This is a genomic window from Acinetobacter sp. neg1, from assembly GCF_000788125.1.
GTDB lineage: Bacteria > Pseudomonadota > Gammaproteobacteria > Pseudomonadales > Moraxellaceae > Acinetobacter > Acinetobacter vivianii.
On sequence record NZ_JSZD01000004.1, the window covers coordinates 173,015 to 230,685 of the forward strand.

The 57,671-nt window shown below is 41.2% G+C and carries 52 protein-coding genes (2 of these 52 running past the window's edge); 32 read left to right on the forward strand and 20 right to left on the reverse strand.

The annotated features are described in order from the left end of the window. Together PJ15_RS00780 and PJ15_RS00785 are read left to right on the forward strand one after the other, a co-directional pair. Positions 1 to 262, forward strand: partial view of a PhzF family phenazine biosynthesis protein gene (locus PJ15_RS00780; protein WP_047426817.1) — the final stretch only. Its footprint begins 557 nt before the window's first position; the window shows 262 of its 819 coding nt (coding positions 558-819); its start codon lies beyond the left edge, outside the window; it ends in the stop codon at positions 260 to 262. Positions 263 to 406: 144 nt separating this feature from the next. Next, positions 407 to 3,175 (forward strand): M16 family metallopeptidase, encoded by a 2,769-nt coding sequence (locus PJ15_RS00785; RefSeq protein WP_047426818.1) that lies wholly within the window; start codon positions 407 to 409, stop codon positions 3,173 to 3,175. 50 nt (positions 3,176 to 3,225) lie between these two features. Here PJ15_RS00785 and PJ15_RS00790 read toward each other — a convergent pair whose 3' ends face one another. Continuing rightward, positions 3,226 to 3,609 (reverse strand): DUF3144 domain-containing protein, encoded by a 384-nt coding sequence (locus PJ15_RS00790; protein ID WP_004770279.1) that lies wholly within the window; start codon positions 3,607 to 3,609, stop codon positions 3,226 to 3,228. 105 nt (positions 3,610 to 3,714) lie between these two features. Here PJ15_RS00790 and PJ15_RS00795 point away from each other — a divergent pair, with 105 nt between their 5' ends. Next, on the forward strand, positions 3,715 to 4,347 hold the full coding sequence (locus PJ15_RS00795) for a hypothetical protein (protein ID WP_004770278.1): 633 nt from the start codon (positions 3,715 to 3,717) through the stop codon (positions 4,345 to 4,347). A 327-nt stretch (positions 4,348 to 4,674) separates the two neighbouring features. Here the strand turns inward: PJ15_RS00795 and PJ15_RS00805 are convergent, their stop codons facing one another. After that, positions 4,675 to 6,132, reverse strand: coding sequence for a CYTH and CHAD domain-containing protein (locus PJ15_RS00805; protein WP_047426823.1), 1,458 nt, complete (start codon positions 6,130 to 6,132; stop codon positions 4,675 to 4,677). Between the two features lie 177 nt (positions 6,133 to 6,309). On the opposite strand from PJ15_RS00805, the gene PJ15_RS00810 reads away from it, so the two are divergent. The 7 genes from PJ15_RS00810 (at position 6,310) to rapA (ending at position 14,143) form a co-directional block, all read left to right on the forward strand. Beyond that, the gene (locus PJ15_RS00810) at positions 6,310 to 6,681 is read left to right on the forward strand and encodes a DUF962 domain-containing protein (RefSeq protein WP_047426826.1); all 372 of its coding nucleotides are present in this window, start codon (positions 6,310 to 6,312) and stop codon (positions 6,679 to 6,681) included. Positions 6,682 to 6,847: 166 nt separating this feature from the next. Continuing rightward, positions 6,848 to 7,303, forward strand: a complete 456-nt coding sequence (locus tag PJ15_RS00815; protein WP_047426828.1) for an Sbal_3080 family lipoprotein — start codon at positions 6,848 to 6,850, stop codon at positions 7,301 to 7,303. A 310-nt stretch (positions 7,304 to 7,613) separates the two neighbouring features. Next, positions 7,614 to 8,225 (forward strand): thiamine phosphate synthase, encoded by a 612-nt coding sequence (gene thiE / locus PJ15_RS00820; protein ID WP_047426831.1) that lies wholly within the window; start codon positions 7,614 to 7,616, stop codon positions 8,223 to 8,225. An 83-nt stretch (positions 8,226 to 8,308) separates the two neighbouring features. Beyond that, positions 8,309 to 9,607 (forward strand): glutamate-1-semialdehyde 2,1-aminomutase, encoded by a 1,299-nt coding sequence (hemL, locus tag PJ15_RS00825; RefSeq protein ID WP_047426834.1) that lies wholly within the window; start codon positions 8,309 to 8,311, stop codon positions 9,605 to 9,607. Positions 9,608 to 9,957: 350 nt separating this feature from the next. Then, positions 9,958 to 10,374 carry a GlcG/HbpS family heme-binding protein gene (locus PJ15_RS00830; protein ID WP_047426837.1) on the forward strand — a complete coding sequence of 139 codons (417 nt, stop codon included), beginning with the start codon at positions 9,958 to 9,960 and terminating at the stop codon, positions 10,372 to 10,374. A gap of 142 nt (positions 10,375 to 10,516) precedes the next feature. After that, positions 10,517 to 11,161 carry an RluA family pseudouridine synthase gene (locus tag PJ15_RS00835; RefSeq protein ID WP_171066968.1) on the forward strand — a complete coding sequence of 215 codons (645 nt, stop codon included), beginning with the start codon at positions 10,517 to 10,519 and terminating at the stop codon, positions 11,159 to 11,161. A 144-nt stretch (positions 11,162 to 11,305) separates the two neighbouring features. Further along, the gene (rapA, locus tag PJ15_RS00840) at positions 11,306 to 14,143 is read left to right on the forward strand and encodes an RNA polymerase-associated protein RapA (RefSeq protein ID WP_047426840.1); all 2,838 of its coding nucleotides are present in this window, start codon (positions 11,306 to 11,308) and stop codon (positions 14,141 to 14,143) included. A gap of 58 nt (positions 14,144 to 14,201) precedes the next feature. Here the strand turns inward: rapA and dps are convergent, their stop codons facing one another. The 3 genes from dps to fabR all read right to left on the reverse strand — a co-directional run bounded on the left by dps (position 14,202) and on the right by fabR (position 16,711). Further along, positions 14,202 to 14,699, reverse strand: a complete 498-nt coding sequence (gene dps, locus PJ15_RS00845) for a DNA starvation/stationary phase protection protein Dps (protein WP_005258969.1) — start codon at positions 14,697 to 14,699, stop codon at positions 14,202 to 14,204. 217 nt (positions 14,700 to 14,916) lie between these two features. Further along, positions 14,917 to 15,933, reverse strand: coding sequence for an AI-2E family transporter (locus PJ15_RS00850; RefSeq protein WP_047426843.1), 1,017 nt, complete (start codon positions 15,931 to 15,933; stop codon positions 14,917 to 14,919). 82 nt (positions 15,934 to 16,015) lie between these two features. Beyond that, the gene (gene fabR, locus PJ15_RS00855; protein WP_004770262.1) at positions 16,016 to 16,711 is read right to left on the reverse strand and encodes an HTH-type transcriptional repressor FabR; all 696 of its coding nucleotides are present in this window, start codon (positions 16,709 to 16,711) and stop codon (positions 16,016 to 16,018) included. 140 nt (positions 16,712 to 16,851) lie between these two features. Here fabR and PJ15_RS00860 point away from each other — a divergent pair, with 140 nt between their 5' ends. The 3 genes from PJ15_RS00860 to PJ15_RS00870 all read left to right on the forward strand — a co-directional run bounded on the left by PJ15_RS00860 (position 16,852) and on the right by PJ15_RS00870 (position 19,752). Next, positions 16,852 to 17,919: a ferredoxin reductase gene (locus PJ15_RS00860; RefSeq protein WP_047426846.1), complete on the forward strand. Its 1,068-nt coding sequence runs from the start codon at positions 16,852 to 16,854 to the stop codon at positions 17,917 to 17,919. Positions 17,920 to 17,933: 14 nt separating this feature from the next. Beyond that, positions 17,934 to 19,028 carry a fatty acid desaturase family protein gene (locus PJ15_RS00865; protein ID WP_004770259.1) on the forward strand — a complete coding sequence of 365 codons (1,095 nt, stop codon included), beginning with the start codon at positions 17,934 to 17,936 and terminating at the stop codon, positions 19,026 to 19,028. A 262-nt stretch (positions 19,029 to 19,290) separates the two neighbouring features. Beyond that, complete coding sequence (locus tag PJ15_RS00870) at positions 19,291 to 19,752, forward strand: GFA family protein (RefSeq protein WP_047426850.1); 462 nt, start codon at positions 19,291 to 19,293, stop codon at positions 19,750 to 19,752. Between the two features lie 86 nt (positions 19,753 to 19,838). Here PJ15_RS00870 and PJ15_RS00875 read toward each other — a convergent pair whose 3' ends face one another. Both PJ15_RS00875 and PJ15_RS00880 read right to left on the reverse strand, forming a co-directional pair. Beyond that, entirely contained in the window at positions 19,839 to 22,049 is a 2,211-nt protein-coding gene (locus PJ15_RS00875; protein ID WP_047426851.1) for a TonB-dependent receptor family protein, read from the reverse strand. Positions 22,050 to 22,232: 183 nt separating this feature from the next. Further along, positions 22,233 to 22,937, reverse strand: coding sequence for an SIMPL domain-containing protein (locus tag PJ15_RS00880; protein ID WP_047426854.1), 705 nt, complete (start codon positions 22,935 to 22,937; stop codon positions 22,233 to 22,235). Between the two features lie 465 nt (positions 22,938 to 23,402). Between PJ15_RS00880 and PJ15_RS00885 the strand changes: the two genes are divergently transcribed. Beyond that, entirely contained in the window at positions 23,403 to 24,773 is a 1,371-nt protein-coding gene (locus tag PJ15_RS00885) for a diaminobutyrate--2-oxoglutarate transaminase (RefSeq protein ID WP_005258952.1), read from the forward strand. A 3-nt stretch (positions 24,774 to 24,776) separates the two neighbouring features. Then, entirely contained in the window at positions 24,777 to 26,309 is a 1,533-nt protein-coding gene (locus tag PJ15_RS00890) for a pyridoxal phosphate-dependent decarboxylase family protein (RefSeq protein ID WP_047426857.1), read from the forward strand. An 88-nt stretch (positions 26,310 to 26,397) separates the two neighbouring features. Here PJ15_RS00890 and PJ15_RS00895 read toward each other — a convergent pair whose 3' ends face one another. Next, a complete protein-coding gene (locus PJ15_RS00895; RefSeq protein WP_047426859.1) occupies positions 26,398 to 27,453 on the reverse strand; it encodes an aromatic ring-hydroxylating oxygenase subunit alpha in 1,056 nt (351 codons plus the stop codon). A 439-nt stretch (positions 27,454 to 27,892) separates the two neighbouring features. Between PJ15_RS00895 and PJ15_RS00900 the strand changes: the two genes are divergently transcribed. Continuing rightward, positions 27,893 to 29,323 carry an aldehyde dehydrogenase family protein gene (locus PJ15_RS00900; RefSeq protein WP_047426862.1) on the forward strand — a complete coding sequence of 477 codons (1,431 nt, stop codon included), beginning with the start codon at positions 27,893 to 27,895 and terminating at the stop codon, positions 29,321 to 29,323. Positions 29,324 to 29,393: 70 nt separating this feature from the next. Here the strand turns inward: PJ15_RS00900 and PJ15_RS00905 are convergent, their stop codons facing one another. After that, positions 29,394 to 29,879: an Lrp/AsnC family transcriptional regulator gene (locus PJ15_RS00905; RefSeq protein WP_004770243.1), complete on the reverse strand. Its 486-nt coding sequence runs from the start codon at positions 29,877 to 29,879 to the stop codon at positions 29,394 to 29,396. A 133-nt stretch (positions 29,880 to 30,012) separates the two neighbouring features. On the opposite strand from PJ15_RS00905, the gene PJ15_RS00910 reads away from it, so the two are divergent. The 3 genes from PJ15_RS00910 (at position 30,013) to PJ15_RS00920 (ending at position 34,549) form a co-directional block, all read left to right on the forward strand. Continuing rightward, positions 30,013 to 31,734, forward strand: coding sequence for an alpha-keto acid decarboxylase family protein (locus PJ15_RS00910; protein WP_047426870.1), 1,722 nt, complete (start codon positions 30,013 to 30,015; stop codon positions 31,732 to 31,734). A 137-nt stretch (positions 31,735 to 31,871) separates the two neighbouring features. After that, positions 31,872 to 33,254 carry an amino acid permease gene (locus tag PJ15_RS00915; RefSeq protein ID WP_047426873.1) on the forward strand — a complete coding sequence of 461 codons (1,383 nt, stop codon included), beginning with the start codon at positions 31,872 to 31,874 and terminating at the stop codon, positions 33,252 to 33,254. Between the two features lie 233 nt (positions 33,255 to 33,487). Next, positions 33,488 to 34,549, forward strand: coding sequence for a DUF6670 family protein (locus PJ15_RS00920; RefSeq protein ID WP_227504675.1), 1,062 nt, complete (start codon positions 33,488 to 33,490; stop codon positions 34,547 to 34,549). A 132-nt stretch (positions 34,550 to 34,681) separates the two neighbouring features. Here PJ15_RS00920 and PJ15_RS00925 read toward each other — a convergent pair whose 3' ends face one another. Continuing rightward, complete coding sequence (locus PJ15_RS00925) at positions 34,682 to 35,131, reverse strand: SRPBCC family protein (protein ID WP_047426879.1); 450 nt, start codon at positions 35,129 to 35,131, stop codon at positions 34,682 to 34,684. Positions 35,132 to 35,474: 343 nt separating this feature from the next. Here PJ15_RS00925 and PJ15_RS00930 point away from each other — a divergent pair, with 343 nt between their 5' ends. The 6 genes from PJ15_RS00930 (at position 35,475) to blp2 (ending at position 43,830) form a co-directional block, all read left to right on the forward strand. Beyond that, positions 35,475 to 36,506, forward strand: a complete 1,032-nt coding sequence (locus PJ15_RS00930) for a substrate-binding domain-containing protein (RefSeq protein ID WP_004770235.1) — start codon at positions 35,475 to 35,477, stop codon at positions 36,504 to 36,506. A 99-nt stretch (positions 36,507 to 36,605) separates the two neighbouring features. After that, a complete protein-coding gene (gene pstC, locus PJ15_RS00935; RefSeq protein ID WP_047426882.1) occupies positions 36,606 to 37,985 on the forward strand; it encodes a phosphate ABC transporter permease subunit PstC in 1,380 nt (459 codons plus the stop codon). Further along, positions 37,982 to 39,370 carry a phosphate ABC transporter permease PstA gene (gene pstA / locus PJ15_RS00940; protein WP_047426885.1) on the forward strand — a complete coding sequence of 463 codons (1,389 nt, stop codon included), beginning with the start codon at positions 37,982 to 37,984 and terminating at the stop codon, positions 39,368 to 39,370. The genes pstC and pstA overlap by 4 nt, the downstream gene beginning before the upstream one ends. A gap of 14 nt (positions 39,371 to 39,384) precedes the next feature. After that, a complete protein-coding gene (gene pstB / locus PJ15_RS00945; RefSeq protein ID WP_004770231.1) occupies positions 39,385 to 40,299 on the forward strand; it encodes a phosphate ABC transporter ATP-binding protein PstB in 915 nt (304 codons plus the stop codon). Positions 40,300 to 40,444: 145 nt separating this feature from the next. Then, on the forward strand, positions 40,445 to 41,407 hold the full coding sequence (sohB, locus tag PJ15_RS00950; protein WP_047426886.1) for a protease SohB: 963 nt from the start codon (positions 40,445 to 40,447) through the stop codon (positions 41,405 to 41,407). Between the two features lie 239 nt (positions 41,408 to 41,646). Further along, positions 41,647 to 43,830 carry an Ig-like repeat protein Blp2 gene (blp2, locus tag PJ15_RS00955; protein ID WP_047426889.1) on the forward strand — a complete coding sequence of 728 codons (2,184 nt, stop codon included), beginning with the start codon at positions 41,647 to 41,649 and terminating at the stop codon, positions 43,828 to 43,830. Between the two features lie 25 nt (positions 43,831 to 43,855). On the opposite strand, the gene PJ15_RS00960 is transcribed toward blp2, so the two are convergent. Both PJ15_RS00960 and PJ15_RS00965 read right to left on the reverse strand, forming a co-directional pair. Continuing rightward, positions 43,856 to 44,494 carry a DUF2238 domain-containing protein gene (locus PJ15_RS00960; RefSeq protein WP_047426892.1) on the reverse strand — a complete coding sequence of 213 codons (639 nt, stop codon included), beginning with the start codon at positions 44,492 to 44,494 and terminating at the stop codon, positions 43,856 to 43,858. 38 nt (positions 44,495 to 44,532) lie between these two features. Next, positions 44,533 to 44,883, reverse strand: a complete 351-nt coding sequence (locus PJ15_RS00965; RefSeq protein WP_004770224.1) for a hypothetical protein — start codon at positions 44,881 to 44,883, stop codon at positions 44,533 to 44,535. 278 nt (positions 44,884 to 45,161) lie between these two features. Here PJ15_RS00965 and PJ15_RS00970 point away from each other — a divergent pair, with 278 nt between their 5' ends. Beyond that, entirely contained in the window at positions 45,162 to 45,566 is a 405-nt protein-coding gene (locus tag PJ15_RS00970) for a hypothetical protein (RefSeq protein WP_047426895.1), read from the forward strand. Here the strand turns inward: PJ15_RS00970 and rsmD are convergent. Further along, positions 45,563 to 46,111 (reverse strand): 16S rRNA (guanine(966)-N(2))-methyltransferase RsmD, encoded by a 549-nt coding sequence (gene rsmD / locus PJ15_RS00975; protein ID WP_004770221.1) that lies wholly within the window; start codon positions 46,109 to 46,111, stop codon positions 45,563 to 45,565. The two genes, PJ15_RS00970 and rsmD, sit on opposite strands and share 4 nt — an antisense overlap. Then, positions 46,111 to 48,165: a penicillin-binding protein 2 gene (gene mrdA, locus PJ15_RS00980; protein WP_047426897.1), complete on the reverse strand. Its 2,055-nt coding sequence runs from the start codon at positions 48,163 to 48,165 to the stop codon at positions 46,111 to 46,113. The genes rsmD and mrdA overlap by 1 nt, the downstream gene beginning before the upstream one ends. Before the next feature lie 239 nt (positions 48,166 to 48,404). On the opposite strand from mrdA, the gene PJ15_RS00985 reads away from it, so the two are divergent. The 4 genes from PJ15_RS00985 to PJ15_RS01000 all read left to right on the forward strand — a co-directional run bounded on the left by PJ15_RS00985 (position 48,405) and on the right by PJ15_RS01000 (position 51,284). Next, the gene (locus PJ15_RS00985; protein WP_004770219.1) at positions 48,405 to 48,923 is read left to right on the forward strand and encodes a hypothetical protein; all 519 of its coding nucleotides are present in this window, start codon (positions 48,405 to 48,407) and stop codon (positions 48,921 to 48,923) included. A 62-nt stretch (positions 48,924 to 48,985) separates the two neighbouring features. Beyond that, the gene (locus tag PJ15_RS00990; protein ID WP_004652140.1) at positions 48,986 to 50,299 is read left to right on the forward strand and encodes a membrane protein; all 1,314 of its coding nucleotides are present in this window, start codon (positions 48,986 to 48,988) and stop codon (positions 50,297 to 50,299) included. Positions 50,300 to 50,382: 83 nt separating this feature from the next. Beyond that, entirely contained in the window at positions 50,383 to 51,036 is a 654-nt protein-coding gene (gene adk / locus PJ15_RS00995) for an adenylate kinase (protein WP_047426901.1), read from the forward strand. Between the two features lie 62 nt (positions 51,037 to 51,098). Then, positions 51,099 to 51,284, forward strand: coding sequence for a hypothetical protein (locus tag PJ15_RS01000; protein WP_004770216.1), 186 nt, complete (start codon positions 51,099 to 51,101; stop codon positions 51,282 to 51,284). On the opposite strand, the gene nth is transcribed toward PJ15_RS01000, so the two are convergent. Beyond that, on the reverse strand, positions 51,281 to 51,967 hold the full coding sequence (gene nth, locus PJ15_RS01005; RefSeq protein WP_047426904.1) for an endonuclease III: 687 nt from the start codon (positions 51,965 to 51,967) through the stop codon (positions 51,281 to 51,283). The genes PJ15_RS01000 and nth overlap by 4 nt on opposite strands. Continuing rightward, positions 51,968 to 52,765 carry an RnfABCDGE type electron transport complex subunit B gene (locus tag PJ15_RS01010; RefSeq protein ID WP_047426908.1) on the reverse strand — a complete coding sequence of 266 codons (798 nt, stop codon included), beginning with the start codon at positions 52,763 to 52,765 and terminating at the stop codon, positions 51,968 to 51,970. It abuts the gene before it with no gap. Between the two features lie 385 nt (positions 52,766 to 53,150). On the opposite strand from PJ15_RS01010, the gene gdhA reads away from it, so the two are divergent. Beyond that, on the forward strand, positions 53,151 to 54,497 hold the full coding sequence (gene gdhA / locus PJ15_RS01015) for an NADP-specific glutamate dehydrogenase (protein ID WP_047426910.1): 1,347 nt from the start codon (positions 53,151 to 53,153) through the stop codon (positions 54,495 to 54,497). 81 nt (positions 54,498 to 54,578) lie between these two features. On the opposite strand, the gene PJ15_RS01020 is transcribed toward gdhA, so the two are convergent. After that, a complete protein-coding gene (locus PJ15_RS01020) occupies positions 54,579 to 55,685 on the reverse strand; it encodes an META and DUF4377 domain-containing protein (protein WP_047426912.1) in 1,107 nt (368 codons plus the stop codon). 91 nt (positions 55,686 to 55,776) lie between these two features. On the opposite strand from PJ15_RS01020, the gene PJ15_RS18935 reads away from it, so the two are divergent. Next, positions 55,777 to 55,866 carry a DUF3953 domain-containing protein gene (locus PJ15_RS18935; RefSeq protein WP_155766436.1) on the forward strand — a complete coding sequence of 30 codons (90 nt, stop codon included), beginning with the start codon at positions 55,777 to 55,779 and terminating at the stop codon, positions 55,864 to 55,866. Between the two features lie 8 nt (positions 55,867 to 55,874). On the opposite strand, the gene PJ15_RS01025 is transcribed toward PJ15_RS18935, so the two are convergent. The 3 genes from PJ15_RS01025 to lon form a co-directional block, all read right to left on the reverse strand. Further along, on the reverse strand, positions 55,875 to 56,648 hold the full coding sequence (locus tag PJ15_RS01025; RefSeq protein ID WP_004770210.1) for a DODA-type extradiol aromatic ring-opening family dioxygenase: 774 nt from the start codon (positions 56,646 to 56,648) through the stop codon (positions 55,875 to 55,877). 101 nt (positions 56,649 to 56,749) lie between these two features. Next, positions 56,750 to 57,229 (reverse strand): 23S rRNA (pseudouridine(1915)-N(3))-methyltransferase RlmH, encoded by a 480-nt coding sequence (gene rlmH, locus PJ15_RS01030; RefSeq protein WP_047426916.1) that lies wholly within the window; start codon positions 57,227 to 57,229, stop codon positions 56,750 to 56,752. Between the two features lie 321 nt (positions 57,230 to 57,550). Further along, positions 57,551 to 57,671 carry the 3' end of an endopeptidase La gene (lon, locus tag PJ15_RS01035; RefSeq protein WP_004770206.1) on the reverse strand. The gene runs 2,309 nt beyond the window's last position, so the window shows 121 of its 2,430 coding nt (coding positions 2,310-2,430); its start codon lies off the right edge, out of view; it ends in the stop codon at positions 57,551 to 57,553.

Genomic DNA, 57,671 nt, shown 5'->3' on the forward strand with positions numbered 1-57,671 from the left:
GATTACAGCGCGAGGTGAGGGGAAGTTTGATTGTGTTTCTCGTTACTTTGCACCTGCAATCGGGATTGATGAAGATCCTGTAACGGGTTCTATCCATACTGCGATTGTGCCGCTGTGGGCCGAGAAGTTGAACCAGACGCGACTCGTGGCTTTTCAGGCGTCAGCACGCGGTGGAATTTTAGACTGTGTGATTGAGTCTGACGAACGGATCGAAATTTCAGGTTATGCAAAATTGTATATGCAGGCTGAACTGGCAATCTGATTTTTAGCTTAAATTGTGCAAAAACAAAGATAAAAGCTGTTTAAATAAACAGCTTTTTTCAAAACGTAACTATTAAAAATGCGAATCATTCTCTACCATAGCTTGTCTGTATGATTTAAATCACCATAAATACTTGGATAAATTATGTTAATGCGCTTTAAGCAGCTTACTCTCTCGCTTTGTTTGATTGGGTTGAGTGCGACGTCTTGGTCTCAGACAGTGCTCGTAAAAAGTGAAAAAAATATTGAAGAATATAAATTAGATAATGGTTTCAGAGTTATTCTTGCGCCAAACGATAAAGAAAATAAAGTCTATGTAAATACAGTTTACCTGACGGGTTCACTGAATGATCCAAAAGGAAAAGGTGGGCTGGCACATCTATTAGAACACTTGGCTTTTAAAGGGACGCAAAACGTTAAAGGTGAAGAGTTTCAGCGCCGTTTAGATCAATATACCTTGATGACCAATGCCAGTACGGATTATTACTCAACCAAATACTTAAACATTGTTCGTCCTGAAAAAAATGCACTGAATGAAATTCTGTATCTCGAATCCGAGCGTATGGATAAATTGGTGTTACAAGAAAAATTTGTTCCCTCTGAAATTGAAATCGTAAAACGTGAACGTGAAATTCGTATGGATCAGCCGTTTGCAGTTTTAATAGATCAGGTGTGGAAAGCCGCATATGGCAACCAGTATTTAGGTCGTTTACCGATTGGTGACTTACCCGAATTAAAATCAATTCAGTTGAATGAACTGAATCAGTTTTATAAGACTTGGTATGCGCCGAATAATGCGGTCATGGTCATTTCTGGTAAATTTGATAAAACTGAAGTATTGAATAAGATTGATCAGTATTTCAGTCCAATTCCTGCACGCGCCGTACCTGCTCAGGTGAAAGTGCCAGTTCTTGATGCAAGTAAGATTGAACAACGTCAATTTACCGTGAAAAAGGGCAGTGATCTGGCCAAATTCCATATTTATATGAATGGAAAAAATACCGAATTACAACCGATTCTGGCACTCGCACCTTCTCTCTATACCATGCAGCCTAGCGGGCCTTTATATAAAAATATGGTCGAGACAGGCATCAGTACTGCAGTTCAATCTGCAACATGGTTAGATCAGGACTTTAACGTGGTGTTTATGGGCGCAGTTTACGCACCAAGCCATGATCCCAAAAAAGTTGATGATGCATTGAAAACGGGTGTGGAAAATAGCCAGCCATTTACCGAGGCTGAATTACAGCGCATTAAGAATATTACCCAGAATACGGCTGATACCATTGCCAATGATGCAGTGGCTTTAGGTTCACGTCTTAGTGACTACGCCGTCTCTTCTCAGGGACAATGGGATCAATATTTCAAGGACTTAAAGACAGTTCAAGCATTAAAGCTGAAAGATACCAATGAAACACTCAAAGCGTTTTTAACCACTTCACATCGTATTTCTGGTGATATTTTGCCAACGCCAGAAGATCAAAAGAAAGCAATGACTTTGAAGGCTGAAGAGAAGCCAAAAACTTTAGATCAAAGCAATGAACAGCCTGAACCTTTAAAAGATCCGAATGTCTATAAGCAGGAAGTGACCCAGTTTATGGCACAGTCTGCTCAGCAATTGCAGAAAAATGAGCAGAAGATCCAGCGTGGTGAGTTGAAGAATGGCATTCGCTATGCTTTATTCCCAACAGCAACCCGTGACGATAAAACCTATGCCACGATTAGTCTGGATTTTGGTGATGAAAAAGCGTTATTTGGTAAGGGCGTAACGTTGGATTTAACCAGTTACCTGATGTTGCGCGGTTCAGAAAAGCATACTTTGCAAGAAATTACCGATAAAGCAATTGCTGCCAGTGGTGGTGCATCTGTTAGCTCAAATGGCAATGGTTTTACCATCGTGGTTCAGGCGAAAAAAGACAAGTTTGAAGACTTCTTTAACTTTATTGTCGATGTGTTGAAGCAGCCAAAATTCTCGCAAACAGAATTTGATCTTGCCAAAAATCAAAGTTTATCTGTACTCGATCGTCCTTATACTGAGCCTGCGGTTGTGGCTTCTATGACGCTCTCTAAAATTCTGGAAATCTATCAACCCGGCGATTTGCGTTATCACTTTGAGCCTGATTTTGCGAAAAAACAGATCAGTGAGGTAACTCAACCGCAAGTGAAGCAATTCTATGATCAATTCTTTGTGACTGATCATGCACAGATTGCAGTGACGGGTGATTTTGATGCCAAGAAAATGCAAAAAACCTTACAAAAGGCATTTGGCTCTTGGAAAGCAAAACAGCCTTATACCAAAGTGACAGGCCAATATACGGTTTATAAAGCACAAAAAGTGCACGCTTTATCGGAACAACGTGAATTTGGTAGTTACCAAAGCGTGTTAGCGCTGCCAGTCGGTTCTTATCATGCAGATGCGCCAGCGTTAATTATCTTGAGCCATATTTTGGGTAACTCGCAGCTTTCATCGCGTTTGGCACAAGAGTTACGTGAGAAAAATGCCTTGGTCTATGGTTTTGGCAGTGGTTTGGACTTAGATCCAGATATCAATGATGGTACGTTAAGTATTACTGCAAACTACACGTCGGGGCGTTCAGCGCAAGTATCGCAATCGGTACATAAAGTCTTGAATGAGCTGTTAAGTAAAGGCGTGACCGAGCAGGAAGTTGAAGCTGCGAAAGCAGACATCATGAAAAAACGCGTCACAGCTTTGGAAGATGAACGTAATATTCATGGCATGTTGACAGGTCAGTTAGAGCGTAACAAAACGCTGCTGGATCGCGCTGAACGTGATCAGGAACTTGCCAAATTGACCAAAGAAGATGTGAATGCAGCAATCAAAAAATACATCAAGCTTGATCAGTTTGTAGAAGTGATGGCGGATCAGTATGGTCAGCCTCAAAACTTGAAATAAGCAAACAAAAAGAAAGCCACCGATCAGGTGGCTTTTTTTTGCATCAATCATTAATGATCATGTTTGTGTGCATGAAAATCTTCATTTTTGCGGAAACGTAAGTAGTTTTCGAACTGTTCGCAATATTCGTCAAAATTATCTTCCAGCATCATTTGGAACTGTTGCAGCAGATAAGACATCACTTGTTCTTTTGCCTCACGCATTTCTTCGCCATCTTTAAAGTTATTGGCTGCGACCCAGGTGTTAAAACGGGCAGTGGCAAATAACATGGCTGCGCTCACTTGGCCACGTAACTCTTCTGGTTTAGCTTGTTGACCTTTTGGTGGGCGGCAAAAATCATTAGCGAGTTTGATAAATTCATCGGCGCGCTCAAAAAATACGGCATTTAAAGCTTCTTCTTCCGTCACATCGGTAGCGTTAATTTTTTGAGACATGAGATTTTCCAGCGACAAGTAAAGACACATTATTATAGACAAAGCCTTGTCGAAACTAAACCTTTGCCTTAATCTAAAATAGCCTAAGCAATTAGAATAATCACTATGCAAGATGCGATCGCGATTCAAAGCCTGAAAACGGATATTGCCTTACTACGCCAACATATCTATCCACCGCAATCTTTAGAGCATGTTGAGGGCTTGCCGATTTATTATGGTCTAAAGGATGAGGTTGATGAGTATTACCGACAATGGCAGCCTTTGATTGAGAGGGCACAGCAATTGTGTCAGCCTTTTATGGAAGATGAAGTGGTGGATGCGATTCATTTGCCTAGCCATTTAAATCTGCCGCTATTTTTCTTTCATGTGGATCGGATTCGAATTAATAAAACCCGCGCCAAAGAATCGAAAACCTTTCGTGGTGTTGCGGCCTTATTGGAAAAATGCGGGCAGTTTGAAACGGATCAGATTTTTGCTATGCAAGAGTGGTTGGGAAGTGATGACACTGCTGCCTTAGTTGCGCATCGAGAATTTATCGATTTACGGACTTACGTATTTCAACATGGGCAGAGTGAATATACCCGTACCCGTTTTTATATGAATGGCATGATTCTCAGTGTTGAGCCACATTTTAAATTGGTGGATGCACGGGATAAGCCACGTAAGCAGCGTAATGATAGCTATAGTGATCCGATTGCAGATAATGGAACGTGGAAGATTTTTGGAAAGTATCGGTAAGTGATTTAAGGGGGAATAAATAGTTTAAAGCACTAATTTTTATTAAAAAATAACAGCACAGCCACAAGTGCTATATAAAGTTTGGATGTTTTCGCATAGGCGATTTCCTACTTTGTTTTCGGACAAAGTAGGCAAAGCCATTGTCATCAGCAAAACCTGTCTGTTTCTTGGATTTATTAAAATGTATCGCAGAAATATTACTTTGCTTATAACACGCAGGTTGCTGATGACGTTTCCGAGTATCCATTTCTGTAGGGCGTAGATTATTTGTGGCGGCATCCATGCCGCCAGCACGATAGGGATTTAAGATGGTTTTCCCTTGCGGAGCTATCGCTCCTCATCCCAAAAAATATCTTTAGTTGATAAAGCCTGTAGTTTCTTTGCCGCTTTCTTTGCAACATGCGGTTGCTGTGCCTTAACCCAACCTAAAGCAAATAAAAACTGAGGATGCTTAGCAGCTTGTTGTTCAAAGATCTGCTCAGCCACAAATAGATCATTATAAAAACCTAAGTACTCCTGAATCGGTTGTAGCTTATTCAAAAATTGCTGAACCTGTTTTTCTGGGTAAATCCCTGCAATAAAGTCGATGCAATAACGCAATTGTTTAACGCGTTTACGGGTACGGTGTTGTTGCTCGACTTCTAACTTAGAAAATTGGCCTGCATCTTTAAGTATCTTTTGATATAGTTTGGTTAAGCTTTTGGCAGCTTGTTTCGAGAGTTTGGATTTTGATTGATGCTCACTGTAGCTAAAGCTGAATAAGGATAAAAACATTTGGGTTGTTTTGCTGTCACTTAATAATTCAGCAATATTTGCATCGACATTTTCTGGGAAGGGAAAATCAAAATCACAGATTTCTTTGACTAAGGGAATGACTGAATCTTGAATCGCATCATTATCGCGTGATTGTCCTAAAGCTTTAAAGATCTCTGCCAACTGACTTTCCCAAGTCGGATCAATCTGTGCCGACCAATTGGAAAAATGCTTTAAAGCTGAACGCAAACGGCGTAAACCGACACGAGCCTGATGAATATGGTCGGCTTCTGCTACCCCATCAGCGATTGCAGCGGCATTGGGGAGGATATGATTGAGCGTATTTTCGATAATTTGTTTGATGGCCTGTTCAGCACTGACATCTTTATCCAAATTCAGTGATTTCGCTTTGGTAGCAGCAGAGACGACTTTGCCTTGGGCCAGTAAATTGCCACGTTCAGCTTTGCTGCGCACATCAAGCCAGAGCTGGTATTTATCTACCCAAGTTTTGGCAAAATCAATCAGCTCTTGTGCTGAACCTTGTTTTAACTCAAATTCGACTTCACAGATTCTGGCGTGGTCAGTTGGAGTTCGGATTTCACCATCATCTAGACAGACTTCAATTTGAGAACCCTCAAATTCGAACACATGAAAAGTACGTTGTACATTGGTCTGGAATTGTAATTGTAGCTCGGCTGGCGCTTCGCCTAAAACATCACGTAGTACAGTTTGAACAGTTTGATTATGTTTATAGAGGGACAGATCAAGCTCAGGTTCTTGAGTACATTTTCCTAAATAGATGTCTTCTTCGATACGTTGTAAATGATTTTTACTGGCAGCTTTAAAGGTTTGCACCCAATGCTCACCTTCTTGACGCAGGCGAATAGCCACATAATTTTTAGCAAGCAAACGGTCAGCAGTGTCATAGTATTTTGCTTGTAACTGAATTTTTTGTGCTTTTTGTTTGCTTAAGGTCTGTAAAACACTTTTTTTCTTAGACTCAGGAAGTTGAAATTTTAGCTCTATTTCCATGATGTTATGACTCCTGACCAACGAGAATGATAAATATATAAATGAGTATAAACTGTTGATCTGAAAAATTATTGTAAAGTTGTTTTAAGGATTGAAAGCAGGGTACACAATGACTTTATTTTGTACAAAAAATGCATTAACGTGTGTAGAGTCTTGCAGGATTAGGATGATCTAGAAATGAATGCACCAGCCAATATCACCAAGCCAGTGGAATTTTCATTACCGATTAAAAATTATGATGAATTTTATCGCTTTTATTTAACTGAACACCGTAGTATTGCCAGCCGTCGTTTGCATGCAGCAGGTAGCTCAATCGGTTTATATTTCTTTAGTAAAGCCATTCGTAAGCGTCAGGCCAAATATGCGGTATATGGTTTGGTTTCGGGTTACGCCTGTGCGTGGGTCGGGCATTTCTTTTTTGAACATAATAAGCCTGCCAGCTTTAAGCAACCGCTTTATAGCTTTATTTCTGATTGGCGGATGCTGTCGGATATTACCCGTGGTCGTTTGAGTTTGATCGATCGTCAGTTTGATAAAATTGAGTCGTAAAATTCATTTGATATTTGAAAAGCTGCTTGGGCGGCTTTTTTTATTTTTGATAGGGGAAATTAAATAAAAACATAATAATAAAATCGACCAATGCAACTGATTTAGAATGGATTTTATATAAATGATTTGTTAGTTTAAGCGACTTAAATAACGAATGGTTTACATGATGAAGAATTTTTTATTTTTAGGGGTTTTGTTAGCTTTAACTGGATGTACCTCGATTCAAGTGAATAATACCACTGGCTTTAATCCAGAATCTATCCGTCAAGTTTGTGTGATTAATAATCCCAAAGTCATAATTAAAGACTTTAATCAGATTGTAGAACGAAGTTTTGCGAGATATAACATTCAAGCAAAAACGTATAATGACACTGACAACCTGAGTCTTTGTCAAACGACACTACATTATACGGCATTAAGATCATGGGATTTTGCACCCTATATGGTCTCTGCACAATTTAATTTATTACAGAATGGAAGACAGGTTTCTGAGGCTTCATTTAAGTTGAAAGGAAATGGTGGTCTTGCTCTAAATAAATGGCGTAGTACTGAAACCAAAATTAATGAATTGGTCGATCAACTTTTAAATAAATCGCCAAAGAAAAAGGCATATAAAAGTTAGATGGTAATGGGCAGTTTAGTGACGAATCATGGCCATAGCTATTGATATTAATTAAGTTTTAAAGCCTCCGTTGGGGGCTTTATTATTGAGTTAATCCTTAAAAGATTTCAATTTAACCTCTAGCTTTCCAATGGTGTAAAACTTAGTGGTATGGTTTTCTATTAGCACCATGAGCTAACGTTATTTATTTGCCTTAACACATTCGGTGAATAGATCATTTCATAAGAACTTATACACTCCCTCTCTTTAAATTTTAGATAAGAAAATATACCCTGAAGCTAATGTAATTATAGTGAATAGTGAAACGTTCATGCGCGGTCTTTACCTCATCACCAACGATGACCCAATCCAGCTCTTACTCGAAAAACTAGATGTTGCTTTGGCAACAGGACAGGTTGCGATTCTGCAATATCGCCGTAAGAAGGTAGCAAAGGCAGAACAGCCACATGAAGTAGAGCAGATCAAAGCGCTGTGTGAACAAAATCAAGTTCCTTTCGTCATTAATGATGATTTGGCGCTGGCTGCACAATTTGGTTTGGGTGTACATCTTGGGCAATCCGATGGTGAGATAAGTGATGCTGCTGCACGTTTACCGAAAGGTGTGATTATTGGCCGTACCTGCTTAAACTCACTGGAATTGGCTGAAAAGGCGATTGCCGATGGAGCAACTTATGTCGCGTTTGGTGCAGTCTATGCAACCTCAACCAAACCTGAAGCGGGCAATGTCGGTATTGAAGTCATCAAACAGGCGAAACAAAAGTTTGCTGTGCCGATTTGTGCAATTGGTGGTCTGACTGTGGAAAATTCTCAAGTGGTGATTGAGGCGGGGGCGAGCCTTTGTGCGGTAATTAGTGATATATTAGGACGATCAACAGCCGAAATTCCTGCTCGTGTAACTGCATGGGCAACGTTATTTGACTAATTATAGGCATCCGCTTTTGCGGAGCTTTCATTGTTTCTCGGAACGACAGCGTTCCTTGTCCTTGATTCTAGGTTGAGCCTTATATGAGTTTATCTCCAAAGCAAGAACAGCTATTTAAACAAGCAAATAAACATATTCCAGGTGGTGTTAACTCTCCTGTACGTGCATTTAACGGTGTTGGCGGTACGCCTGTCTTTATCGAAAAGGCAAAAGGTGCATATTTGTGGGATGTTGATGGCAAGCGTTACGTGGACTATGTTGGTTCATGGGGCCCAATGATCCTAGGTCACGCACATCCAGATATTATTCAAGCAGTACAAACTGCGGCAGAAGATGGTTTAAGTTTTGGTGCACCAACTGTGCACGAAACTACTTTAGCCGATACGATTTGCGACATTATGCCTTCAATCGAATTGGTGCGTATGACCAGTTCAGGTACTGAAGCAACCATGACGGCGATTCGTCTGGCACGTGGTTATACGGGTCGTGACAAGATTGTAAAATTTGAAGGCTGTTACCACGGTCATTCGGATTCATTGTTGGTGAAAGCAGGTTCTGGTTTACTAACTTTAGGCGAAGGCGAACCAACCTCAAAAGGTGTACCTGCTGATTTTGCAAAACATACTTTAACGCTCCCATATAACAACATCGAAGCGTTAAAAGAATGCTTTAGCAAATTTGGTCATGAGATTGCGGGTGTGATCATTGAGCCTGTTGCAGGCAATATGAACTTGGTGACACCAATCGATGGTTTCTTGCAAGCGATCCGTGATGTTTGTGATGAATATAAATCTGTCTTCATTATTGATGAAGTGATGACTGGTTTCCGTGTTGCTTTAGGTGGCGCACAATCGGTCTATAACGTTAAACCTGACTTGACCACGTTGGGTAAAATCATTGGTGCTGGCTTACCTGTCGGTGCTTTTGGTGGTAAACGTGAAATCATGGAATGCATCGCACCTTTAGGTGGCGTTTATCAAGCAGGTACATTGTCAGGGAACCCATTGGCAATGCGTGCAGGTATCGCGATGTTCAAACATTTACGTGAACCGGGTTTCTATGACAAGCTTGCTGCACAGTTAGCCAAATTGCTTGCGGGCTTACAGGCTGCGGCAGACGAAGCGGGGATTCCATTTAAGACCCAGCAAGTGGGTGGCATGTTTGGTTTGTATTTCACAGATCAGGATGACATTACCAGCTTTGATTCAATGTTGGCCTGTGACGTTGAAGCATTTAAGAAATTCTTCCATGGCATGTTAAAGCGTGGTGTCTATCTTGCACCTTCTGCATTTGAAGCAGGCTTTATTTCGTCAATGCATTCAGATCAGGATATTGCAGATACCATTCAGGCAGCCAAAGAAACTTTTGCTGAAATGAAATAAGCATGTGATACAGAAGCCCGATTTATTCGGGCTTTTTTTATGGCTGCTGTTTAGGTTGGTCTAAATAGAAGCCGACTTTAACTCATTTAAAAAATAATGCTGAGTCTTAAAGCAAATCTTGTTGAGTTTTCATCTATTTTTACGATAAACCTCAGCGACGAATAGCAGTAAAGATAAAGAATCTTTACTGTATCGCAAAGTAAAATATGCTTGAATAATCCACTATCTTGGAGTTTGTCTTTGGCTGTCCCAAAGCGCGAACGTATTGGCTTAGGCAAGCTGTAAGATAGCGCTTGTATCATATGTTTAAACAAGCTTTATATAAGAAACTCATAGGAATGGAGTAAAACATGAAAACTAAACATTATTTAACTTCTGCTGATGTAGAAATTCTGGTTCATGCAGCATCACAATATGCAACAGCACATGGTTTTAATGTCAGTATCGCAGTGGTCGATGACGGTGGAACCTTATTAATGATGAAGCGTATGGATGGTGCATCAGTATTATCAACCGAGATTTGCCAAGAAAAAGCATATTCTGCCGCGGTCAGCCGAAGAACAACCAAGGCATCCGAAGATATGATCCGTGATGGTAAAATCGGCTTTTTAACCATCAATGCGGCAAAAGGCATGTTAGAAGGCGGTGAGCCGATTGTTTATCAAGGGCAGGTTGTTGGAGCTGTTGGTGTTTCGGGTGTACAATCTTTCCAAGATGCAGAAATTGCCCAGCATGCGATTCAACAATTTCTAGAGCAACAGGTCTAAATCAGCATTTAAATTCGAATCTGGATGAAAATTCGAGAGAAACACGAAAAAAAATAGTAAAAATACGTGTCATGCATTGTAATTCAGCGCCAAGCTTTTTATGATTGCCCGCTTGTTTTCATCCAGTCGTTGGAAGGCTACCTTGAGTGATTTTCTAAGTGAACATTTGATTCATCGTGATGAAGATTTTATGGTCATCCATAAACCAGCAGGCTTACTCACCGTACCTGGGAAAACGCCAGATTTACAAGATTGTTTAATCAATCGTCTATTAGAACTAGAACCTAAAACCTTACTGATTCATCGTCTAGATCGTGACACTTCAGGGATATTGGTCTTTGGCTTGTCCAAATTTGGACAGAGCACGATTTCACGTCAGTTTCAGGATCGTCAAACTTCAAAAATTTATCAAGCTCTGGTTGCAGGCCATTTAGAAGGTCAGGGCACTGTTGATATTCCTGTGATTTATGATCCAAGCCGCCCGCCATTACATATTGTTGATGCCACTCATCACAAACCAGCATTAACGGAATGGCAGGCGATCGAACATTTAGAAATTCAAGGACAAGCTGTAACCCGAGTTCAACTAATTCCGATTACAGGGCGTTCACATCAGCTTCGTGTGCATATGCAATATTTAGGTCATCCGATTCTGGGCGATACCTTATATGCCACACCAGAACAGCAGCAGCTTTATGCGCGTTTGTGCTTACATGCAACGCAATTAAGCTTCGCTCATCCTAAAACAGGGGCGCAACTGACATTTGATTGTCCTGTACCGTTTTAGTCTAAAAACTTTTTTATGAAACACGATGTGATGCACGCTATTTAATGATGCTTTGTGTCAAAATACATCGTTGAAAACTACATAAAATGCCTTAACTTTTATTTGGGTCAGGGCATAAAATATGTGGGCTAACTTGAGATAAAGGTGGAAAAATTGCAGCAGTTTGCTATTGGTCAACGTTGGTTATCAGATACTGAAACTGAACTCGGTTTAGGGGTTCTTATTGATGTAGATGAACGTTCTATCAGCATTTTATTCCCTAAAAGTGATGAAACTCGTGTCTATGCACGCAACAATGCGCCTTTATCTCGCATCATCTTCAATGTAAATGATGAAGTCCAAGACCAAGAAGGCCTTAAGTGGATTGTTGAGTCGATTGAAGACCGTCATGGTGTCCTTCGTTATGATGTGGTTCGTACACTGGAAAATGGCGAACAAGAACGCAAGTCACTGAACGAAACGCGTATTGGTGCGCAAATCCAGCTGTCAAAACCTTTAGAGCGTTTGTTAGCTAGCCAAGTCGATTATAAAGAATGGTATGACCTGCGTATTGAAGCCATGTTATTGCAGGCGCAAATGCATACCAGCCCTTTACGTGGATTTCTTGGTGCGCGTGTCGGTTTAATTCCGCATCAGCTTTATATTGCACATGAAGTCGGCAAGCGTTTTGCGCCGCGTGTTTTACTGGCTGATGAAGTTGGCTTGGGTAAAACCATTGAAGCGGGTTTGATTATCCACCAGCAACTCAAAACAGGCCGTTCAGAACGTATCCTGATCTTGGTGCCTGATTCACTGCAATATCAGTGGATGATTGAAATGCGTCGCCGTTTCAATTTGCAATTCTCTCTATTTGATTTAACTCGTACCGCATCGATCAAAGAACATGATCCTGATTTAAATCCGTTCTTGACTGAACAATGCATTATTGCCAGCGTTGACTTGATGGTTGACCATGATGACTTGCGTGAGCAGGCGATGGAAGCTGGTTTTGATCTATTGGTGGTCGATGAAGCACATCACTTGATGTGGAGTGAGGAAGAAGGCGGCAATGATCGCTATGACTTGGTCGAAGAACTAGCAGAACAGACAGCAGGTGTGTTGCTACTCACTGCAACCCCAGAGCAACTTGGTGTAGAAAGTCATTTTGCGCGTTTACGTTTGCTTGATCCGCAACGTTTTAGCAGCCTCGACCGTTTTCTTGATGAAGAAGAGCAATATCAGCAAACTGCGAAAATTGCAGAAGTATTGATGTCAGATGACGCTTTAACAGAAGATCATCTTGTTGCACTGGAAGGCTTGTTGGGTCATCGAATTGATGATCAGCCTGAACAGCGTATGCGTGCAATTCATGAATTATTGGACCGTCATGGTACAGGTCGTATCCTGTTCCGTAATACCCGTGAAGCGATTCAAGGCTTCCCGGGTCGTGATTGTCAGCCAGCGCCATTAACAGCGCCAGAAGACTGGTCAATGGACGGCAAAATGCGCGAGCAGATGTGGCCAGAAGAAGGTCAGCTTGATGGTGCATGGATGGAAAATGATCCGCGTGTGCCTTGGTTGATGGAAGTCTTGCGTAAAGACTTAAAACACAAAAAAGTATTATTGATTGCACGTAGTGGGCCTGTCGTCGAAGCGCTGGAAAATGTATTGCGTTTACATGCAGGTATTCGTACCGCGATGTTCCATGAAGGCATGAGCTTGCTGGAGCGCGACCAAGCGGCAGCATACTTTGCCGAAGACAGCTATGGTGCACAAATCTTGCTGTGTTCCGAGATTGGTTCAGAAGGGCGTAACTTCCAGTTTGCCAGTGATTTGATTTTATTTGATTTGCCAGCAAACCCTGACGTACTCGAACAGCGTATTGGTCGTCTGGATCGTATTGGTCAGGAAAATCGTATCCAGATCCATGTACCTTATCTCATGGGGACAGCGCAAGAGCGTATGTTCCGCTGGTACAACGAAGCACTCAATATTTTCAGCAATATTTCTCCAACCGCGCAAACGCTACAAGAGAACTTTATTGTTGAGCTGAAAGATTGCTTACTTGCAGATCAAGGCCAGACCTTTGAAGATTTACTTGAAGAAGTGAATGTACAGCGTCAAGCATTGGAAGCTGAATTACAGGCGGGCCGCGACCGTTTGCTTGAGTACAATTCATGCCGTCCAGTGGTTGCACAGGGCATTGTTCAAGCGCTTGAAGATTATGATGACAACACCACTTTGCCAATGTTTGTGAAGCGTTTCATGTCATCAACCAATATCGATTTTGATGAGCAAAGTAACGGTACGGTGATTATCAAGCCGACTGATCAGATGCAGGTTCAAGGTTTGACGCTAGACGAAGAGGGTATGACAGCAACCTTCTATCGTGATCAGGCACAAATCCGTGAAGATGCACAATACCTGACGCTGGAACATCCATTTATTGAAAGTGTGATGGAGATGATCCGCACGCAATCATTTGGTAGTACCAATGTTGCTTTACTCAAATCGAATGCTCTGAAACAAGGTTCAGTGTTATTAGAAGTCTGGTTTAAGGTCGATGTGGTGGCGCCAAAAGCATTGAATCTGCCATCAAGCTTACCGAAACAACTAATTCGTGTATTGCTCAGCGAAAATGGTCAGGACTTGTCTGCCAAGATTGATCCAAGCATTTTACGTCCATACTTGCATCATTTAGATGGTAATAGCTGCCGTCAGGTGGTGAAAGCACGCCGTGAAGTGATTGAATCACGTTATGCACAGGCGCTGGATATTGCCAAAGAATCATTACCAGAGTTGATGCAACAAGCCAAAGAGCATTACAGCGGTAAATGGCAATATGAAATTGACCGTTTAACTTATCTTAAGCAATTTAACCCAAGTATTCGTGAAGATGAAATTGAGCGTTTACAGAAATTCCAAAAAGAAGGTTTAGGCCTTTTAGATGGTCTTTCTGTAACTCCAGAAGCGATTCAGGTCTTGGTTGTGGTTAAACCATAATTGAGATAGAAATAAAAAAAGAGGACAAAACGTCCTCTTTTTTATGGCCTACTTTTGATTATTTTTGATCAATATTGGCTTCCAAGAACCATAAATATTGATCCAGATCTTCGAGTGCAGCATGCAGAATATCTTCTGAAATCGGATCCTGAATTTCATCAATGGTATCACGCAGATGGTTGGCAACCACCCCATAACGATCTGCCAGTTCTTTTAAGTGGTCTTGTACCGCGTGAATCGCCACTGGATAAGGCTTAAGATGCGAACTTTCGCCAACAGATTGCGTTGTTCCCAACGCTGTTCCACCAATCTGTACGGCACGTTCAGCTACATTGTCCAAGTGTGTGATTAGCGATGTACGGAACATATCTAACATTTCATGTACCGCAATAAAGTTGCTACCCCGCATGTTCCAATGCGCCTGTTTCGTCAGTAACGAAAGATCAATAAGATTGGCAAGAATTTGATTTAAAATTTTTACGGTAGATTCTTTGATCGCATCATCTAAATTATTACGTGTATATACTTTTAAAGCTTTAGCTGCTGAAGAACTCATAGTTACCTCATTCAATTATAATGTGATGAAATGTAGTGAATAAAAAACCGCCTAATTCATCTCTAGCTTACGCCGTGAATAGGGCAGTGAGTGTTTTCGTTTTCTAATCTTTTGTAAGTTTAGTTATCATCAATTTTATTTTTAGAAACGCAGGTTTTGATTCAGATTAAATGATGATTCAATCTGTTACGCTGCGTATTCACTTGTAAAAAATGGCTTAGATTAGGCCTACGTCTTTGCATTCCAGTTTGATATAGGCATAGAAAATTGGTGCAACAATCAAACCGCTCAGCCCAAAAATAGCTTCAAAAATTAGCATCGCCAATAACACTTCCCATGCACTGGCATTGATTTTGGTACCAATAATTTTGGCATTAATAAAATATTCAAGCTTGTGAATAATCACCAGATAGGCCAGTGCAATCGCTGCCACAGACAAGGAAATGGTTAAGCCTGCCATAATGATCAGGGTATTTGAAATCAGGTTACCAATGATCGGGAGTAGACCAAAAATAAAGGTCAGAATGGTCAGGGTCTTGGCAAAAGGTAAGTGGATATTGAATAGAGGCAGAACAATAAACACAAAGATCATAAATAACACGGTATTAATCAGTGAAATCTTGACCTGAGCAAAGACAACGTTTTTAAAAGAAACCGAAAGCTTCTGGATACGATGTAGAATTGCTGCCTTAAATGCAGGTTGCGGGGCATGTTGTTTGAAATTCTGAATCGAGACCAAGATTCCGACAATCAAACCGATCACCATTGTGGCCAGATTATGCAGAATATCTGTGCCCGTATTTTTGACAATGGAAATATTATTCTTGATAAAGGACAAGATCTGATTCTTGATATCGGCAACACTATGTGGCAGATAGCCCGGCAAATAATGGCTCATCTCCGCCTGAAATTTGATCAGGGTCTGGTCGATTTTAATATTGAAAGAATTTAGCCCTGTACCTTTGAGATCATAAATCACAAAGCTAATCAGGCTGGTAATAAAGAAGCCGATCAGCACGGTTGCCAATATTCCCAGAATAATACTGATAAAGATACGGGCGCGTTGACCATCAATATGTTTTTCAACAATTGAACTTAAACTGTTAATAATTTCAAAAACCAGAAATCCGGCAAAGAAACTTGGCAGTAAATGCAGGGGAATGACCATCATTAAAAATAAAGACATCAGGATAAAACTGGCGATGATGCTTTGACGGTCATTCAGTAGATTCATGATCTATATGCCTGATTTAAGTTGTTATGCTAAGAGACAAAATATAATTTTGCTGAGATCTATCGTATTGCGATGTAAAGAATTAATCAATTTCCGTTTCATGAATATGACGAGCACCTTCTAAAATCATACGGATCATCACCATGGTCTGTTCCGCAACTTCAGTACGTTGCTCCACAGGTAGATCAATGACTTTCGCACCCATGTTAAATACTAGTTGGGTAATGGCTTTGGCAGCCAGATCAGCATGACTGATTTTGCTGTTATTTAAGCGTTCTAAACGGATCAGGTCTTCTTGCAATTCTTGCTGGAAGAAATTGAGCTGGCGATCAACCGCAGCTTTATATGACGTTGAACCCGTATAGCCTTCGCGCAATAACAGACTCAGATTGCCTTCGTCGGTATTCAGTTGTTGAATAAACACTTCAACCGAACTACGAATAATGCTTTGCTGCTTGGAAGCCTGTAAACGTGCTTCGCGAATAATGCGACGAAGTACCAGACCAGATTGATCAATCAATGCAATGGCCAACTCATCAATATCTTTGAAATGACGATAAAAGCTGTTTGGTGCAATGCCAGCTTCACGTGCAATTTCACGTAAACTGAGAGAGGCGATACTTTTTTGCGGGCCGATCAGATTCAGCGTGGCTTGAAACAACTCTTCTTTTGTAATCGTTGCTTTCCTACCCACCGAACGTACAGGAGATTTCATGGGAATGACATCTTGTTCGTTTACGGTGTCATGGCCGAGCGGTAAAAAAGAAGAATGAACCATTATTTTCAATATATAAGTAAGCTACTCGGGATTATAACGATTGTCGTTGTACTTGTGAAATGTAAATTCTTATACGAGTGTATATACAAATATATATACACATGTATAATAATTAACAAACAACCAGAGTAAAACTGCTCATGCAAGCAATTGAAAAGAGAAATTCTCTATTTAATTCGTTGGCTCAAAGTGTAATGAACAGCCATGACGCCAATTTTTGGTTACAGAAAATCAATCCATTGTGGTCAATCAATCAGCCACTTGCCAAAATCGTAAAAAAACAAAATGTGGCAAAGGATACAGTCAGCCTGATTTTACAGTGCAACCGTCATGTGGTACGAGGTGTGGCAGGGCAGCACCATCCTGTAACAGTTGAGATTGAAGGTCGTCATTACGAGCGTACTTATAGTCTGATGCAGATTGATGCAGATCACTTGTGTTTAACTGTTAAAAAAGTGGATCAAGGCCTGGTAAGTTCGTGGTTGGTTGAGCACAGCCAAACTGGTCATGTCCTCCGTTTGGGACAACCTTATGGTGAAATGCAACAGACCGTTGAGACGCCTCATTTATTATTGTTGGCAGCTGGCAGTGGTATCACGCCGATGCTGAGTCTGATTGAAGCCTTGTGCCAGTCTAAACAATTGAATACGCATACAGTTCAATTGATGTATTGGGTCAAGACTCAGGCAGACGCAGCCTATGTTGAATATCTCAAAGAAGTATCAGAAAACTTCTCTAATTTTAGTTATCAGATTTTTTATACCCAAGAACAAGATCAGCGTTTAAATCAAAGCCATGTGGATCAATTCACTACGTTAAGCGATACCACGGTTTATGCATGCGGGCCATCGGGTTTTGCAGCATCGGCGGAAAGCCTGTTTAAAGATGCCGCAGCACTGCAAACAGAAGCCTTTAGTTTGAGCCAGTTTGTGGAAGATAGCACTGAGACGGGTTTTATTAATGTGACCTTGACGCAATCGAATAAGACGATTGCGATTCCGAAAGGCCAGTCGATTCTTTCCAGTCTGGAGCATCAAGGCATTAAACCGAATCACGGTTGCCGGATGGGAATCTGTAATAAATGTGCCTGCAACAAGGCGCAAGGTGTGACCAAAAACCTATTGAATGGCGCGGCTAATAATGAACCTGCTCAGTTGCTAAAAATTTGTGTCAATTCAGCCCAGTCTGATCTTGTGATTGATCTATAAGAGAGAAATTGATTATGAACATGCCTGTTAAAATTGAATTTTTCAAAAATCCTAAAAATCGTGATCTTACTGCTGCCGAGTTAGATGCGTTTGCTCGTGAACTCGATCAAATTAAACAAGAGGTACTGGACGATATTGGCGAGAAAGATGCGAAATACATCCGCCGTGTCTATTCCACGATTCGTTATAGCAGCATGCTAGGTCGTGCCTGCTTATTTCTGGGCTGGTTTCCGCCAGCATGGTTAGTGGGCACAGGCTTACTCGGCTTTGCCAAGATCATGGAAAATATGGAACTGGGTCATAATGTCATGCATGGACAATATGACTGGATGAATGATCCAAAATTCAATGGTCAAACTTATGAGTGGGATACCGTTGGTACTTCTGATAACTGGCGCCAAACCCATAACTACAAACACCATACTTATACCAATATTAAGGGTATGGATGATGATGTGGGTTACGGGGTATTCCGTTTATTTCCAGAACAACGCTGGTCTAAATTCACCTTGATTCAACCGATGTATATCGTGCCATTTAGCTTATTGTTCCAGTGGGGCGTAGCGATCCAGAATCTGGAGTTGGGCAAAGTATTGTATAAGCGTAAAACCATTGCGCAATTTAAACGTGAATGGCAGCCTGCACAGAAGAAAATCCTCAAGCAAATGTTTAAGGACTATGTGTTCTTTCCTTTGATTGCTGGGCCTTCTGCAATTCCTGTATTTACAGGAAATCTGGTGGCAAACGGAATTCGTAATGTCTGGACCTTCAGTATTATTTTCTGTGGTCACTTTACCAAAGACGTCGAAGTGTTCCCTAAAGCTGTGTTGCAGGATGAAAGTCGTGGACACTGGTATATGCGTCAGATTCGCGGTTCATCAAACCTGACGGGTTCAGAAGCCTTTCATATTTTAACGGGACATTTGAGCCATCAGATTGAGCACCATTTATTCCCTGATATTCCTGCACGCCGCTACCGTCAGGTTGCACCTAAAGTACAGGCAGTCTGTGAAAAGTATGGTTTGAATTATAACAATGCCAGCTTTGTGAAACAGTTTGGTGAAGTGGTCGGGCGTATTTTTAAATATGCACTGCCATTTAAAAAGTAAACTGTTGAGTTAAAACAAAGCCCTGATTAATGTCAGGGCTTTGTTTTATCAGCCATGAAGGTTATTTATTTGGAAGTTTTTTCTTTAAGCCTTATCTACAATTGTTCATACTGGAAATCATTTGAGTATTCATTTATTAAATATTAAAAATCTATTGTCGTAGAGAATTATTGGCTAAGATCAACTATCCAAGTGTATTTGGGGATTATATAATATTGAGTAAATGTCTGATCAAGTAGATAGCATAATAGGACAAGAATAGATGGCATCACTTGGTAAAAATAAAAGGTTTACAGGCAGTTGTTTATGTGGGGCAGTGAGCTTTCAGTTTTCTGTGACAAATATCAAAATGATGTATCGTTGTTATTGTAGTCTTTGTCGTAAGCAGAGTGGGGCTGCATCGAATGCATCCACTTTTGTTCAAGCACAATCATTTCAATGGCAGCAAGGGGAACCATTCATTCAAACCTATATCAAGGATACTGGGTTTACCAGTTGTTTTTGCAAACAGTGTGGTTCACCTGTACCGAATGCACTGGCTATCAATCCAAAGATTATGTGGATTCCTTTGGGGCTCATTCTCGAAGAGTTTACACCTGAACTTGAGTTAAATTTTTGTACGAATTCGGCAGTCAGTTGGGCAAAAGCATCTGAAATACGAGTGGCATTTGATGAGCTGCCCGATTTGGTTGAATTGGAAAATTATTTTGCAATGAATCGATAACAGTTGCTGTAATTAAAAAACTTTGCGATGACATGTGCAAATAATGCAAATAAAAAGCCGAACTCAAAAGTTCGGCTTTCTTTTATTTAGAAATCATAAGAGGTTTGTAAGAAAATGGTTCGTGGTTGACCAACATATTTACCGCCCGTTGAATCTGATGAACGGGTATAATATTGCTTATCAAACACGTTCTTTATACCGCCTGCAATTTTTAAACCTTTAAGCTGATTACTAAAATCATAACCCGCGCGTACCGCAAAGGTTGAATAACCCGGGATATCACCAGTACGACCATCCGCGGTTTCTTCAATTTGATAAATATCACCTGGACCAGGGGCATGTTGTTTCGATTGGGCAAACATATCGGCATTGACCGACCAGTTGTCTATTTGATAAGCCATACCTAAATTACCTACATGGCGTGAGTAATAGGGAAGATCTTTACCTTCAAATTTTCCTGCTTCGGAGGTTGCTTTGGTAAAGGTATAGTTACCATAGACTTTGAAACCTTCCAGTACATCTGCAAGTTGTCCGAAATCATAGCTGATTCCAGTCTCAACGCCTTTATGACTGGTTGCACCTAAATCTGTCCAGATCCCTGTACCGATATTATCAGGTCGTTCCAGCATCAATTCTTTGTCAAAATCTAAATAGAAGACAGTCAATTCAGCACTTAGTCCATTGCCTAGGTACTTGGTGCCGATTTCATAGTTTTTAGATTTTTCTGGATGTAAGCCATCCAATGTCGTAACCGCAGTATTGTTACCATCAATTGTTCTGGTGGTGACCAACTGGTTATATTGTTGCGGACCAAATGAAACGCCTGCATTGGCAAAGATATTCCAGTTTTCGTTGGCTTTATAAAGTACCGATAAACTTGGTAAAAATTCATCTGATCTGATTTTTGGATGAACAGTATTGATTGCAACACCTTTTTGATAGGCAGTGAAATCATTATGCGTATCAATTGATTCGAAACGAACACCTGGAGTAATGATCCAATTGCCCATACCAAAACGGTTGTCAATATATACTGCATGTGCTTTGGTGCCACCTTCACTGGTGGTATTGGCAATACGTTCGCCTGGAGTACCTGTAATGGTATTGTATGAATCTGTACGTCCTGAAAACTCAGAGCTTTCTTCTTGTAAATAACGATAGCCAACAGTGACTTCGTTATCCATGCTGCCCCAGCTATAGGCACGTGAATAGCGGGGCTCAATCCCAAAATATTTATAGTCACGAGGGGAGTTGCTAATACGACTTGTGCCATTATCTGAAATAGATTCTAAATCGCTAGTACGGAAAGAGTCGACGTAATAGCCCAAGACTTCAAAGTTATTGAGTTCATCTTTATGGCTATATTTGACAGAAATATCTGAACGGCGGCCCGCGAAATAATTACGGTTTTGATTCGATTGATAAGGATTGTCGGCAAATTGTGTTGTAGTTAAACCTTCTGGCATTTCGCCACGGCCTTCATAATGATGAAGATTGACAGCAATTGCATCCTGATCGGTCCATTGGTAGGCAGTTTTTAACATGACATCATCGATATCAATTTTATTATTGGCTTCACGATAGCCATCACCTTTGTTACCCGAATAGAGTAAGGCTAAACCTAAGCCATTATCTAAAGTACCACCAATAAATAAATTAGGCGTATATTTGAGTTGATCTGTTCCTGTTGCAAACTCTGTGGTTAAGCCAACTGAGCCCGAAAAATCTTGTGGAATGGCACGTGTTGTGAAGTTAATGATTCCACCCACGTTCTGCGGTCCAAAACGGACAGAACCCGCGCCGCGAACCACATCTACAGATTCAATATTGCCCATCGACACAGGGGCCAAAGATAATTGTGGTTGACCATAAGGTGCAAAAGAAAGCGGGACACCATCCATAAGCACAGTAGAGCGAGGCGATAAACGAGAGGTGAGGCCGCGCACACCAATATTTAAAGAAACATCACTGCCGCCTGTACCATTGCTGTCCTGAACTTGAACTCCTGGAAGTTGTTTTAATGCATCACGAATCGAAGTGGTTGCGATTTCATCCAAGCGTTTACGATCAATAATGCTGCGTGCGCCTGCATGTTGCTGTACTTTTTCTGCATTGGCATTTTCCAGCCAGTTGCCTTGAGCTTTAACAGAAATCGTTGCAAGTGTTTGAGTCTCAACAGGGGATTCTTCATTGGCAAATGTTGTATGAGAAATTCCACTACATAGAATTGCAATGGCGAGGCTCAGGGTTGAGGGCTGAAATTTCTTAGATGCAGCAGAATTGGTGACAGGTTTCATAAGATGAGCAAATGCTGTAAATTTCCCCGAATCTTAATCGCTTATTTAAAGAAATAAAATAAGAACGATTATCACTTATAACTATGAGATGAGTTAAGTTTATTGTTTTTTTGCTAAAGATATTTTTGGCTATTTCAAACAACAAAAAACCGTGCTTAAGCACGGTTTTTTTGAAAAGACAGATTATTTAAACTGGATCGAACCATTGGCGCTTACGGTAATTTTTGATTCACCAGCAGCCATATCCTGTGCAGGTGCAGCTTCAGCCATCGCAAACTTAGCCATACCACCGCCACGCATCATCGGTTGTGGGAAATAATTACTGGTATTGAGATTCAAGCTGACCAGATTATATTGACCTTTATTCCATGCTTGGGTAATGGCTTGAGCACGTTGCTGGAAGTTTTTAGATGCTTCAATCATCAGCTCATTTTCAACTTTTTTACGTTGTTCGTCCGACACGGTAAAGTTGATCGACTGAGTCTGGAAGCTTTGCTGTAACTCACTGATCAGCTGACTTGCTGCCTTGAAGTCTTTACTTTCAAGTTGGATCTCAGCACGGGCACGCCATTCTTTCAGTTTATTGCTGTCATTGTCATAAACAGGGTAGGTGCTTTGTGTACCTGTTTCGACCTTGACCTGATTATATTTACGTGCAATTGCTTGCGCCTGATTCATTAGTTGATTGATCTGGTTTGATAGTTCAGCAGGTTGTTTGTTGCTTTTTTCAATAAAGAGTACGGCACGCATTTCATCATTTGCGACCTGACGTGAGGCATCTGCCTGAATATTTACAATGTTATAGTTCAAATTCTCTGTCTCATGAGCAAAAAGAGTTGGGCTGAGTGCAGCTCCGATCATCAATGTAGCAAGTGCTAAAGTACGCATAAAATTTTCCTTAGAATTTGATGTTGAAAATTTATTTTTTACAGATTTGATATTAAAAAGAACTGATGGTGAACTTCTGCATATTTTGTGGTGACTTTGTAAGGGATTAGCAGTGTTTTGCAACAGAAAATAAAATGAAAAACTTTAAAAATTAATTAATTAGATCGATTGATTTGACCATTTATCTAAAAATGGAAGTGGGATTTAAAAAAGCTTACTTTCTTCCGCTTGTCACATAGTATGATCATAATTCATCATAGTTATCGGAATGATACATTTTTTCAATAAGATTAGATGAATGTCAGGCATAAAAAGTGTTTATTTTCTTGCAAAATTAGGTATCATCTCGCTCCTAGTTGAAAGATATAAACAAGTGTCTACACTAGATTCTAAAAAGCACCGAGTCAAACGACCGCAAGTCACCAGACTTATTTCTTTCACCCATATCAGAGATGGTAATTCGATATGAGCGTTACTTCCGTAAATCCTGCCGCTAATGCAACCAACGAATATTATCTGACTCGCCAAAGTCAGATGGAATCAAATGTTCGTAGTTATCCACGTAAATTACCGTTAGCGATAGCGAAAGCACAAGGCTGCTGGGTTACTGATGTTGAAGGTACAGAGTACCTTGATTGTTTAGCTGGGGCAGGAACATTGGCTTTAGGCCATAATCATCCTGCGGTGATTCAAAGTATTCAAGACACATTGGCAAGTGGTTTGCCATTGCATACTTTAGACTTAACGACTCCTTTAAAAGATGCGTTTACTGAAGCGCTGCTGGCTTATTTGCCAGGCGGTAAAGAAGAGTATTGCTTACAATTCTGTGGCCCAACAGGTGCAGATGGTACAGAAGCAGCAATTAAATTAGCAAAAACCTATACGGGTCGTAGCTCAGTGATTAGTTTCTCTGGTGGCTACCATGGTATGACGCACGGCGCGCTTGCAATGACAGGTAACCTGTCTGCGAAGAATGCTGTGAATGGCTTAATGCCAGGCGTTCAGTTTATGCCATACCCTCATGAATATCGTTGCCCACTTGGTTTAGGTGGTGAAGCGGGTGTTGATGCTTTGACATACTACTTTGAAAACTTCATTGAAGATGTTGAAAGCGGTGTAACCAAGCCTGCTGCTGTCATTCTTGAAGCGATTCAGGGTGAAGGCGGTGTTGTGACTGCACCTGTAAAATGGTTGAAAAAAATCCGTGAAGTGACTGAAAAGCACAACATCGTTTTAATTTTGGACGAAGTTCAAGCTGGTTTCGCACGTTCAGGCAAAATGTTTGCTTTTGAACATGCAGGAATCGAGCCTGATGTTGTGGTGATGTCTAAAGCGGTTGGTGGTAGCTTACCACTTGCAGTATTAGGTATTAAACGTAAGTTTGATGCATGGCAGCCAGGTACACACTCAGGTACATTCCGCGGTAACCAACTTGCAATGGGTACAGGTTTAGCATCACTTCAAGTGATCAAAGAACAAAACCTTGCTCAGAATGCGCAAGAGCGTGGTGATTTCTTACAAGCTGAGTTGAAAAAACTGGTGCAAGAATTCCCATGTATCGGTAATGTGCGCGGTCGTGGCTTGATGATTGGTATCGAGATCATTGATGAGCGTAAACCTGCTGATCATATGGGTTCTCATCCTGCAGATGCTCAGTTGGCAGCAGCGATTCAAGCCGCATGTTTCAACAATAAATTATTGCTTGAGAAAGGCGGTCGTAACGGTACAGTTATTCGTTTACTTTGCCCGTTAATCATCAACCAAGACGAATGTGTTGAAGTGATTGCTCGCTTCAAGAAAGCGATTGCTGAAGCATTAAAAGCAGTACGAGGCTAATTCATGGTTGATTTTGCAGAACATCGTAAAGCGTTACTCTGCAATGATGCTCAATCTATTGCTGACTATCAGTCAGCAATGGGCGAGGCGGTAAATGCCGTTTCAGCATGGTTGCAAAATGACAAAATGTACACGGGCGGCAGCATCAAGGATTTGCGCGAAGCAATCTCTTTTGCTCCTTCAAAAGAAGGCTTGGGTGTACAGCAGTCATTACAACGTATGGTTGAGCTTTTCCTCAACAAAAGCTTGAAAGTACATCATCCACATTCACTTGCACATTTACACTGCCCAACCATGGTGATGAGCCAGATTGCGGAAGTGTTGATCAATGCAACCAACCAATCAATGGACTCATGGGATCAAAGCCCAGCGGGTTCTTTGATGGAAGTACAGTTGATTGACTGGCTTCGTCAAAAAGTTGGTTATGGTGCAGGTCAGGCGGGTGTGTTCACTTCTGGTGGTACGCAATCAAACCTGATGGGCGTATTACTGGCACGTGACTGGTGCATCTCGAAAAACTGGAAAGACGAAAATGGCAAGCCATGGTCTGTTCAGCGTGATGGGATCCCGGCAGATGCAATGAAAAACGTCAAAGTCATCTGTTCTGAAAATGCACACTTCTCTGTGCAAAAGAACATGGCGATGATGGGCATGGGCTTCCAGTCTGTTGTGACTGTGCCTGTGAATGAAAATGCACAAATGGATGTCGATGCACTAGAAAAGACTATGGCGCATCTTCAAGCCGAAGGCAAAATCGTCGCGTGTGTTGTTGCAACTGCGGGTACGACAGATGCTGGTGCGATTGATCCACTCAAGAAAATCCGTGAAATTACCACGAAGTATGGTTCATGGATGCACATTGATGCAGCTTGGGGTGGTGCACTAATTCTTTCAAATGACCATCGTGCAATGCTAGATGGTATTGAATTATCAGACTCAATCACGCTTGATTTCCATAAGCATTATTTCCAAAGCATTAGCTGTGGCGCTTTCTTGTTGAAAGACGAAGCAAACTATCGCTTTATGCATTATGAAGCAGAATATCTTAACTCTGCTTATGATGAAGAACACGGTGTGCCTAACCTTGTATCTAAATCATTGCAAACGACTCGTCGTTTTGATGCATTGAAATTATGGATGACAGTTGAAGCATTAGGCGAAGAGCTTTATGGTTCAATGATCGATCATGGTGTGAAATTAACACGTGAAGTTGCTGATTATATTAAAGCAACAGCAGGTCTGGAATTGCTGATTGAACCACAATTCGCTTCAGTTCTGTTCCGTGTCGTACCAGAAGGTTACCCTGCTGAATTCATCGATAGCTTGAACCAGAACGTTGCAGATGAATTGTTTGCACGTGGTGAAGCGAATATTGGTGTGACTAAAGTTGGTAATCTTCAATCATTGAAAATGACCACTTTAAGTCCGGTTGCAACGCTTGAAAACGTTCAGAACTTGCTGGCACTTGTGCTTACAGAAGCTGATCGTATTAAAGATGCAATTGCTGCGGGAACTTATGTTCCAGCGATTGATTAATTTCAGTCTGGCAGATACATCGAAATAAAAAAGAAGTCCATTCAGGGCCTCTTTTTTATTTCGGATTAAAATTAAATTTCAGCATAGATTAGGCCGCAAACATTGGATTAAATCCCATTTTCCTTAGAAGTCGGCGATACATGCTTGAGCTACGATCTGCGGGAAAGTGAGCTTCCATCGATAAATCCAAAGGCAGATATTCAGGTTTCTGTGTTTCGACAATGAGTCGATCTTCTTCAAAAATTTGCAAATTAAAGGTATAGGCATCCTCAACAGGTAAGTCTTTGTCATAATTACGGCAGATTGGTGCAAATAGCCGAGTTTGTCTGGCGCTTACGGGAGATGCGGCATTCATGATCACCTGTTTGCTTTGATTCGGGAAATGGATGGTGAGCGTTGCAGTAAAAGGCAGGCTGATTTCAAAATGTCGGAGCCAGTTAAAATTGTCTTGCCCACGTTGCTCTGTTCCGATCGGATAGCGACCGATACTGCTGATATAATCCGCACTGAATCCATAACTGGTTTCTGTGGTGCTATAGTCTGGCACTTCAACATCGTCAGGGTCGCCAAAAGTATCAGGATGGACCCAAGCAAAATGAGCGACATCAATAAATCCTTCTAGCTGACGACCTGCAAAACAATTCAGATCTACAAACGGACATACCAGTTGCTGATAGTCTGAATCATCCCAGTACGGCATGTCAGGAATGACAGGTTTATCATCAGGCCCAGCTGCTAAACAGCACCAGATCAGTCCATACTTTTCAGTGGCAGCATATGTTTTTAAATGGAAACGATCAGAGATTTTATGCTGGGGATGCGCTGGAATACGGTTGCATTTACCTTCATGCCCAAAGCGTAATCCGTGATAGCGACACACAATGCCTTGCCCGTCATGGCGGCCTAAGCTGAGGGGAACCCCACGATGTGGGCAAACATCTTTTGCAACAATGAGTTCATCTCCCATTTTGTAGATGACCAATGGCATATCGAGCAACATGGCTGCCGTTGGTTGTTCCGAAATATCACGGGCGAGCGCAATCGGGTACCAGTGCTGAGCAAGCAATTGCCAATCATGCTCTGAAAAAGTCATATGCACGGGTAAATCTATAGGATTAAAGCTTGCGATCACTTTGCTGTTCATCTTCTTATCTTCTGGCTCATTTGTGTTGAATATAACTAAGCCAGCCGTTCTAAGAAATTTCAATTAATTGAATGATGTGTTGCTACTTTTAGAACACTGGATCTGAACTTAAATTATGCAGTTAGGGTTGGAGATAGGCTGTTATTGATATGACACATGAATATTCATTGAGCCTCGTTTTCATATCAATCATGTCTACAGCCGATACGATGGTTTTTTATGATAACTCAGTAGAGAAATGTAGCTGTTATGCACAAACTGTGCATTTTGAATCTGAATCAGAAATAATTATGCATAAACTGTGGTGCACAAATTCCATATTGTAGTGATAGATGCTCAATATTTTGATGGATAGATGTCATCCATTTTGTACTTACGGCCTATAGCGTAGGTTAGATAAGACAAAAAACATGATTACAATGAACAGAAGGAACAAGGCATGCAACAATTGAATATGCAAAACGAATTTAAACTCATTATTGACGGTCAATCTTGTTTAGGTGAACAAGGTGAACTTGATATTATTAATCCTGCAACAGGCACGGTTGCAGCAAGTTGTGCCAAAGCTTCTGTTGCTCAGGTGAATCAAGCGATCGCTGCGGCAAAGCAAGCATTTAAAAGCTGGCAGCGTTGTCCGCATGAAGAACGTAAAAATATACTCAACAAAATTGCCGATGGTATAGAAAAGCACGCTGAAACTTTGGCTGAATTGGTAGTATTGGAACAAGGTAAGCCATTGGCATTGGCACAAATGGAAGTGCAGGGTGCGATTGGCTGGACACGTTATACTGCAAGTCTGGACTTACCCGTGGATGTCTTGGAAGATAGCGAGCAGAAACGTATTGAGCGTCATTATCAGCCTTTAGGTGTGGTTGCTTCAATCACGCCGTGGAACTGGCCGCTGATGATTGCCGTCTGGCATATCATGCCTGCTTTACGTGCAGGTAATGTGGTCATCAATAAACCATCTGAATTTACACCTTTAGCCACTTTAAAGCTGTGTGAAATCATTCAGCAAGAAGTGCCAGCAGGTGTTATCTCGATTGTGGTGGGTGATGGGGAAATAGGTGAAGCACTATCAACCCATCCAGACGTACAAAAGGTTGTTTTTACCGGTTCCACCAAGACTGGCCAACATATTATGTCTGGTGCAGTAAAGACCTTAAAACATTTAACGCTAGAGCTTGGCGGTAATGATGCGGGTATCGTATTACCAGATTCAGATCTCGACCAGATTGCCCAACGTATTTTTAACGTCGCATTTTTAAATGCAGGGCAAACCTGTGCTGCCTTAAAACGTCTATATGTACATGAAAGCCAATATGATGCTTTAGCACAGAAACTTGCTGATATTGCCAATGCGCAGATCGTGGGTGATGGCATGGCATCTGAAACGACCTTTGGGCCAGTACAAAACCAGTTGCAATATCAGAAAGTTAAAGCTTTGATCGCTGATGCGATTGCGCAGGGCGCGAAGGCTTTATCGGGTGATCAAGCATTACCTGAACAGGGCTATTTTATTGCACCGACTATTCTCACAGGACTGGATGAAACATGCCGCGTGGTGCAAGAAGAGCAGTTTGGCCCAGTGTTGCCGATTCTAAAATATACCAGCATTGATGATGCGATCGCGCGCGCCAATGCGAGTGAATTTGGATTGGGTGGATCCATCTGGTCGAGTGATCTGAAAGCCGCCCAATTCTATGCAGCACAACTAGAATGCGGCACAGTCTGGATCAATACTCATGCTGAAATTGTACCGCATGCACCTTTTGGTGGTTGGAAAATGTCTGGTGTCGGTGCCGAATTTGGTATGGAAGGGTTAATGGAAAATACCATTGGGCAAACGCTGCATATCAATAAAGTTTAAGTTTTTTATAATTTTAAGGCGGATTCGATATCCGCCTTTTTCTTTTTATTGATGCTCGCTATCGCTCGACCTAAGTCGCAGGGTGATAGCTATGGCTTTTGGCTTTACTCATGAAATGATTCTGTTCCTTGATTTTTTTTAGCACAATGTAAGATTTAATATGTCCAATAAAACCATAAGACAGCAGCCGCTCTGTGACAAACTGGGAAAGCTGTTCCAGATTTTCCGCCACCACTTTTAAAATAAAATCGGCATCGCCACTAATTGAAAAGGCATCCTGAATATTGTCTTCTGCCTCAATCAAATCCTGAAATGCTTGTTGTGACTTGGCTTCATGGATGCGCAGATTAATATGGATCATCGCTGTCACCTCCAAACCTAAAGCCTGTTGGTGAATGCGCGCAGCATAGCCTAGAATCACGCCTTTTTGTTCCAGTAGCTGCCGCCGTCTGGAACACTGGGAAGCAGATAAACCGATTAAATCTCCCACTTCCTGATTGGTGAGCCGTCCATTCTTTTGTAATGCCTGAATGATTTGCCAGTCGAACTTATCCATTGCATAAAATCCTTTTATGATACACAAATATTGTATTTTTATTAAAATGCGTTTTCATTATGCACGAAATCTAAAAGGTAGATGAAATATTATTTTTCTATGGAATAAAAATGGCCTCAAAGGATATAGAGTGATGTTCATAGAAATTGGTGACTTTTTAAATCTTCGTCTTAAGCAAATGGGTATCCTGTACCTCTTTGGCGTACCTGGTGATTTTAACCTTTCCTATCTCGAACAAGTTGAAGCGGATTCACAACTCGAATTTATTGGCAATTGTAATGAATTAAACGCTGCCTATGCAGCAGACGGTTATGCACGGATCAACGGTTTTGCAGCCTTGACCACTACTTATGGTGTCGGTGATTTAAGTGCGATTAATGGTATTGCAGGAGCTTATGCCGAAAATGTACCTGTGGTGCATATCTCGGGTATTCCACCGTTGCATGTGGTTCAGAAGGGCACTTTGGTACATCACACACTGGTGGATGGTAATTACGACAATATCATGAACTGTATGAAAGAGTTCACTGTGGCACAGACGCGTTTAACGCCTGCCAATGCTGCATTTGAAATTGATCGTGTGTTACGTCAGTGTTTTCTTGATCATCGTCCAGTTCATATCCAGTTACCGTCAGATATTACTCATGTCAAAATTGAAGTGACAGATCGCCCGTTGGATTTGTCTTACCCTGCGGTCGAGCCAGAGCTGCTACAAAGTGCTGTGGCGAAGCTATGTGAAGTGATTGGTTCTGCTAAAAATCCAGCATTGTTAATTGATAATGAAGCGTCAGTATTTGGGGTGACCTCATTGCTGAATGATTTATCGCAGAAATGTTCGATTCCTTTTGCCAGCATGCTCACGGCGAAAAATATTATGGACGAAGATTCACCACGTTATGTGGGGACGTATGTTGGTGGCGCAAGCCAGCCGAATGTTCGTAGTACCATTGAGCAATCCGACTGCCTGATTGGTGTTGGGGTACGTTTTTCTGATGTGGGGACGGGCGTTTTTACCCATCAGATCGCTACCGAAAATTATATTGAAATCAAACCCTATGCCTTGACGATTTTCGGTCAGGATTATCCGGGCATTGAGATTGGACAACTATTGGTTGAACTGAATAAGAAAGTTGCGCCACGCAAACTCATCAAACCCATTCTAGAAAAACAACAACCCCAAGTCATCGATGTTCCTGAACAGCAAAAGCTCAGTCAAGACATTCTCTGGAATGCGGTCGCTGATTTTCTTAAAGAAGATGATGTCATTATCGGAGAGGTCGGTACTTCGAACTCAGCTTTGGCAGGCTTAAAGCTACCTGCAACAGCTAAATATATTGCCCAGCCACTTTGGGGTTCGATCGGTTATACCTTACCAGCTTTACTCGGCAGTTTATTGGCTGCACCAGAACGTCGTCAGATTCTGTTTATTGGTGATGGTTCGTTCCAGTTAACCGTACAGGAGCTTTCCACCATTATCCGTCATGGGCTTAAACCCATTATCTTCTTATTGAATAATGGCGGCTATACCATCGAACGTTTGATCATGGGGGAAAATGCAGCCTATAACGATATTCAAAACTGGCACTATACCGAAATCCCAGGTGTCTTTAATGGCAAACATCAATATAAGAGCTGTGTGGTTGAAACAGCCGGCCAACTTAAGCAGACCTTGGACACGATGCATCAGTTTGATGGTCTGACTTTTATCGAATTAAAGCTTCCCGCAATGGATGCGCCATTGAGCCTGAAGAAGTTTGCTTCGGTGATTGCACGCTTTGACTATGGGGATCGTGGCTATGAAATTCTCAAGCAGCGTTCTCAAAAGATCCCCTATCAAAAAGTGATTTCGTTCTAGTTCATTGAGAAGACAGGAAAGTCTTCAAATTTATAAATTGATAAGAAAGCGAATGAGATTCGAAGCTAAATGATTGGCTTCGGATCTAACGCTGCATAAAGGTGTACAGGATGTGACACACACATTGGAGTTAAGTGATGGATGTAGACAATAAACATGAGTTAAAACAAGGTCTATCCAATCGGCATATTCAGCTGATTGCGCTAGGTGGTGCGGTAGGCACAGGATTATTTTTAGGCATCTCGCAAACCATTAAATTGGCGGGGCCTTCGGTTCTACTGGGATATGCATTGGCAGGTGTCATTGCTTTTTTAATTATGCGCCATTTAGGTGAAATGGTGGTCGAGGAACCCGTGAGCGGTTCCTTTAGTTATTTTGCCAATAAATACTGGGGCCCAATGGCTGGCTTTATGTCTGGCTGGAATTATTGGGTGCTTTATGTGCTGGTCAGTATGGCCGAACTGAGTGCGATTGGTACCTTTGTGCAGTTTTGGTGGCCCGAGCTACCCACATGGATCACGGCTTTATTCTTTTTCCTCCTGATTAACGGGATCAATCTGGTCAATGTCCGCTTCTTTGGAGAATCCGAGTTCTTATTCTCCTGTATCAAGATTTTTGCCATCCTGAGCATGATTGGTTTTGGATTTTATTTATTGATTTCTGGCAGTGCAGGTCCGCAAGCGAGTGTTGCAAACTTATGGCAATTCGGTGGATTTTTTCCAAACGGAATGCATGGTTTCATCATGTCGATGGCAGTGATCATGTTTGCTTTTGGTGGTCTTGAGTTGATTGGTATTACTGCGGCTGAGACCAAAAATCCAGATAAAACCATTCCTAAAGCGGTGAACCAGATTGTTTATCGTATCCTGATTTTCTATATCGGTGCGATTGGCGTATTACTGTGTTTATTTCCGTGGAATCAGTTGGCGGAAGGTGGTAGTCCTTTTGTGCTTATTTTCCAGTCCTTGGATAGCCATGGTGTCGCAAATGTTTTGAACTTTGTGGTGCTGATTGCGGCGATTTCAGTTTATAACAGCTGTATTTATTGTAATAGCCGTATGCTACATGGTCTGGCAATGCAGGGAAATGCACCTAAAATCCTGCAAAAGGTCAATCGTCGTGGGATTCCAATGGCAGCAGCTATTGTTTCTGCTTCCGTGACAGCACTTTGTGTGGTGGTGAATTACTTGATGCCGGGCAAAGCGTTCCAGTTTTTAATGATGCTGGTAGTGGCCGCTTTGGTGGTGAACTGGTTAATGATTTCATGGACGCATCTTAAATTTAGAAAAGCCATGCAACAGCAGCAACATATAACCAAGTTTAAAAGCATTTTTAGTCCTTGGAGTAATTATCTCACCATCGGTTTTATCTTCGGTATTTTACTGATCATGAGCTTAACCCCTGATATGCGACCAGCAGTGGTGCTTGTTCCAATCTGGCTTGCTATTTTGGCGGTGGTGTATGTGTTCAAATATAAGAAAAAAGAAGTGATGTCGACAGAAGCTCAGCCGAATGTTTGAATCTGAACTGGTCTGACAGTTGAAAAAAGGAGTTCAAATTTGAGCTCCTTTTTTTGTTCGTAGTGGAACAGGCTGTGAGAGCGCCATTTAAAAATGTCATGTTTTGTCTAAAAATTAGATTTTTCTCAATAAAAGTTTGCCAACAAATCTAGGTATTTTATAAGCAGGTATAAAAAATGAATAAAGATGATTTCAAGTGTATTGGAAATCACCTTAAAAAAGAGAACAATAAGATGTTTAATCAATGGCCTGCATTAATGAGTTTTATAAAGCCTTTACATAAAGTGCTGGACACACCTGCTATCTCATCTAAACAGTCTTTATTTCAAGAATATGCTTTGGACTCTAAACATCGGGCTCAACAGCGCGGCTGGAGCCGTTACGGAATTATTATTCCGGATTTACCCGCACCGCATCATTTTTTCACTTTTCTTTCGATTATAAGTTCATCGGGGAATGACGCAGTTGAGTCTGATCCATTTTTAAAAACCGATTTGGGTGACAATGCCATGATCGTGGCCGGCACGGCTGCAAAAATGGCCCGACATTTCCAAAGTTATTCGACTCCACAAAATAGTCAGTCTTCTGCCAGTAATCCATTTTTTAAAGTGGGCAAAGACATCACGATAGAAGGAGCGTATCCAGATTATCATGTCGTGGTACGACAGTCTGAGTTTAAGCTTGATATTCGGTTAAAGAATGCAGATCAAGTTTCATGGTTTGTTCAAACGCCCATGTTTGATCATTTTAGTTTATTGTCTCATTATGAAGGCTATTGTCATTATCAGGGTGACATGCAAAAAATTTCAGGCTTATGCGCTTTTGAATATTCCTTTTGTACGGCATTCAATTCCTCCTCTCATCTTTCAAATCAAAAGATTCCACTGGATTTTAGTACCTATCATATTATTTCTTTAGATAAACACACGCAGCTTTTACTCAATGAAACCCATTTTAATGGACAAAAAGTGGTGAATAAGGCTTTTCTCAGAAATCTTGAGAGCGACCATTTAAGACTAACAGCCGAATTTGAAGTATTGAGTTATCAGTCTCGTTTAGCTGTGGCTGAAGATGGACGTATCATCAAATTGCCTTATCAGTTTCAATGGATTGTAAAAAATATGGAAGGGCAGATTGAGATTCGTTTAAAAGGTGAAGTCGATACCCCTATGCTTTATGGGATTGGTGATGGTTATGTGGGTGGATATTTTTATGAAGGCGTCTATAAAAAACGCGTAATTGAAGGGCGTGGCTATATGGAATATGTGGATCGTCGAATCGAAAAGCAGGCCTAATCACTAGTGGATAAAAAGCGAATCGTACCTACACAATCTTTCTTGGTCTGATCAATCAATATGCTTCAGCATTGCATTATGCAAATAGTGCATGCGAATGCATGACCTATTTTCAGCAATAATGAGAGAGCATCAAAAGGGTGGGAACTTATCATGCACAAGGTTAAGTTGAAGATCATGTTCCAGATAAGCTTTTAAACTATCCAATACTGTTGTAAAACCGCCAGTACTATCAATAATAAAAGCAATGAGTTCATCGCCCTGTAAGGCAATATTGTAGTTCTGGATTCTGAGATAGGTTTGCGTTTCATTTATTTTTTCAAATCTAAAGTCCACGTTACTGCTGGGTTCACCCCATTGGATCTGGATCAATTCATTTGCAATTATTTTTGTCACCATGACTTTTGTAGAAACTTGGTACTTCTCCCATGTCCAAGTCACTGTATGACCTTGTTCGAGTTTGCCTGTGGATGAGCTGAACCAGAATTTTGAGGTAATTTCAGGATCAATGAATGCTTCGAATACCTTAGAAACAGGTTTGCGAATCATCATTTGTGTTTCAATTGTGACAGGATTTGGCATTGTATCTGTCCTTTTTTATAGAGAATTGTCATAAAACATATATAAACTAACTTTCTAACCCAAGCTGCTTTTTGTTAATTGAGATTTTTTTATTTTATAAAAATTTAATTAAATTAATGGGTTGTGCTTTTAATTTTCATTATTGATGACAAATGTGAAAGCTGGAATACGATTTTATGACGGATCACATGCTAAAAATAGATGGTGGAAAATGACCATCACAAAAGCGTCATAAAGTTGTCACTTAATTGTCATATTATCTGCTCAAAATGCAGTTAACCAAAGTACAACACTTAACTTGAAAAGAGTTGTAAATCAAATTGCATTAATGAGAGAAAACAGAATGCGCTTAAATCCACGTCACATCGCAATTGCATTAGCTGTATCTGGGGCAACTGTAGCAACGACTGCAAATGCAGCTCGTGATACGATTCAAATTGCTGGTTCATCTACTGTATTACCGTTTGCAAGTATTGTTGCTGAAGAGTTTGGCAACACTTTCCCTCAATTTAAAGCACCAGTTGTCGGTTCAGGCGGTACTGGTGGTGGTTTGAAACAATTCTGTCAAGGTGTTGGCGATAACACGATTGATATCGCAAATGCTTCACGTCAAATTAAAGATTCAGAATTGGATACATGTAAAAAATCTGGCGTAAACCAAGTACAAGAAATCAAAGTGGGTTACGACGGTATTGTATTCGCTTCAAATGTTAAAAAAGCAGCGTATAAATTAAAACCAGTTCATGTCTTCATGGCATTATCTGCACAATTACCTTCAAACGGTAAATTGGTTCCAAACCCGTATACAAACTGGAATCAAATTGATAAATCATTACCAAATGAAGCGATCACTTTAGTGATCCCAGCTTCTAACCACGGTACACGCGAAGTTTTCCAAGAGAAAATGGTTGATGCGGGCTGTGAAGCATTTGATTACTACAAAAACTTAAGTAAAGATGACCAGAAGAAAGCATGTTCAACTTTCCGTAAAGATGGCCGTGTGATCGAAATTGCAGGCGACTATACTGAAACATTGGCTCGCTTGAAAACTTCTCCAAACGCTGTGGGTGTATTTGGTTTAGGTTTCTATGACTCAAACCGCGATAAATTACGCGTAGCAACAGTAAATGGTGTAACACCTTCAGAAAAAACAGTATTGGATGGTAGCTACCTTGTTTCTCGTCCATTATTCTTCTATGTGAAAGGCGAACACTTGAAATCAATCAAAGGCTTGCCACAATTTGCAGAATTCTTCTTGAACAAGAAAATTTCTGGTAAAGGTTCTAAATTAGAAAAAGCTGGTTTGATTCCTTTAAGCGATAAAGAGCGTGCAAAAATCCTAGCTGATTTCAAAGCGGGTAAATCAGTTAAATAATATTGTTAAAAGGGAGGCTGGTGAGACTTAGGTTCATCAGCCTTTTTGTCTAGCTAAGTTTTTTCAAATCATGAAAATTGGGAAAACAGTGGAGATTACATGAATCTGCTACTTATCGGTGTGTTATTAGCCCTTGTGGCAATTGCATATCAAATCGGGCTGAGCAAAAGCCGTAACCTAGCAGGTAAGGGAAATAACTCAGCAGCACTACATTCTCGTCCAGGGTATTATGGGGCATTGGTTGCGCTGTGGTGTGGTGTTCCTGCTTTTTTAATTTTGATTATTTGGAACTTGGTTGAACCAAGTGTTTTACAACATATTATTTTTAATAATATCCCTGCTTCTGTAAGTTCAACCTTAGATGCGGCTGGACGTGATGTATTAACCGGTCGTGTGCAAGCACTCGCATCTGGTTTCGGGGTAACTGATCAGCCAGCAGCTTATGAGTTAGCAGCAGCACAAGAGCTTTCAAAATTCCAGACGATTGGTTCTTTTGCCAAATTGGCCGTTGTGATTAGTGCTGGATTGGCAGGTCTGGTTTGGGCAAAACGTCATGTTAGTCAACAATTCCGCGCACGTAACCAAGTTGAAAAGGCAGTTAATGTCGGTTTGATTTTGTGTTCTGGCGTCGCGATCCTGACCACGATTGGTATCGTGCTGTCTATGCTGAATGAAGCATTGCACTTTTTCCGTTTCGTCAGTCCTTTTGATTTCTTCTTTGGTACCGAATGGAGCCCAGGCTTTAGTACATCTGGTAACGCAGAAGGAAGCTACGGCATTTTGCCCTTAATCTGGGGTACCTTAATGGTGAGTGGTATCGCACTACTTGTTGCTGTACCAGTCGGATTGATGATCGCGATCTATTTAGCAGAGTATGCGTCTCCTAGTTTACGTGCTTGGGCAAAACCAGCGATTGAAGTATTAGCGGGTATTCCAACGATTGTTTACGGTGTATTTGCCTTAATGATCATTGGCCCGTTCTTCAAAATGTTAGGTGAACAAGTCGGCTTACATATCAATGCGACCAGTGCACTGACCGCAGGCTTTGTAATGGGAATCATGATTATCCCATTCGTTTCTTCACTTTCAGATGACATTATTACACAGGTTCCACGTGCATTACGTGATGGTTCTTTGGGCTTAGGGGCAACCAAGTCTGAAACTATTCGCCAAGTGGTTTTACCTGCGGCTTTACCCGGAATTGTTGGGGCATTCCTGTTGGCCGCTTCTCGTGCGATTGGTGAGACTATGATTGTGGTATTAGCAGCAGGGAATAGTCCATTACTGCATGTGAATCCATTAGAAGCCGTTTCGACAGTTACCGTAACGATTGTGAACCAATTAACTGGCGATACTGACTTTGCCAGCCCGCAAGCTCTAGTGGCATTTGCTCTAGGTTTAACGTTGTTTGTCATTACTTTGGGTCTAAACATTATTGCACTGTATATCGTGCGTAAATATCGTGAGCAATACGAATGAGTTCATCAAATACAAGTTCTATGGATGCGTTAGATCCAAAAGTAGCTGCTGAACAACGTGAACAGCGCAAAAGAAAAATCCAGAGCTCTTTGGCTAAGCGTCATCGTCAGGAAAAGGCATTCCGTTTTTCTGGTTTTGCTGCGGTTGTGATTGGTCTTGCTTTTGTCGCTTTACTTTTCGGTAGTATTTTAAGTAAGGGCTTACCAGCATTTTGGCAAAATAGTCTAACTGTACCTGTATATTTCGATCCAGCAATTATCAATGCGGGTGCAAAACCAAAAATAACAGCAGGTGAAACACCCGCGCATTTTGAAGAGCGTATGGTGGCTTGGCAAACAGAGATGGGCATGGTGGATTGGGATGCTCTGATCGTGAATGGCGTTGTTGCTAAAGATAAGGCTTTAGAATCTCAACGTGACGAGTTAAGCAGTTTGTATACCAGCTCTGAAACCTATCGTCTTCGTGATATGGTGCTTAAAGATCCATCTTTAATTGGCACCAAAAAAGAAATTAAATTTTTGGCAGATGCGAATGTTGACGTCTGGTTAGCAGGAAATATTGATCGCTCTTTACCTGATGATCAACAACAGTTAAGCCAAGAGGTTCGTCAGCTGGCAGATAAATTGAAAGCACAAGGCGTTATAACAAATACCTTTAATACCAATTTATTCTTTAGCCCAGACTCTCGTAGTTCTCCTGCAACCAGTGGTTTAGCGGGTGCATTCATGGGCTCACTGTTCATGATGCTGATCGTGATTGTGATCTCTATTCCGATTGGTGTTGCAAGTGCAATCTACCTTGAAGAGTTTGCGCCAAAGAACATGATGACCGATATTATTGAAGTTAACATCAACAACTTGGCTGCTGTTCCTTCAATCGTGTTTGGTTTGTTGGGTGCAGCGATCTTTATTAGCTGGATGCATTTACCATTATCTGCACCGCTAGTGGGTGGTCTGGTACTGAGCTTAATGACTCTGCCAACTGTGATCATTACCACGCGTGCATCGTTAAAAGCAGTACCTCCTTCGATTCGTCAGGCCGCTTTGGGTCTCGGGGCTTCAAAGGTTCAAACTATTTTCCATCATGTTCTGCCTTTAGCTTTACCAGGGATTCTGACTGGTGCAATTATTGGGGTAGCGCAAGCATTGGGTGAAACGGCTCCATTATTATTAATTGGTATGAGTGCCTTTGTTGCAAGTATTCCGACAACGCCATTAGATCAGGCGACTGCATTACCTGTACAAATTTATTTATGGCAAGGTAATGAATTACGTAACTTCTTTGAAGGGCGTACAGCAGCAGCGATTATTGTGTTACTTGCACTCATGATCAGTTTAAATGGCCTTGCTATCTGGCTCCGTAAGAAATTTGAAGTGCGTTGGTAATTGAGGAGAGTACAATGAATACGATTGATATTATGAACGCCGTAGAAAAGGATAAATCAGTGAATCCACAGCAAACAGAATTTACGTCATCTGAAGCGCAAGTTAAGCAATCAAATACTGCATTTGTCTCTCAGTTCGAAACGGCGGCTTCAACTAAGAAACCTCAGACAAGTGAAGTGAAAATCAGTACCAAAGATGTTCATGTGTACTATGGTGAAACTGAGGCAATCAAAGGAATTGACCTAGATGTTTACCAAAATGAAGTAATTGCATTCATTGGGCCATCAGGTTGTGGTAAATCGACTTTCTTACGTACCCTAAACCGTATGAATGACACAATTGATAGCTGTCGTGTAACGGGTAAGGTGACACTCGATAATCAAGATATCTATGATCCAAATCTTGATGTTGTTTTACTTCGTGCACAAGTGGGTATGGTATTCCAGAAGCCAAACCCATTCCCGAAATCTATTTTTGATAATGTTGCATATGGCCCTAAATTACATGGTTTGGCGCGTGACAAATATGATTTGGAAGAAATCGTAGAAAACAGCTTGCGTAAAGCGGGCTTATGGGAAGAAGTCAAAGATCGTTTAAGTCAGCCAGGTACTGGTTTGTCGGGTGGTCAACAGCAACGTTTATGTATTGCACGTACTATTGCAGTAAGTCCAGAAGTGATTTTGATGGATGAACCATGTTCAGCACTTGATCCAATTGCGACAGCAAAGATTGAAGAACTGATCTCAGAACTTTCAGAGCAATATACCATTGCAATCGTGACTCACTCGATGCAACAGGCGGCACGTGTTTCTGACCGTACCGCTTACTTCCATTTGGGTGATTTGATCGAAGTAAACTCGACTGAGAAAGTCTTTACTCAACCTGACCATCAATTGACTGAAGCGTATATTACAGGTCGTTTTGGTTAATAAAACCCAGATCAATCAAAGAGCCTACGGGCTCTTTTTTTATTATATAAATGAAAATAAATCTATTTTTCAAATTCACTATTGAATTTTTATTCAGCAGGCCACATCTTAGATGGATAAAGCCGAATTTATAGAGCATTACTGTATGTTATTCCATTTACCTAAATTTCCCGCTGAAATTCGTATTAGTCATTTAAATGCTCGTGTGAATGAACAAAGAAAAAAAATTGCGCAAACAACAGCTTCTCGTTTGGAATTACTGCAACTGGTGCAACAACTTGCCAAAGAAGCAAAAGTTCGTCGTAAGAATGATCAAAAAATTTACGTACTCGATTTTAAAGGAGACGTACAAGCCTCTGCCGTTGATACGATTCGTGAAGAAATCACCTTGATCTTGGCAACTGCAAAAGCTGGACATGACCGCGTTGTTGTTCGTCTGGAAAGTCCAGGCGGTATGGTACATGGGTATGGTCTGGCAGCAGCCCAACTGGTGCGTTTACGTGATGCGGGTTTTCATGTCACGATCTGCGTAGATAAAGTTGCAGCGAGTGGCGGCTATATGATGGCGTGTATTGCTAATGAAATCATCTCGGCACCATTCGCTGTGGTAGGTTCAATCGGCGTGGTTGCCCAAGTTCCTAACTTTAATCGTTTGTTAAAACAACACAATGTTGATTTTGAACTGTACACCGCAGGCGAATACAAACGTACTGTTACCATGTTTGGTGAAAACACGCCAGAAGGTAAGGCGAAGTTCGAAGAAGAGTTACAGCAAACGCATGCTTTATTTAAGCACTTTGTAGAGAAATATCGTCCACAACTGGATGTTGCAAAAGTCGCAACAGGTGAGCACTGGTATGGCGAGGATGCGCGCGAGTTGAATCTGGTTGATACCTTACAGACTTCAGACGAATACTTGCTGAGCCTACTGCCAAAACATGATATCTATGTAATTAACACGCGTAAACGCCCAACCTTTGGCGAAAAGCTCGGTTTACAAGCTGCGCAAATGGCTGAGAGTTTGGTTCCAGCTGTAATGAATAAAATTACAGATAGTCTTGCGAAAGCAAACAGCACGCTTGTCCAAATGCGTGATCCAAAATTCTAATTGAAGCGTTTTAAAGAAAACCAGTCTGGTGAGGCTGGTTTTTTTATATGAATTAAAAATATAGGTTATTTTTTATAGTCTGTTTTTTGAACGCATGGTCAATTTAAATTAAACAGAACAAAAGCGATTGAATAGATTGTTGTTCAGAGAATGTTTTGATATTTTAAATGCAGATGAATTACTTAACTATTCATTAATCGACAAATAGATAAAAATATAATTGATAAGTGAGCATAAAAATGACAAGAGTTGTCGTTTCTTCGAAGAAAAATTCGAATATTTTACAAGATGGACAAATAAAAGCGATCATTCTAGATCAGCCTTCGATTGTCCAGATTAGTGTAAATCAGGACGATATCAAATCTATTATGAAACAAGGTAATGATCTTGTCATTACACTAAAAAACGGTGAAAAAATCATTATTAGTGATTTTTATACTGATGCAAATGTCACTGAACATACTTTGGCTTTTCCTGAAGAAGACGGAAGCTATAGCATTGCTCAATTTGATGATTCGGGCCAGTTTGTCCGTTATGTGCCGACAACACAACTGACTCAATTTGCTTATACACAGCCACCTTCACAGACGATCGCAACGTCAGATGGTGCAGAAGACTTAGGCATTACCAAATCGCAATTGCTCAAAGCAGGATTGGTCGCTTTAGCAGCAGAAGGGTTATATTTACTGGCTGTCAAAGATGATGATGACGATAAAAAAGACAGTAACAACAATAACAAACCGATTGATTTAACACCGCCAGACACACCTACGGCAACTTTAGGCGCTGATACACAGACCATCACAGGAAAAGCTGAAGCAAATGCCAGAATTGAAGTTAAAGATGTTACAGGTAAGGTGATTGCAACTGGACAAGCTGATGCAGAAGGCAATTATTCGATCAAGCTGGATCAGCCTTTAGTTAATGGCGGCAGGGTTGGAGTAACCGCGATTGATAGCGCTGGAAATGCTTCAAAGATGGCTGTAGTAACGGGAAATAAGGATACCATTGCACCAGATGCACCTACCGCCCAGCTCAATGCGGATGGAACTATCGTAACGGGTAAGACTGAGGCCAATGCCAAAGTCTCTATTTATGATGCAGATGGCAAGTTGCTTGGTACCGTCACCGCAAATAAACAGGGTTTATATTCGATTAAAGTTTCACCTCCATTGACCAGCGAGAAGGGCGGAACTGTTGTTGCAGAAGATGCGGCAGGAAATAAATCGACACCTTCAAAAGTTTTTGCTGGCAAGGATACTGTTGCACCTGATCAACCGACAGTTGAAGTGAATAAAGAAGGGACTTCAATTGTAGGTCGGGCGGAAGCCAATAGCAAAGTTGTGATTAAAGATGCTGATGGTAAGGTGATTGGGAGTGGTACTACAGATGCACAAGGCAAGTTTGAGATTAGCCTGTCACCTGCTTTAGCTGCCGATAAAAAGGGTTCTGTCGTACTGGAAGATGCAGCTGGCAACGTCTCAAAACCCCTTGAAATTACCGCAGGTAAAGACACCATAGCGCCAGATAAAGCTGCAGCCCAGATTAACGCAGCGGGTGACACCGTTACAGGTATCGCTGAAGCAAATAGTAAAGTTGAAATCAAGGGCCCAGATGGTAAAACGATTGGGACAGGTACGGTTGGAGCCGATGGGAAATTTACCATCACCATATCTCCAGCTTTAACTGATAAAAATATAGGTAAAGTTTACATCATTGATGCGGCTGGCAATCGTTCAGATGCCACCGATGTGCTGGGAGCCAAAGATACCATTGCACCCAATAAGCCTGTCTTGCAAACCGTCACTGATGATGTGGGGCCTGTAAAAGGCGCAGTTGCTGCGGGTGCAAATACCGATGATACCAAGCCGACACTATCGGGCATTGGTGAAGCAAAAGCGGTGCTGACGATTTACGATAATGGTCAACCCGTGGGTACCGTAACAGTCGGGGACAATGGGAAATGGAGTTTTAACTTTACCCAAGAGCTGGGATTAGGTACACATAAGATCACATTAACCCAGACTGATGCTGCGGGTAATATCAGTGAAATGAGTGATGGATTCAGCTTTAATGTTGTTGCACCAACCACGACAGCATCACTACAAAGCGAAGCTCCAGAATCTGCTGTGGCACAAGCTTCATTGGTTGACTCCATCAATCTGGATGCTTTTCAAGCCAAACAGGTGGCTGCATCTCCTTCATCTTCAGCAGAAAAGTTAAACCTAAATGAATTGTTATCTGTTCCTGAGCAATCAAGCAGTCAGGTGGATGATGTCTTAAATCAAATTATTTCAACTCAAACACCATCGACCACTGCAACAGGCTCAAGCAGTCATAATGTCGAAAGTTTTGATTTTGCCCAAACCGTCAGGACAGATCCTTTAGACCAGTTGGATGTATTACAGCATTCAATTATCTAATCAATGTACAGATGAAATAAGACGCTTATTTTTCAATAAGCGTCTTTTGTTTTACAAGCTGAATAATTCCCGTCAGGATCGCGCCAATTGTTGCTAGAAACATATCTTTATGCGCATCCCACATATCACCTTGCTGACCATTGTAGTTTTCTGCATCTTCAGGCGATAAACCGATAGAAAGACCCCATTCAAGTAGCTCATAAAATACGCTGGACGCCATGACAAACTGGATCACAAGCAGGAAGAGGGAGAAAGGTTTAGTTTTGGGTAGCCAGACTTGAAAGCAACGATAGATAAAAGGATAGAGCAGCAGTCCATAAGCAAAATGAACCAGCCGATCATACATATTCCGTGACCAGCCCATGCTTTGATTTAAGTCAAAGTTGAAAAAATAGAGGATCCATTGATTATAGGGTACATAGGAATAGAGGTAGTGAGCGCCAATAATATGGATAAACAGAAACGCTAAATATAAGCAGAAACTCAAATAATTCAGGCCGATTTTCTTGAATGCAATCAGCAGGGCAATCAACATAAAAAGCGTACCTGCCTGATGTAACAGGTACGACTCAAACTCAAGTGGATGAATACTTGCAATAGCAACCACAAGTACGATGAGCGCAAGCGCAAGATAATGTTTTAATGTCAGTTGTTTTTCTATCATGTCACGTCCTAAACGCGATCAGGCAAAGCGTATTTCCCTTACTCTGTAGAAGCTACAGCAATAGGCTCTTTTGTTGTAGATATACCGCCAAGTGCCTGACACGCTTGTATATATAATTGATATTTTTGTTGTACAACTTCATCGAGGGGAATGTCAAAGAGATCTTCACCATTTTTATATTGTTCAATATAAGAGGCGGCCTTTTCTTTATTAGCAGCCAAAGATTGTTGATAAAAAGTTGAAATAGAAGAAGTCGCTAACTCACTTGATTCAATATTATTACATTCAAAATTTTGTAAGACTTTCTCGGCACGTTTTACCTCGCTTGATTTTCCAAAGATACAACCGGTTAAGCTTAAGGTGGCGAGGAATACGTACAAAAGTTTCATGATAGATAAAGTGAGATTTTAAAGACGGCTATTATTGTATAGAAGTTTAGTTTTATAAATTAAATATTTATGTCTAACAGAATAAAAATTAAAAAATTTTATACATCTTTTGCATGATTTCGCTATAGCAAACAAGGGCTGCGTTAAGGTAGGGGCAGGTGTAATGATTGATGTGAGATAAAGTTGAACAGTTTAAATGTAGAATAAGTTTTAATTGCTTGATAAAAAATAACTTTTAGCGGTATGCTAAAGAGGGGTTATCAGTAATACAAGTGATTATGCGCGTTAAGCATATTTTTTTATTCTGTCTGCTGGCTTGTCTATCTGGCTGGTCAAATGCAGAAGATTATGATTTTTTTGAACCGATCCATGATGATCGCGAGGAAATGTTTGACGCCGCCTATCCGCAAATGAAAACAGATTATTCAGTTTTACATAATTTGTTTTTCCAGAACGAACGTTGGCGTGTCTATAACCACACAGCTTACCAGACCAATCAGTTTAATCATAAAATGCTAACGGGTGATACCAGCAGCCTGTCATTAGACGATTTCTCGATTTCAGTGGGCTATGGCATCGCTTATCAGCTCAATTTTCGTAATCGAATTGGTTATGAATATTTGTCCAGTTTTCCCTTTGATCGTGGACAAATGATACGGTTTTTCTGGCTGAGTATTTTCTAAACCACTTTTTGATATAAGCCTGCTCTAACCATACCCGCTTTGGTTTCTTTGATTTTTTGCCAACTGTCAGGAAGTTTCAGTTGAGCTAAGTCGCGATCTGCCTCAACGTAGATATAGGCATTCGGATGAATCATTGGATCAGCCAGTTCAGCAAGCTCTTGCCATAAATCAAGGCTATAAGGTGGATCAAGAAAGACCACATCAAAGCTGTTTTTTAATTTGCTTAAAGCTTGCTGGGCCGTTGTGACCAGTAACTGACAATTTTCAGCTTTTAACAGTTGAATATTATCTTTTAAAAAACGTGCTTGCGTTGGATTAGGTTCAATCATGGTGACTTTGGCAGCACCACGTGAAAGAGCTTCAAACCCCAAGGCACCAGAACCGCTGCACAAGTCTAGAACCTGTGCATTTTGAATATCCCACATTAACCAGTTAAATAAGGTTTCACGGACACGGTCAGGTGTCGGTCGTAAGCCTTCAATAGTTGCAAATGGTAGCGTGCGTCGTTTCCATTCACCGCCAATAATTCGTAATTGATTTTTCATTATTCAGTTACTCCATCATCTGCAGGTTGAGCTGCTGCTGGCGGTGTCGCAGCAGGTTGAGCTGCTGCTGGCGGTGTCGCAGCAGGTGGGGTGGCGACGGGACTTGAAGCTGGCGCTGCATTTTGTGCTGCCGCCGCGTTTGCCATCGATAATTCACCTGGCTTGATTCCGGCCGTCATTAAACCACCACTCACCTGATGATTGGCTGGGCGAAGTGGATTCTTCTTGCGGGTCACGAGCCAGTAATCAAAGATTGGACGGGCAATCTGTGCGGCTGAACCACCATGTCGACCATTTTCCCAAACAACAGCAATCGCAATTTCTGGATTATCCGCAGGTGCAAAGCCCACAAACAGACCATGGTCCCATTGTCGAGATGAAAGGGCCGCTTCGTTATAGCGTTTCCCTTGTGCGATACTCTTCACCTGCGCCGTACCCGTTTTACCCGCAATCGAGTATTGCAAACCACCTTTGATACCGCGACCTGTACCTGACTGGATCACGTCAACCATTGCATCATGCATATTGGTCCAGTCTTGTTCTGTGCCGTTAAACTGGATTTTGCCATCAGGTGCGTTGTGTACTGCAAACTTTTTGGCACCTTTGGTTTCTCTTAATACATGCGGTGTAACATGTGAACCCTTATTGGCGGTAATTGCAGTTGCCATGGCAAGTTGTAATGGTGTTGCCGTAAATGCACCTTGCCCGATACTGACGGAAATGGTTTCACCTTTGAGCCATTTTGACTTACGGGTACGCATTTTCCATTCTGGACTTGGATAGAGACCAGAGCTCTCACTTGGTAAATCGACTCCCGTTTTTTCACCAAAGCCAAACTGACGCATCCAGTCATTCATTTTCTCAATGCCCATCCGGTAAGACAGAACATAGAAATAGGTATCACAGGAAACGATTTGTGCCTTGTGCATGTTGACTGAACCATGTCCACTTTTCTTATGGTCACGGAAGCGATGGCTGTCACCAGGTAGAGAGAAGTAACCTGGATCTGAAATGGCTGTATTCCAATCCACCAGACCATAATGGATGCCGCCTAAACCAAACATTGGCTTAATGGTTGAGCCGGGCGGGTAAGCCCCTTGAACCGCACGGTTGTAGAGTGGCTGGTCAAGGTTGTCTCGCAGTCCGCTATAGTCTTTTGAACTAATCCCCGTAACAAATAGGTTTGGATTGAAGCTTGGACTAGAGACCAGTGCCAGAATTTCACCTGTGCGTGGATCCATGGCCACAATTGCACCACGGCGATCTGCTAATTGTTGTGCAGCAATGGTTTGTAAACCATAGTCAATTGATAAGTACAGATCATTACCGCGTGCAGGGTTTTGGCGTCCTAGATTACGTAACACATTACCATGGGCATCTGCTTCGACAGATTCATAACCCGGTGTGCCGTGTAATAAGTCTTCATAACTTTTTTCGACCCCGATTTTACCAATCAGGTTGGTGCCCGCGTATAAGTCCTTATCAATCGATTTAAGTTCTTTATCGTTAATACGTCCCACATATCCAATGACATGGGCAAAAAGTTCGCCATGTGGATAGTAACGGGTCATTTGCGTTTCAATTTTCACCCCAGGAAAGGCATATTTCACTTCGCTGAATTTCGCGATATCTGCTTCCGTCAGGTTTAATTTGATTGCCAGACGCTCAGTTTTTCGTGCTGTTTTTACGCGGCTTTTAAAGCGATCTACGTCTTCCTGACTGAGATTTAAAATTGGGATCAAACGAGTAAGCGTATCATCAATATCGCTGACATCGGCACGACTTAGGGTTGCCGTAAAAACAGGATAGTTATCCGCGAGTAAAACCCCATTACGGTCATAGATATAACCACGGGCAGGCGCGAGCGGTTGTAAGCGAATTCGGTTCTTATCTGAGGCCGTTGTAAAATCATCGTAATGAACAATCTGTAAATATGCATAACGACAAATTAATAACAGTAGAAAAAAGGCCACCAGAAAGATAGCAAAGAAGATTCGACCCTTATAAATGCGCTTTTCTTGTTGCATGTTTTTTAAAGGAAAGTGCTGTTTCATAGGGTGCCGACTTAATTGCAGGGGTGAGAGAATACAAAGACGGAATATTTTAACGTAAGTTGCATGAACATACTGTAGAATTTTCAACAATTCATGCAATTGTTCATGCGACAGCTTTTGACTTTGTAGACATTAAAATTATAGGGTCTTGTATATTAGAAGCAAAATAATTCTGTTAAAGTCACAAACTATTCGAAATAGGATTTTCCAATACAGACATAGGGAAAATGGAGAAAATAATGAGAAAAATTTGCCTTTTATTATCGGTTTTAACACTTACAGGCTTAGCACATGCGGATGATAATCCATTTATGCCTGAACCAAAATTGAAAGATGCAAACGTGTCAACATGGAATGTCGGGGCGGGTTTTACTAAAAAATTATTACATGGCAATTTAGAATGGGTAAATCCGTATGGAATTGCCTATGCGAAAGCGGGTGCATTTTTAAATGACGACAATGAAATTGGTGGACAGGTCGGCTTTCGCTATCCGTACTATTTAACGGGTACAGATAAAAATGGTTATTATGTTGGGGTCTATGCGGGCCATTTAGACAGTAAAAATTATGGTGGTAAACAAAAAGCCAATCTAGGCGTCGGTGCGGATCTTGCATATGTCTGGCTGAACAATGAACGAATTAGTACATTCAGTGTTGGCGCCGGAGTGCGTGAAAAATTAGAAGATGGGGATGGCAACACTGTGAAAAAAGCACAACCTGTGCTCCAGTTTTCTTACACCTTAAGTTTTGGTTTATAAGAGGGAAATGCAGATTTATTCTTTTATAAGCCATCATGTATCAATAATTCTGAGAGTCATGCATGTTTGATTACGTCAATGAATTGTGGCAGATTTTCTTAAATCGACCTGACCATCTGGCAGTCTTAAGTATCATTCCAGTGACCGCCTTTGTAACTTGGGCGCACGTGTGGATGGCACTGAAAATGGTATTTTACCCAATTAATTTCTGGGGATTCCATTTAGGCCCATTACCTGTTGGTTGGCAAGGGATCGTGCCGCGTAAAGCTGGACGTATTTCAGGCATCATTACTGATAATACTTTATCTAAGTTGGGATCATTGCGAGAGTTTCTGGAAGCAATGGATCCTGAAGATATGGCCATGATTATTGGTGAACAAGTTGGTTTTGAGCTTGAGCACCTGATTGATGAGGTCATGATCGACCGAAATGCTGTGCTCTGGGAAAACCTGCCTTATTCAATTAAACGCCGTATCTATGCACAAGCTCATAAACAATTACCCAATACCTTAAGGGAACTTGTGACTGAGCTGACCATGAACGTCGAGTCACTGGTCGACATGCGTGAAATGGTGGTCAGCCAAATGGAAGGTGATCGCCGTTTGATGGTGCGCATGTTCCTGAAAGTAGGGCAGAAAGAGATCAACTTTATTTGGCATATCAGTGCGTTAATTGGTATGTTCTTTGGTATTTTCCAGATGATCGTCTGGTTTGTGGTGCCGTGGCACTGGACCGTTCCGTTCTGGGCGGCAATCTGGGGCTTTTTGACCAACTGGATTGCGATCTGGATGGTCTTCAATCCGATTGAACCGCACTATATTCGCTATCCACAGATCTTCCGCTTAACTAAAGACCGTAAATTCCCGTGGATTGTCCCTGTCTTAAAGATTGGAACCTACAATGTCCAAGGTGCATTTATGAAGCGTCAGGAAGAGGTTTCGGATGTATTTGCCAGTGTGGTTACGGAAGATTTAATTACTTTAAAATCGATCATGACTGAAATGATGTATGGCAGCAAAAAAGACAAAACACGTCGTATTGTCAAGCGCCATATCAATGAAATCATGGAAACCCCATTAGTCAGAACGTCATTGCAGCTTTCATTAGGTCCAAGAGAGTATGCTAGACTCAAGACTGACTTGATTGATCGCTCAATTGAAATTACCATGGGACCAGTATGTGACCCAGCTCTGAATGCAAGTCGTGCGCAGAAGATCTTTCAAATGTTTAGAGACCGCATCCGTGAACTAACACCGAAAGAGTTCCAGAATTTATTGCGTCCTGCTTTTCAGGAAGATGAGTGGATTTTAATTGTACTAGGTGGAGTGACTGGTTTCTTTGCTGGTTTAATTCACTTATTTGTTGCTTTCTTATAATTAATTTGATGTTGGTTGAGCGATAACTCTGTATGATATTGCTCAATTTAAGATTTATTGTTTTTAAATGAGGATGTTCTTTTATGCGCATTATTTTACTCGGACCACCTGGGGCAGGCAAAGGTACTCAAGCTCAGTTGATCTGTAAGCGCTACAATATCCCACAAATTTCAACCGGTGATATGCTCCGTGCTGCAATTCGTGAAGGTACTGAACTTGGCTTAAAAGCAAAAAGTGTCATGGAATCAGGCGGTTTAGTTTCTGATGAACTGATCATTGGTTTGGTGAAAGAACGTATTGCTCAGCCTGATTGTGAAAATGGTTGTATCTTTGACGGTTTCCCACGCACAATCCCACAAGCTGAAGCATTAGAATCAGCTGGCATCAGTATTGATCATGTGATCGAAATTGATGTACCAGATGAAGAGATTGTTCAACGTCTTTCTGGTCGTCGTCAGCATCCAGCATCTGGCCGTGTTTATCACACGGTTTACAATCCACCAAAAGTGGAAGGTAAAGATGACGAAACAGGCGAAGACCTTGTACAACGTCCAGATGACCAAGAAGAAACGATTCGTAAGCGTCTTGGTTCTTACCATAGCGAAACTGAGCAATTGGTTGGTTTCTATCAAGGTCGTGCCGCTTCTGGTGAAAATGCACCGACTTACGATAAGCTGGATGGTTTACGTCCGATCGAAAACGTTCAAGCCGATTTATTTGCAATTTTAGACAAATAATCTGAATTGCAGATGATAAAAGAGCTCTGAATATAGGGCTCTTTTTATTTTGGAGAAGGGCTATGCTACTAAAAGTTGTTCTGATTTTAGTTGTGATTTTCAGCTTGGTTTTGCTGTTGTTTTTAGCGTATCAAAGCCAAAAAATGTTACGTCATGTGCAAAAACAGCAGGCTTTGGAAAATAAACTGAACGGTAAAACACGTCAGCTGCATCCAAAACTACAGCAGCATAAAAAACCTCAGGATTAACTGAGGTTTTTTATTGCAATAGCTTTATTCGCGCCAAATTCAAAGCGGTCTGGCCAGTTACAGACATCAGCAACCACACACTCGCCACACTTCGGTTTACGTGCAATACAACAATAACGGCCATGTAATATCAGCCAGTGGTGCGCATCAATAATAAATTCTTTCGGAATCACTTTAATCAAGCGATCTTCTACCTCGAGTACATTTTTACCCACCGCCAGCCTCGTACGATTACCTACACGGAAAATATGGGTATCGACCGCCATGGTCGGCTGACCAAATGCGGTATTCAGTACCACATTCGCCGTTTTACGGCCTACACCGGGTAAAGCTTCCAGTTCTTTACGTGTTTCTGGAATATTGCCTTGATACTGCTCCACAAGAATACGACAGGTTTTAATCACATTCTCGGCTTTAGAGTTATATAGACCAATAGTCTTGATATATTCTTTTAAGCCATCCACCCCAAGATTTAAAATAGCCTGAGCGGTATTGGCAACAGGATAGAGTTTATCCGTGGCCTTATTCACGCTGACATCGGTTGCCTGAGCCGAAAGCAGAACGGCAATAAGCAATTCAAAAGGTGAGGAATAGTTCAGCTCAGTCTGTGGATGAGGCCGCTGCTCACGTAAACGTTCGAAAAAAATCTGAATCTGCTTTTTGGTCATATTTTTAACGGGCATTTAGATGTCCTGCAATTCATTTAAACGTTGTTGTAAAGCCTGTAACTGTGCATGTTTTTGCTCATCTGCACGTACACTTAACTGTTTTTCCAGTTTCTTGATTTGTGTGCGTAGTTTGGCAAGTTCAATCGTAGTTTTCGCATCCAGTGTTGGTGTTTCTTTGGGTTTATCCACGAGCGTAATCACAGGAACATTGTTGAGTGCCTGAGAAAACTGGGCAAAGAATTCCACATCAATTTCTGCACGGACAATGGGGCCTTTACGGCTTAAACGACGTTTCTCTTCACGTTGAATATGTGCGTAGTAGCGATGCCTTAAATCATCCTGTTCAACACTGCGTTGTTCTATAGTTGGCAAGGGTTTGGTATCTGCCACCAGATCGATGCAATCGACTGGACAAGGTGGAATACATAACTCACAGCCTGTACATAGATCGGTCAAAATACTATGCATCAACTTACCACTGCCGATGATCGCATCTACTGGGCAGGCACTAATACACTTGGTACAGCCAATACACTCATCTTCCCGAATAATCGCTTTTATGCGCTGTGGGCGACCATCCTCCTGAATTTCCCAGACACTTGGCTCGGCGGGTAGAGACGGGCGTTGTAACAGTGTTGCCAATGCATCAGCAACGGGCTGGCCACCCGGCACACATTTATTTGCCTCTTCACCTTCTGCAATTGATTTTGCATAAGGTAAACATCCATCACGATGACCGCATAAACCGCATTGTGTTTGTGGTAATAGCTGATCTATTTGGACAATAAGAGAATGTTGTGCAGATGGTGACATGGGGAGGATGAAGCAAAAAACAGGGAGCTTAGTATAGCAAATAATGACTTATGACGGCGTAGCAAGGTTGGAAAATTATACAGATAGTGTTTTTGATTTTGCTTAAAAATAGTGCGAATACTGGTGTTTTTTAGTGCGATTTGTTGATGCTTGGCTTTGGCTGAATAGGAAGATGAGCAGAATATGGCATCAATTTTTAGACAATACTGGCAATATTTATTATAAAAATAATGAACATTTATTTAATTAAGTTTTTGATTTTTAAATATATATAAATTGGCATAAAAAATAATAGTGTGATGGAATAGTAATCTGTATTAAATATATGCGATATTCTATTTTGGTGCATTTTCCGCACCAAGATAAATCACTGACTTGGGGGTGAATGTTGAAATACAATAGCTTAAATGACTTTCTCGATTACGTTAAAGCTAGAGATCCTAATCAACCTGAATTTTTACAAGCTGTCGAAGAAGTCATGACAAGTTTGTGGCCGTTCATTGAGAAAAATCCTAAGTATGCTCAATACGGTCTTTTGGAACGACTGGTTGAACCTGAGCGTGCGATCCAGTTCCGTGTTTCATGGATGGATGATCAAGGCCAAACTCATGTGAATCGTGCCTTCCGTGTGCAATACAACTCAGCGATTGGACCTTATAAAGGGGGAATGCGTTTTCACCCTTCAGTGAATCTATCGATTTTAAAGTTTTTAGGCTTTGAACAAACCTTTAAAAATGCCTTAACGACGCTACCCATGGGCGGCGGTAAAGGTGGTTCTGATTTTGATCCGAAAGGTAAATCAGATGCAGAAATTATGCGTTTTTGCCAAGCCTTGATGCTGGAGCTCTATCGTCATCTTGGTTCGAATACGGATATTCCTGCGGGTGATATTGGGGTTGGTGGTCGCGAAGTTGGCTATATGACTGGCATGATGAAGAAGCTCAGCAATGACACTTCTTGTGTTTTTACCGGTAAAGGAATTTCATTTGGTGGTTCATTGGCTCGTCCAGAAGCAACGGGTTATGGAACGGTTTATTTTGCAGAAGAAATGCTGAAAACCCGTGGTCAAAGCTTTGCAGGTAAAACGGTTTCGATCTCAGGTTCTGGTAATGTTGCTCAATATGCAGCAGAAAAAGCCATGTTCTTGGGCGCAAAAGTTGTGACCTTGTCGGATTCAAACGGAACAGTCTATTTGAAAAATGGTTTCAGCAAAGCATTACTTGATGAAGTGATGGAACTAAAAAACGAAAAACGTGGTCGTATTTCCGAATTTGCTTCAAAACATGGTTTTGAATATTTTGAAGGTCAAACACCTTGGCATATTCCTGCGGATATTGCTTTGCCGTGTGCAACACAAAATGAGTTAAAAGCGGAAGATGCGGCAACTTTGCTGGCAAATGGCGTGATTTGCGTGGCAGAAGGCGCCAACATGCCATCAACGCTTGAGGCTGTTGAAAAGTTTGTTGAAGCGAAGATTTTATATGCACCAGGTAAAGCTTCAAATGCAGGTGGCGTTGCAACCTCTGGTCTAGAAATGTCTCAAAATGCGAATCGTCTAGGTTGGTCTTTTGAACAGGTGGACGAGCGTTTACATGCAATCATGAAAGAGATTCACCGTAACTGTGTTAAATACGGTACGCAGGAAGATGGTTTAATTAACTATGTTGATGGTGCCAATATTGCTGGTTTTGTAAAAGTTGCTGATGCAATTTTAGCGCAGGGTATTTATTAAAAACCTCCCTTAAATCAAAAGGGACTTCCCATAAAAAAATCCGATGTTAAGACATCGGATTTTTTTATTTACAGGTATAAATTATGGTTTTTTAACAATCTCTTGTTCAACAACCATATCTAATACGTCTGCAATGCTTGATTGATCAGCAGCTGGGTTTTGAATGTCAAAACGCTTCACACGTACAATCACACGCTGTTGTGGATTGTGCTCAAAACCTTCGATTTGACCGTAGTAAAGCGACCAGTTTTTGTCAGCGTAAGTTTTTAAACCTTTGTCATCATATTTTACTTCACGAACCTGCATACAAGTTTGTGGAGCAACGCCTGTGCAAGATTTAGTTTCTGGTGAAATTTCTAAGAAAACAGTTTTACCTTCAGACTGGTATTTTGCTTCAGGTGTCATTTTACCAACAAATGTATATTTTTTGCCTTTTGCATCAGCGATAACCAAAGTCGGTTGCTCTGGATTGGTTGCATTTACTTCAAAAGCGATTTTACGTTTTTGTAAAAGATCACCCGCAAACTGCTCTTGTTTCATCAATGCAGGTTCACAAGCCATCAATGTTGAAGCTAAGTCACCTGTAACGATCGCACCGTTTTCAATTTTCCAAGAAGTATTTTGACGGTTACAGCCCGTATCTACAGATAAACGGTCATTTGCCAAGAAGCTTAATACGATTGGACGTTTTGTGTCAGCAGGTTGATATGACCATGTATAGTTGGTCAACACATTGTTATTTGTCACTTTAGCACCTGTGAATACGTGTTTTTGACCTTTGCCATCAGTAACAGTCAAGATTGCCTGACCATTTACAGTGCTGATCTCAAATGGTACTTTTTTCTCGCTGAAAATATCAGAAGATAAACGTTCTTGTTGCATTAAATCATCTGCACAAGCCATCATGGTTGATACAAGTGGAGAAGTTACAATGGTATTGTCTTCAACTTTCCAAGTACCGCCTTGGTTGTTACAACCCGTTTGGATTGAAAGCTTCTGGTCTGCGCTAAATGCTAAAACTAAAGGTTTAGATGCTTTTGAACCTTGGTAAGTCCAGTTGTATTCAGCCAAATTTTTTGCAGCAGTTGTATTAATTTGTGAAATTACGTTGTCAGTCACGTTTTGTACTGTTTGACACGCCATTAAAGAAAGTGGAAGTAATGCAAGAACTAAATATTTAATTTTCATATTTAAAACAACGGGAAATAAATAACAGCAATAAGCTTAAAGTATTCTTAAAAAAAGAGCATGTGATCCGTTTAGGCATTAAGTTCGTTAAATGTTTCTATTTGTAAATTTTAAAAAATATAATGGATTTATAGGCTTGCTAATATTATACGCAAGCCTATTTTGTTTTTATGTGATGTAGTTTGATATTTAATCGAACCGGTAAATATCCATTCCCAATGATCCCATTGAAAAGCTGCTATGGACAACGTTGAAGCGATTACCTGTGCCCATGGCAAAGAAAAGTGGCGCAAAATGCTCAAGAGAAGGGTGGTTTCTTTGAACATAAGGGAGGGATGGCCAGTCGAGCACAGCATCGTAATCCTGATGTGTGAGTTTGTTGACAACCGCATTACGGAAAGTACTTGCCCAAACGGGTACATCGGCATCTGCTTGCCACGAAAGCTCGGCAAGGTTATGGGTAATACTGCCTGAACCGATCAGCAAAATCTGTTGTTCGCGTAAAGGTGAAAGTACTTGTCCGATTTTATAAATATCATCGGCATTCATATGTATGGGTAACGAGATTTCGATCACAGGAATATCTGCGTCTGGATACATGTGTAATAACGGCATCCAGACTCCGTGATCACGCGGACGTGTACTATTGGCATGTGCAGCTAAACCAGCCTCAGCAAATCGTTTCAGTATTTCTTCGGCCAACTGAGGTGCGCCTGCAGCAGGGTAGCGAATCTCATAAAGTGCTGGTGGAAAACCACGGAAGTCATGCCAAGTTTCTGGTCGAGTCGATGTGCTGACTTCCAGCGCCTGACTTTCCCAATGTGCAGACATGACAATAATGGCTTCTGGTTTAGGCAGATTGCTACCCAAACGATGCAGTGCTGGGCCAACCTGTTCTGGGTCAAGTGCAAGCATAGGTGAACCATGAGAGATAAATAGTCCGGGTAAGGTCTGAGCGTTCATGTGTGTGCACCTAGTGAAAATGACATGGTTATCGTGACAAAAAAGTGATGACAGTGACAGCCATTAAACTTCAACATATTGTTCTAAAATCAGAACGGTATTTAAGCCCGATGATAAGGATGATTATGGTTAATACTCATGGCACGATATAACTGTTCAATGAGTAAGATACGAACCATCGGGTGGGGCATGGTCAATTTAGACAGTGACCAATGCCACGCTGCTGCTTTACGAACCGCATCAGAATGTCCATCTGGCCCACCAATGGCAAGCGCAATATCGTTGCCTTCAAGCATCCATTGCTTCATGGTATCTGCCAGTTTTTCAGTACTGAGTTCGCGTCCACCAACTTCTAAAGCAATCAAGGTTTCATTTGGCTTGAGCGCATTTAGAATACTTTCACCTTCGATTTGGCAATATTTCAAAATATCAGCTTCAGAATCATTTTTTCCACGCTTTGCCATTGGAAGTTCAATGACCTGCGTTTGTACAAAAGGCTGAATGCGTTTGAAATAGTCTTCAAATCCAGTGAGTACCCATGCTGGCATTTTTTGACCAATGGTAAGAATGCGAATTTTCATAACTAAGGCTTATTTGGCAAATTCTACACATTATAAAGGCTGCCGACCTGCATAGGGCAAAACATGGGATTTATCTTGTCATAAAAAATACAAAAGCTTATTTTAGATCACCCATAAAAAACGCAGCTCAAAATGAGTATGAGCTGCGATCAAAGAGCCATCCGTCTGGAGTTCAGATGGCACTAAAATGAGTTCATTGAGCCAAATTTGATCTTTGTTTTATCGACTCTATTTTATTATGCAAGATATTGGTTATTTTTCAACCATAATGTGTAACAAAAAAAGAGAGCCGAAGCTCTCTTTTTTATTGCAACTCACAGTTTAGTGACGCGCTGCCTTTGCATCTTCCACCGGTTTCACAATCGGTGTTTTTGGTAAAGGTTTTGGTGTGTCCGTTAACGCTAAAGGTAAGATTTCATCAATACTTTTCACAGCTTTGATT

Excerpts from the sequence above, each read along its gene's own strand:
- PJ15_RS00790 (WP_004770279.1), bottom strand. The coding sequence starts at position 3,609 with ATGTCTCAAAAAATTAACGCTACCGATGTGACGGAAGAAGAAGCTTTA.
- thiE (WP_047426831.1), top strand. The coding sequence starts at position 7,614 with ATGCGCGGTCTTTACCTCATCACCAACGATGACCCAATCCAGCTCTTA.
- mrdA (WP_047426897.1), bottom strand. The coding sequence starts at position 48,165 with ATGAAACAGCACTTTCCTTTAAAAAACATGCAACAAGAAAAGCGCATT.
- PJ15_RS18935 (WP_155766436.1), top strand. The coding sequence starts at position 55,777 with ATGTTTCTATTTGTAAATTTTAAAAAATATAATGGATTTATAGGCTTG.
- PJ15_RS00850 (WP_047426843.1), bottom strand. The coding sequence starts at position 15,933 with ATGAATCTACTGAATGACCGTCAAAGCATCATCGCCAGTTTTATCCTG.
- PJ15_RS00930 (WP_004770235.1), top strand. The coding sequence starts at position 35,475 with ATGCGCTTAAATCCACGTCACATCGCAATTGCATTAGCTGTATCTGGG.
- PJ15_RS00990 (WP_004652140.1), top strand. The coding sequence starts at position 48,986 with ATGTTTGATTACGTCAATGAATTGTGGCAGATTTTCTTAAATCGACCT.
- PJ15_RS00830 (WP_047426837.1), top strand. The coding sequence starts at position 9,958 with ATGAAAACTAAACATTATTTAACTTCTGCTGATGTAGAAATTCTGGTT.
- PJ15_RS00910 (WP_047426870.1), top strand. The coding sequence starts at position 30,013 with ATGTTCATAGAAATTGGTGACTTTTTAAATCTTCGTCTTAAGCAAATG.
- PJ15_RS00915 (WP_047426873.1), top strand. The coding sequence starts at position 31,872 with ATGGATGTAGACAATAAACATGAGTTAAAACAAGGTCTATCCAATCGG.
- blp2 (WP_047426889.1), top strand. The coding sequence starts at position 41,647 with ATGACAAGAGTTGTCGTTTCTTCGAAGAAAAATTCGAATATTTTACAA.
- PJ15_RS00985 (WP_004770219.1), top strand. The coding sequence starts at position 48,405 with ATGAGAAAAATTTGCCTTTTATTATCGGTTTTAACACTTACAGGCTTA.
- PJ15_RS00970 (WP_047426895.1), top strand. The coding sequence starts at position 45,162 with ATGCGCGTTAAGCATATTTTTTTATTCTGTCTGCTGGCTTGTCTATCT.
- PJ15_RS00880 (WP_047426854.1), bottom strand. The coding sequence starts at position 22,937 with ATGCGTACTTTAGCACTTGCTACATTGATGATCGGAGCTGCACTCAGC.
- PJ15_RS00870 (WP_047426850.1), top strand. The coding sequence starts at position 19,291 with ATGGCATCACTTGGTAAAAATAAAAGGTTTACAGGCAGTTGTTTATGT.
- PJ15_RS00900 (WP_047426862.1), top strand. The coding sequence starts at position 27,893 with ATGCAACAATTGAATATGCAAAACGAATTTAAACTCATTATTGACGGT.
- sohB (WP_047426886.1), top strand. The coding sequence starts at position 40,445 with ATGTTATTCCATTTACCTAAATTTCCCGCTGAAATTCGTATTAGTCAT.
- PJ15_RS00885 (WP_005258952.1), top strand. The coding sequence starts at position 23,403 with ATGAGCGTTACTTCCGTAAATCCTGCCGCTAATGCAACCAACGAATAT.
- PJ15_RS00865 (WP_004770259.1), top strand. The coding sequence starts at position 17,934 with ATGAACATGCCTGTTAAAATTGAATTTTTCAAAAATCCTAAAAATCGT.
- PJ15_RS00795 (WP_004770278.1), top strand. The coding sequence starts at position 3,715 with ATGCAAGATGCGATCGCGATTCAAAGCCTGAAAACGGATATTGCCTTA.
- PJ15_RS01025 (WP_004770210.1), bottom strand. The coding sequence starts at position 56,648 with ATGAACGCTCAGACCTTACCCGGACTATTTATCTCTCATGGTTCACCT.
- PJ15_RS00815 (WP_047426828.1), top strand. The coding sequence starts at position 6,848 with ATGAAGAATTTTTTATTTTTAGGGGTTTTGTTAGCTTTAACTGGATGT.
- pstB (WP_004770231.1), top strand. The coding sequence starts at position 39,385 with ATGAATACGATTGATATTATGAACGCCGTAGAAAAGGATAAATCAGTG.
- dps (WP_005258969.1), bottom strand. The coding sequence starts at position 14,699 with ATGAGTTCTTCAGCAGCTAAAGCTTTAAAAGTATATACACGTAATAAT.
- gdhA (WP_047426910.1), top strand. The coding sequence starts at position 53,151 with ATGTTGAAATACAATAGCTTAAATGACTTTCTCGATTACGTTAAAGCT.
- PJ15_RS01020 (WP_047426912.1), bottom strand. The coding sequence starts at position 55,685 with ATGAAAATTAAATATTTAGTTCTTGCATTACTTCCACTTTCTTTAATG.
- PJ15_RS01000 (WP_004770216.1), top strand. The coding sequence starts at position 51,099 with ATGCTACTAAAAGTTGTTCTGATTTTAGTTGTGATTTTCAGCTTGGTT.
- PJ15_RS00785 (WP_047426818.1), top strand. The coding sequence starts at position 407 with ATGTTAATGCGCTTTAAGCAGCTTACTCTCTCGCTTTGTTTGATTGGG.
- PJ15_RS00805 (WP_047426823.1), bottom strand. The coding sequence starts at position 6,132 with ATGGAAATAGAGCTAAAATTTCAACTTCCTGAGTCTAAGAAAAAAAGT.
- PJ15_RS00890 (WP_047426857.1), top strand. The coding sequence starts at position 24,777 with ATGGTTGATTTTGCAGAACATCGTAAAGCGTTACTCTGCAATGATGCT.
- fabR (WP_004770262.1), bottom strand. The coding sequence starts at position 16,711 with ATGGTTCATTCTTCTTTTTTACCGCTCGGCCATGACACCGTAAACGAA.
- hemL (WP_047426834.1), top strand. The coding sequence starts at position 8,309 with ATGAGTTTATCTCCAAAGCAAGAACAGCTATTTAAACAAGCAAATAAA.
- PJ15_RS00925 (WP_047426879.1), bottom strand. The coding sequence starts at position 35,131 with ATGCCAAATCCTGTCACAATTGAAACACAAATGATGATTCGCAAACCT.
- rlmH (WP_047426916.1), bottom strand. The coding sequence starts at position 57,229 with ATGAAAATTCGCATTCTTACCATTGGTCAAAAAATGCCAGCATGGGTA.
- PJ15_RS00895 (WP_047426859.1), bottom strand. The coding sequence starts at position 27,453 with ATGAACAGCAAAGTGATCGCAAGCTTTAATCCTATAGATTTACCCGTG.
- adk (WP_047426901.1), top strand. The coding sequence starts at position 50,383 with ATGCGCATTATTTTACTCGGACCACCTGGGGCAGGCAAAGGTACTCAA.
- rsmD (WP_004770221.1), bottom strand. The coding sequence starts at position 46,111 with ATGAAAAATCAATTACGAATTATTGGCGGTGAATGGAAACGACGCACG.
- nth (WP_047426904.1), bottom strand. The coding sequence starts at position 51,967 with ATGCCCGTTAAAAATATGACCAAAAAGCAGATTCAGATTTTTTTCGAA.
- PJ15_RS01010 (WP_047426908.1), bottom strand. The coding sequence starts at position 52,765 with ATGTCACCATCTGCACAACATTCTCTTATTGTCCAAATAGATCAGCTA.
- PJ15_RS00965 (WP_004770224.1), bottom strand. The coding sequence starts at position 44,883 with ATGAAACTTTTGTACGTATTCCTCGCCACCTTAAGCTTAACCGGTTGT.
- PJ15_RS00905 (WP_004770243.1), bottom strand. The coding sequence starts at position 29,879 with ATGGATAAGTTCGACTGGCAAATCATTCAGGCATTACAAAAGAATGGA.
- PJ15_RS00960 (WP_047426892.1), bottom strand. The coding sequence starts at position 44,494 with ATGATAGAAAAACAACTGACATTAAAACATTATCTTGCGCTTGCGCTC.
- pstC (WP_047426882.1), top strand. The coding sequence starts at position 36,606 with ATGAATCTGCTACTTATCGGTGTGTTATTAGCCCTTGTGGCAATTGCA.
- PJ15_RS00920 (WP_227504675.1), top strand. The coding sequence starts at position 33,488 with ATGTTTAATCAATGGCCTGCATTAATGAGTTTTATAAAGCCTTTACAT.
- pstA (WP_047426885.1), top strand. The coding sequence starts at position 37,982 with ATGAGTTCATCAAATACAAGTTCTATGGATGCGTTAGATCCAAAAGTA.
- PJ15_RS00860 (WP_047426846.1), top strand. The coding sequence starts at position 16,852 with ATGCAAGCAATTGAAAAGAGAAATTCTCTATTTAATTCGTTGGCTCAA.
- PJ15_RS00810 (WP_047426826.1), top strand. The coding sequence starts at position 6,310 with ATGAATGCACCAGCCAATATCACCAAGCCAGTGGAATTTTCATTACCG.
- PJ15_RS00875 (WP_047426851.1), bottom strand. The coding sequence starts at position 22,049 with ATGAAACCTGTCACCAATTCTGCTGCATCTAAGAAATTTCAGCCCTCA.